The organism is Roseovarius sp. MBR-6 (assembly GCF_040547525.1).
Lineage (GTDB): Bacteria > Pseudomonadota > Alphaproteobacteria > Rhodobacterales > Rhodobacteraceae > Roseovarius.
This window is the reverse complement of sequence record NZ_JBEPPW010000008.1, coordinates 1-56,559: the sequence shown is the minus strand read 5'-3', so window position 1 is coordinate 56,559 and position 56,559 is coordinate 1. Positions and strand designations below refer to the sequence as shown.

The following is a 56,559-nucleotide window of genomic DNA, read 5'->3' as shown; positions in this document are numbered from 1 at the left end:
GGCGCTCGAGCGCGCAGGGATCGACCCCGCGCTTGCTTCGGGGCCGTTCGTGACCACGATCACCGATGTGGTGGGGTTCCTCACCTTTCTGGGCCTTGCCTCGCTGGTGCTGCTATGAGCGATCTGGCCGATGCCAAGGCCGCCGCGCGCAAGGCGGCCCTGGCCCGCCGCGCCGCCGCGCACCGCGCCTGCCCGCCGGGTGCGGCAGCCCTTTTGTCGTCGGTGCTGGCAGGCTATCGCGGCGTGCCGCTGGCGGGCTACATGCCGATCCGCTCCGAGATCGACCCCCTGCCCGCCATGGCCGAGGCCGCCGCGCATGGCCCTGTTGCGGTGCCGGTGATCGAGGGGGCGGGGCTACCTTTGCAGTTTTCAAGGTGGTCACCGGGCTGCGCGCTGCGCGACGGGCCGTTCGGGGCAAAGGTGCCGGAGGTGGATGACTTCATCACACCCGAGATCCTGATAGTGCCGCTGGTGGCGTTTGACCGCGCGGGCGGGCGGCTGGGCTATGGCGGCGGGTTCTACGACCGGACGCTGCAAGGGCTGCGCGCCCTGCGCCCGACCCTTGCCATCGGCTTTGCCTATGGCGCGCAGGAGGCCGAGGGCCTGCCGCTGGAGCCTACGGATCAACCCCTCGACATGGTCGTGACCGAAGCCGAGGTGATCGACAGGCCGCGCCGGGGCTGAACCGGGGCGGCGCTCAGGCCTCTGGACCAAGCCGGGCCCGCACCTCGGCCATGAAATCCTCGCCGCGCTTCTCGAAATTGTCGTATTGGTCAAAGCTGGCGGCGGCGGGGGCAAGAAGCACCACCTCGCCGGGTGCGGCCTCAGCCATGGCGCGGTCGACCGCGCGGGCCATGGTGGTGCAGATCTCGGCCTCCACGCCCGAAAGCCCCATGGCGAACTGCGCCGCCTCGCGCCCGATCACATAGGCCTTGGCGACATGGGGCAGGGCGGGGGCAAGCGCGCCCAGACCGCCCTCCTTTTCCAGACCGCCGCAGATCCAGCGGATGCGCTCGAAGGCCAGAAGCGCCTTGAGTGCGCTGTCCACGTTGGTGGCCTTGCTGTCGTTGACAAAGCGCACGCCGTCCGCCTCGGCCACAAGCTGCGAGCGGTGCGGCAGGCCCCTGAAACTGTGCAAGCCCGCCTCGATCACGCGCGGGGCAAGGCCAAGGCTGCGGCAGGCGGCATAGGCGGCGCAGGCGTTCTGGTGGTTATGCGCGCCGGGCAGGCCGGGGATGGCGCGCAGGTCGATGGCCCCCACCTGACGGCCCTTGCGGTATTCGCTCAGAAACCCCTTGCGGGCAAAGACCGTCCAGCCGGGGCCGGTCAGCTTGCCGCTGACCGAGATGCGGATCACCCGGTCATCGCCCGGCGCTTCGGAGAGTTGACCGGCAAGATAGCGCCCCTCGGGCTCGTCCACGCCGATCACGGCGCGGTCCGGTCCGCCCTCCGCAAAGAGCCGCCGCTTGGCCGCGAAATAGCCGCCAAGCCCGCCGTGACGGTCAAGGTGGTCAGGTGAGAAATTGGTGAAAAGGGCGATATCGGGGGTAAGCGCGCGCGCAAGATCGGTCTGGTAGCTGCTGAGCTCCAGCACCACCACGCCGCCCTCTCCGGGCGGGTCGAGATCGAGCACGCCGCGCCCGATATTCCCGGCAAGCTGCGCGGGATGGCCCGCCTCGGTCAGAATGTGGTGAATGAGTGCCGACGTGGTGGATTTGCCGTTCGATCCGGTGACGGCGATGACCTTGGGCGGCTGCTCGAACCCGTCCCACTCGGGCGTGGCGAGCGAGCGGAAGAAGAGACCGATATCGTTGTCGACCGGCACGCCCGCGGCCGTGGCCGCCGCAATGGCGGGATGCGGCGCGGGGTAGAGATGCGGGATGCCGGGGCTGGTGACGAGGCTGGCGATACCGTCAAAGGCCCCGGCGCGGGTGAGGTCCGTGACGGCGAGGCCCTCGGCCTCGGCGCGCGCGCGGCTCTCGGGGTTGTCGTCCCAGACCACCACCCCGGCCCCGCCCGCCAAGAGCGCGCGCGCCGCGGATAGCCCCGAGCGCCCGAGGCCCAGAACCGCCGCGCGCTGCCCCTCCATGCCCCGCACCCTGATCATTGCGCCCGTCCCTTCACGAAGCCGTCGGCGGCGCGAGAGTGCCCCGGCACCGCGGCGCGCGCAAGCGGGTTCGTCCGGGTCTTGCGTGACGGGGGGATGTCGCGCCGCGCGCGCAACCTCCCCCTTGCCATACCCGGTGTGCGGCGTATGGTGCGGGCAAGCGAGAGGTGCCGCAGTGCAGCAAGACGAGACCCATATCACCCTCATCACCCCGTCGGCCCCGGTGCAGATCGCCACCCATGGCGGGCGGGCGAAATGCCTGCAACGGCTGGTGCGGCTCGATCTGCCGGTCCCGCGCACGCTGGCGCTGTCCTTTGCCGCCGTGCACCGGATCGCGGCCGGAGACATGCCCGACATGGCGCGCCTGCTCGATCCGTTCGGGCCGGGCACGCTTCTTTGTGTGCGCCCCTCCTCGGAGGACCCGGATTGGGGCGGGCCGGGGGCGGTGCTCAATATCGGGATCAACGATGCGCGCTTTGTGGGGTTGTCCGAGCAGATCGGCAAACGCGCGGCTTCGGAAATCTACCTGCGCTTCGTTCAGGGCTACGCGATCCATGTGGCGCGGCTTGACCCGGATATCTTTGACGATGTGGACAATGACCCGGTGAGGGGCCTGTCACAGGCCCTGCGCGCCTATGAGGATGAGACCGACGAGGAATTTCCCCAGGATCCGGCGGTGCAGCTTTCGGAGGTGCTGCGCTCCATGGCGCGCGCCTGGGAAGGCACGACAGCGCGGCTCTTGCGGCAAGCCAAGGGCGCGCCCGCCGATGCGGGCCTTGGCCTTGTGGTGCAGGAACTGGCGCTCGGGCTTGGACCGGGCGAGAGCGGATCGGGTGTCATGCAACTGGTGGACAGCCGCACCGGTGCCGACCAGATCACCGGGCGCTACCTGAGCCAGAGCCAGGGGCGCGACGCGCTGCGCGGCGGCGAGGACGCGCTCTATCTCACGCGCGACCCGCGCGGCCCGTCGCTTCAGGAGCTTGCCCCCGACGCGTTCGACGAGATCCTCGCCCATACCCGTCTCATGCGCGAAAAGCTGCGCGAGGAGATGCAGACCGAATTCACCATCGAGGATGGCCGCGTCTGGATTCTCGATGGCCTCCGCGTGGCGCGCAGCGCGCGCGCGGCGGTGGCCATTGCGGTGCGGATGGCCGAGGACGGTGTCATCACGCGCGAAGAGGCGCTGATGCGGATCGAGCCGCGCGCGCTCAACGAATTGCTGCACCGGCAGGTGGACCCCGACGCGCCGCGCGACATTCTTGCGCGCGGGATTGCCGCGAGCCCCGGCGCGGCCTCCGGCAAGGTCGTCTTTTCGGCAGCCGAGGCGCAGGCGGCGGCGGCGCGTGGCGAGCCCTGCGTTCTGGTGCGCCGCGAGACCAGCACAGAGGATATCCGCGGGATGCATGCCGCGCGCGCCGTGCTGACCGAGCGGGGCGGCATCACCAGCCATGCGGCCGTGATCGGGCGCGGCATCGGCCTGCCCTGCGTGGTGGGGGCCTCGGAGATCCGCTTTCAGACCCGGCGCAAGATGCTGACCATGCCTGACGGGCGCGTGGTCAAGGCGGGCGAGACGATCACCATCGACGGCACCAACGGCCATGTGCTTGCCGGCGAGGCCCCGCTTCTGGAGGCCGCGCGCGACGACGCGTTCCAGACGCTGATGAGCTGGGCCGACGGCACCCGCGACATCGCCGTGCGCGCCAATGCCGACACCCCTGCCGATGCGGAACTGGCGCGCCATTTCAACGCCAAGGGCATCGGCCTGTGCCGGACCGAGCACATGTTCTTCGAAGCCGACCGCCTGACGGTCATGCGCGAGATGATCTTTGCCGACACGCCGGCTGACCGGGCGGCGGTGCTCGAGCGCCTTTTGCCCATGCAGCGCGCGGATTTCGCGGAGCTTTTCCGCATCATGCAGGGGCAGCCGGTCTGCATCCGCCTCTTTGATCCGCCGCTGCACGAGTTCATGCCCGCAGATCGGGCGGGGCATGTGCAATTGGCCGAAGCGCTCGATCTGCCGGTGTCCGATGTCACCCGCCGGGTCGAGGCGCTGGCCGAATACAACCCCATGCTGGGGATGCGCGGCGTGCGTCTGGGCATCACCATGCCTGAGATCTATGACATGCAGGCGCGCGCCATCTTCGAGGCGACGCTGGAGGCCAGCCGGGACGGCGCGCCGGTCGTGCCCGAGATCATGATCCCGCTGGTCAGCGCGCGCCGCGAGGTGGAACTGGTCAAGATGCGGGTGGATGCCGTGGCCGCCGCCGTGCGCAACGAGACCGGGCGCGACTTTGCCTTTCGGCTGGGCGTCATGGTCGAGACGCCGCGCGCGGCGCTCTGCGCCGGAGAGATCGCGCCGCTGGTTTCGTTCCTCAGCTTCGGCACCAATGACCTGACACAGATGACCTATGGCCTGTCGCGCGACGATGCGGGGCGGTTCATGTCGACCTATGTGCAGCAGGGCGTCTACCCGGAGGACCCGTTTCATGTGCTCGATGTCGACGGGGTCGGAGAGCTTTTGCGCATCGGCGCCGAGCGCGGGCGCGCGGCCAACCCGGACGTGGTTCTGTCGATCTGCGGCGAACATGGCGGCAATCCCGAATCAATCGGCTTCTGCCGCGATGTCGGTTTTACCTATGTGAGTTGCTCGCCCTTCCGGGTGCCGGTGGCGCGACTTGCTGCCGCACAGCTTGCCGTGCGCGACAAGATGGGGTAGCGCGCCGCCCGATACGCGCAATATCTGACATGACAAGCCCTTGTTTCTGGACATAAACCGCCATAGGCGGAGCCTTGCCGACCGCTCGGGTGGACCTTTGGACGGCTTTCGTCTAGTGCGCTCGCAACTGACGAGGCGGGCCGCTGGCCTGTCCAAGGCAAGGAGACGATGCATGAAACGGATTCTGTGGTCCGTGGCGCTGGCTGCGGGGCTGACAGGCCCGGTGCTGGCGGATACCCCCGTAACACAATTGATGGCACAGGAAACGCGCGCGCTGCGCGCCATTCCGGGCGACCGCATGGCCAGCTATATCAGCCGCCCCGAGATCGGGATCGACTATTCCCGAGAGTGGCTCAGCCAGCAGCGTGTGGGCACGCTCGACCGCGAGACGCACTGCCTCGCCGAGGCGCTTTATTTCGAGGCCCGCGGCGAGAGCGTGCGCGGGCAGTTCGCGGTGGCCGAGGTGATCCTCAACCGCGTTGACAGCACCGCCTTTCCCGATACGCTCTGCGGCGTGATCCATCAGGGCACGGGGCGCAAGTATCAGTGCCAGTTCACCTATACCTGTGACGGCAACTCCGACACCATCGCCAACAAGGGCGCTTTTGATCAGGTGAGCCGGGTGGCCCGCCTGATGGTCGAGGGTGCGCCGCGGCGTCTGACCGACGGGGCCACGCATTACCACACCCGCGCTGTCAATCCCCGTTGGGCCCGCGTGTTCCCGCGCACCGCCAGCATCGGCGTGCATCACTTCTACCGCCAGCCGACGCAGCTCTCGCAGAACTGACAGCGGACAACCCGCCTTTGCGCCAGAATCGCGGTTGACTCGGGCGCGCGCGCCGCTAAAAGGCGGGGTTCATGGGATATTCGCGGATGCACGTCATCCGCCGCAGGAGACGACACATGGCGAAGCCGACCACCATCAAGATCCGCCTCAATTCGACCGCGGGCACCGGGCATTTCTACGTGACCAAGAAGAACGCCCGCACCATGACCGAAAAGATGACAGTGCGCAAATACGACCCCGTCGTGCGCAAGCATGTCGAATACAAGGAAGGCAAGATCAAGTAAGATCGCCCCTTGCGACGGTTGCGAAAACCGCGCCCCGTGGGGCGCGGTTTTTCTTTGCGCAATCCGCCCCGAGGCACGGCCCCCGAAATGCAAAACGCCCCGGCGCGGGGGCCGGGGCGCGTCATGTCCGGAAGGCCGGTCTTATTGCAGGCGGCCCATGGCCACGGCCACATCGGCCATGCGGCACGAAAAGCCCCACTCGTTGTCATACCAGGCCAGCACCCGCACCAGCCGCTTGCCGGTGACCTTGGTGAGGTCCGGCGCGAAGATCGAGCTTTCCTCGGTATGGTTGAAGTCGATGGAGACCTTGGGCTCCGGGTCATATCCCAGAACACCCTTCATCGCGCCCGCTGCCGCCTCGGCCACGACCTCGTTGACGTCCGCCTTGGTCACGTCACGCTCGGCGATGAACGTCAGGTCCACCGCCGAGACATTGGGCGTGGGCACCCGGATGGCCGAACCGTCAAGACGCCCTGCAAGCTCCGGCAGCACCTCGCCAAGCGCCTTCGCGGCCCCGGTGGAGGTGGGGATCATCGACATGGCGGCGGCGCGGGCGCGGTAGAGGTCATTGTGGCGGCGGTCCAGCGTCGGCTGATCGCCGGTATAGGCGTGGATCGTGGTCATGATGCCCGATTCGATGCCGATGCCCTCATGCAGCACCTTGGCCAGCGGCGCGAGGCAATTGGTGGTGCAGGACCCGTTCGAGATCATCTTCTCGCCCGATTGCAGCATCGCGTCGTTGACGCCGAAAACCACGGTGCGATCCACGTTCTTGGCAGGCGCCGAGATCAGCACCTTGCGCGCGCCGCGCTCCAGATGCGCGCGGGCCTTGAGGCCGTCGTTGAAATTGCCGGTGCATTCGAGCACGACGTCAACGCCTTCCCAGTCCAGTTCCTCAAGCTTGTAGGTGGACATCACGTCAATCGGTCCGCGCCCCAGATCGAGCGTGCGGCCCTCGACCGTAATCGGGTGGCCAAAGCGGCCATGCACGCTGTCATAGCGCATCAGGTGCGCGGCGGTCTCGATCGGGCCGGTGGCGTTGACCTTGACGACCTTGATATCGTTGCGCAGGCTCTCGGAAATGTGGGCCAGCGTGCAGCGGCCGATGCGGCCGAAACCATTGATGCCGACGGTAATTGTCATGGGGCGACTCCTGTTCGGAAGGTTACGCGCGGTATAGACGGCGCGCGCGCGTTCGGGAAGCCGCAATGCGGTTGTTTTTGACTGATTTTCAGTATGTTAGCGATAACCGTTATCGCAAAGGCCGTGGACGGGGTGATGGTTGCGCTAACGGTGCGTCAGCCCGCGCCCGCGATTTCGCGCGCGACAAGGCCGGACACGGCGGGCGCGCAGCCTATGGGGCGCAGGCGCAATCCGGCAAAGCCCGCCGCATCGAGCGCCTCGGGAATGTCGTCCACCACATGCCCGCCCTCGGCGGCGAAGAAGGGCAGGCAAAGGCTGCGCGCGCCCAAGCCCTGTGCCGCGTCGGCCAGATAGGGGGCCTCCTCGACAAAGCCCACGCGGATCTCCGCAAGCGGCAGATGCGCGGCCAGCGCCTTGGCAAAGGCATTGGTGTCGCGCGCGGAATTGGGGCTGCGACCCGAGCCATGCGCGGCGATGAAGGCGCGCACGTCGTCGGCTTGCCAGCCCGCCGTCGCAATCTCCGCGCGCAGAAGATCGGCGGCAAGCGCGGGCAGGGCGGGCGAGACGCCCAAGGGGCGCAGGATCACGGCCTCGGGCGCGGCGCTCAGCCGATTGCGCAGGTTCTCGCCGGTAAACCAGCCCTCGGTCATGAAAAGCGGATAGATGCGCGGGGCGGTGCCAGCGGCGGCCAGCGCCGCGTCGAGCGCGCCGGGTTTGGCCAGCGTTGCAGCCCCCACATGCCAGCCGGGCAGGGCCTGTGACACCTTCTGCGCGAACCCCAGAAGCTCCGCCTCCGCCGGGTCCGGGTCGGAGGGTTGGCCGTGGCTGACGATGATGGCGGATTGCTGCATGGTGCCTCCGGTTCGGTTATCCGTTGGCGCAGGAGATGCAGCGCGTGATGCCGGGGTCAAGGGCCAGCCGCGCCCCGGCGATTTCTTCGCCGCAATCCTCGCAAGTGCCGAACTCGCCCTCGTCGAGGCGCGCCAGCGCCGCGCGCAGCCGCCGCCGCTCGATATCGCGGCGCACATGGGTGGCGCGCGCCATGGCCTGCGATTGCAGCGCGTCCTGACGGCTCAGTCGCCCGACGGACTGCTGATCCAGCTCCACCGTCGCCTGTCCCCCGCGCCCGCGCGCGTCCTCTTCGTCGATCTCGTCCAGCCGCGCCATGATCCGTGTGCGAAAAGCGGTTTGCGTTGCGTGGTCCATCGCCCTACATCCCCTCTGCCGGAGTGGATTTTCTCCACGAAGCGCCTCTGGTATAGTGAAGGCCCGAGAAGGAGACCAGCCCCGTGCCCACCATCAAGACCAAACTGGCCGCATTCGATCCCGTCTGGGTCCAGATCGCGCAAGAGGCGCGGGCGGCGATTGCCGATGAGCCGCTTTTGGGCGGCCTCATTCATTCCAGCGTGCTGCACCATGGCAGCTTCGAATCGGCGTTGGCGTACCGGATTTCGCTCAAGCTCGCGTCGCCCGAGATGCCCGAGCAGATCCTGCGCGAGATCTGCGACAAGGCGCTGGCGGCGGATGCCACCATCGGCCTTGCGGCGCGCGCCGATATCGTTGCCGTGCGCGACCGTGACCCGGCTTGCGACCGGTTTCTTTTGCCGCTCTTGTTCTTCAAGGGCTATCAGGCGGTGCAATGCTACCGGATCGCGCATTGGCTCTGGCGCGAGGGGCGACGCGATCTGGCACGGTTCTACCAGATGCGCTCGTCCGAGGTGTTCGGCGTGGATATTCACCCCGCCGCCCGCATCGGCAAGGGCATCATGATCGACCATGCCCATTCCATCGTCATCGGCGAGACGGCGGTGGTGGGCGACAATGTCTCGATGCTCCATTCGGTCACCCTTGGCGGCACCGGCAAGGAGGAGGAGGACCGCCACCCCAAGATCGGCGACGGCGTGCTCATTGGCGCAGGCGCCAAGGTGCTGGGCAATATCCGCGTGGGCCACTGCTCGCGCATCGCCGCCGGATCGGTGGTGTTGCAGGAGGTGCCGCCCTGCAAGACGGTGGCGGGCGTGCCGGCCAAGATCGTCGGCGAGGCGGGCTGTGATCAGCCCTCGGTCAGCATGGATCAGCTTCTGGGCGTGCGCGGCAGCGAAGAGACCTGAGCGCGAATGGCAACGCTCTGGCCTTGGCTTGCGCCGGTTCTGCTGCTCAGCCTGTCCAATATCTTCATGACCTTCGCATGGTACGGGCACCTGAAATTTCCCCATGCCGCGCTCTGGGCCGTGGTGCTGATAAGCTGGGGCATCGCGCTTTTCGAATACATGCTTGCGGTGCCCGCCAACCGGATCGGGCACCGGGTCTATTCGGCGGCCGAACTCAAGACCATGCAGGAGGTGATCACCCTGACGGTGTTTGCCGGGTTCTCGGTGCTGTGGCTGAAAGAGCCGCTGACGGTCAATCACCTCGTGGGCTTTGCCCTGATTGCCGCAGGTGCATTCGTGATCTTTCGCGCGCCGCTCTGAAGGGGCACCGTTGCGCGGTGCCCCCGGATATGGGCGTCAGGCCAGCATGACCATGGGATTTTCGAGGTTGCCCACGATCTGTTCCAGCAATTGCGCCCCGAGCGCGCCGTCGATCACCCGGTGATCCACCGAGAGCGTGACCGACATGACGGTGGCGACGGTCAATTCGCCATCCTTGCCCACCACCGGCTTTTTCAGCCCCGCGCCAACGGCGAGAATCGCGCCATGGGGCGGGTTGATGACGGCATCGAAATTCTCGATCCCGAACATCCCGAGGTTGGAAATGGCAAAGGTGCCGCCCTGATACTCATGCGGTGCCAGCTTGCGGTCGCGGGCGCGTTTGGCGAGGTCTTTCATCTCCGCGCTGAGCGCCGAGAGCGATTTCATCTCGGCATCCTTGAGCACGGGGGTGAAGAGCCCCCCCTCGATGGCGACGGCCACGGCCACGTCCGAGGGTTTCAGCCTGAGCACCTTGTCGCCTGCCCAGACCGCATTGGCGTCCGGCACCGCCTGAAGCGCGAGCGCACAGGCCTTGATGATGAAGTCGTTGACCGACAGTTTCACGCCCCGTGCCTCAAGCTGCTTGTTGAGGTCGCCCCGGAATTTCATCAGCGCATCAAGACGGATTTCGCGGCGCAGGTAGAAATGCGGCACGGTCTGCTTGGCCTCGGTCAGGCGCGCGGCGATGGTCTTGCGCATCCCGTCAAGCTTGACTTCCTCATACTCGCGGCCCTGATACATGGCGATCACGGCATCGGTGGAGGGGCCAGAGGGGGCCGCTGCCGGGGCCGCGGCCTTTTCGGTCGGTTTGGCGGCCTCCTTGGCAGTGGATGGTTTGGCGTCCTCGACATCCGCCTTGACGATGCGGCCATGCGGGCCCGAGCCGGTGATCTGCGCGAGGTCCAGCCCCTTCTCGGCGGCGATGCGCCGCGCGAGCGGCGAGGCAAAGACGCGCCCGCCATCGGAGGCTTTCGGCGCGGCAGGGGCCTCGCCCGCCCCTTTCGTGGCAGTCTCGGCGGTGGCTGCGGGCGCGGGGGCCTCGGATTTGGCCGCGTCCGGTTTGGCGGTGCTTGTGCCAATATCCGCCGCGCTCTCGCCCTCTTCCAGCAGCACGGCGATGGCCGTGTTGACCTTTACCCCCTCGCTGCCTTCGGCCACGAGGATCTTGCCGATCACGCCCTCGTCCACGGCCTCGAATTCCATCGTGGCCTTGTCGGTCTCGATCTCGGCCAGCAGGTCGCCCGCCGCAACGGTATCGCCCTCCTTGACCAGCCATTTGGCAAGTGTGCCCTCTTCCATCGTGGGCGAGAGGGCGGGCATGAGAATCTCGGTTGGCATCGCGTCTCTCCTCAGCGGTAGGTCACTTGGCGCACGGCGTCGATCACCTCTGCGGTCGAGGTCAGCGCCAGCTTTTCGAGATTGGCGGCATAGGGCATGGGCACGTCCTTGCCGGTGCAGTTGATCACCGGAGCGTCGAGATAATCGAACGCCTTTTGCATCAGCACCGCCGAGATGTGGTTGCCGATGGAGGCCACCGGCCAGCCCTCTTCCACGGTCACGCAGCGGTTGGTCTTCATCACCGAGGCGATCACCGTGTCGGTATCCATCGGGCGCAGCGTGCGCAGGTCGATCACCTCGGCGCTGATCCCGTCCTCGGCCAGCTGTTCGGCGGCCTCCAGCGCATAGGTCATGCCGATGCCGAAGCTGACGATGGTGACATCGCTGCCCTCGCGCCAGATCTTGGCCTTGCCGAAGGGGATGGTGAAATCGTCAAGCTTGGGCACCTCGAAGGAGCGGCCATAGAGGATTTCATTTTCCAGGAACACAACCGGGTTTGGATCGCGGATCGCGGTTTTCAATAGACCCTTGGCGCAGGCCGCCGAATAGGGCTGCACCACGCGAAGCCCCGGCACCTGCGCATACCAGGCGGCGTAATCCTGGCTGTGCTGCGCGCCCACGCGGGCGGCGGCGCCGTTGGTGCCGCGAAAGACGATGGGGCTGCCCATCTGGCCGCCGGACATATAGAGCGTCTTGGCGGCAGAGTTGATGATCTGGTCAATCGCCTGCATGGCGAAATTCCAGGTCATGAATTCCACGATGGGCCGCAAGCCCCCCCAGGACGCGCCCACCCCGATCCCGGCAAAGCCGTGTTCGGTGATCGGCGTGTCGATCACGCGCTTGGGGCCGAATTCGTCGAGCAGACCCTGGGTGATCTTGTAGGCGCCCTGATATTCGGCCACCTCCTCGCCCATGACGAACACCGTGTCGTCGCGGCGCATTTCCTCGGCCATGGCGGAATTGAGCGCCTCGCGCACGGTCATCTTCTGCATGTCCGTGCCCTCGGGCCAGTCGGGTTCCGCCATTGGCGGAACCTGTCCCGCACCTGATGCGGGACCTCTTGCCGCCTTCGCCTCCGCCGGGGCGCGGGCGGGCTGAGGTTCCGGCTCGGGGGCCGGGGCGGGCGATTCGCTCGCGATATCGTCCGCGCTTTCGCCCTCTTCCAGCAGCACGGCGATGGCGGTGTTGACCTTCACCCCTTCGGTGCCCTCGGCCACGAGGATCTTGCCGATGGTGCCCTCATCGACGGCCTCGAATTCCATCGTCGCCTTGTCGGTCTCTATCTCGGCGAGGATATCGCCCGATTTGACGCTATCGCCTTCCTTCACCAGCCATTTCGCCAGCGTGCCCTCCTCCATCGTCGGCGAGAGGGCGGGCATGAGAATTTCGGTTGTCATGGTCGTCTCTCCTCGTCAGATGTCGTCGCGCAGGTCAAGGCGCTGTTCGATGCGCGCAAGCCGGGCCGCAAGCTCGGCAATGCGCCCGTCCTGCGTGGCCTCGCCTTGCAGGAACGCCGCCTGATGCACCTTTTGCTGACGGATTTCGGACAGGATTTCCACTTGTCCGCCTTCGAGCCGGGCGAGGCGATCCTGAATGCGCTTGAGATGTTCGATGATCAATTCCTGCGGCGCGGTCATTGGGTGGCTTCCTCCTGCGGGGCCACGTCGGCGATGATGTCGGTCCACAGCTCTTCGAGCGCGGGTTCCGGGCTTTCCTTGGCGAAGTCCGCAGACTTGTTGACGATGTCCTTGATGTCCTTGTCGATCGCCTTGAGGTCCTCCTCGGAGGCGTGACCACCCGACAGCAGCAACTCGCGCACATGCTCGATGGCGTCCTTCTCGTCGCGCATCTTCTGGACCTCCTCGCGGGTGCGGTATTTCGCGGGGTCCGACATCGAGTGGCCGCGATAGCGATAGGTCTTGATCTCGAGGATATACGGGCCCTTGCCCGCGCGGCAATGCGCCACGGCCTTTTCGCCCGCCGCCTTGACGGCCAGCACATCCATGCCGTCCACCATCTCGCCGGGGATGCCGAAGGCCTCGCCGCGGTGGTAGATGTCGGGGCTGGAGGTGGAGCGTTTCTGCGAGGTTCCCATCGCATACTGGTTGTTCTCGATCACGAAGATCACCGGCAATTCCCAGAGCGCGGCCATGTTGAAGGTCTCGTAGACCTGCCCCTGATTGGCCGCGCCATCGCCGAAATAGGTGAATGTCACGCGGTCATTGCCAAGATATTTGTCGGCGAAGGCAAGCCCCGCGCCAAGCGGCACATTCGCGCCCACGATGCCATGGCCGCCGTAAAAGCGCTTCTCGGTCGAGAACATGTGCATCGAGCCGCCCTTGCCCCGGCTATAGCCGCCCTCGCGCCCCGTCAGCTCGGCCATGACGCCCTTGGGGTCCATCCCGCAGGCGAGCATATGGCCGTGATCGCGGTAGGTGGTGATGCGGCGGTCGCCTTCCTCGGCGGCGGCCTCGAGGCCCACGACAACCGCCTCCTGCCCGATATAGAGATGGCAGAAACCGCCGATCAGGCCCATGCCGTAAAGCTGCCCCGCCTTCTCTTCGAATCGGCGGATGAGCAGCATGTCGCGGTAATACTGTTTGAGATCGTCGGCGGAAACGTTTGGTTTCGCGGCGCTTTTCCGGGGGGCCATGCGGGTGCTCCTCCTTGGTGGCGGAAATGGTTTAACGCTAAACCAATTCCTACACCAATCCCGCGACGGTTGCGAGGGCGAATTTGCCGTGGCGTCAGTCCAGCGTCAGCGGATCACGATTTCATCCGCGCGCAACAGGCCGAGCACGTCGCGGGCCTGCTCGTCGAGCAGGTCGAGGTCAAGAAAATCGTCCGAGAGCCGCCGGGTCAGGATTTCCATGCGCGCCACCTCGGTTTCCAACTGCGCGAGCTGCACGCGCAGCTCGGCGCTTTGCGCCTCGATCTCGGCGCGGCGGAAGAGGCCGTAATCCCCTTGCACGGCGGCAAAGGTGAAATAGGCCGCGAGAAAAAACGCGACGGAGAGCACGGCAAGGCTGCCCCAGACGGTGGTGTTCTTGGTCATTCTTCGCTCATGCCTCCGGCTGCGCCTCTGAGGGCGCTTCGAGGTGACAATGGCACAGGCTTGCGGTTTTGTGAATCCCCTTTCGCGTTCCGCGCCAAGGGCCTAGCATCGCGGCCGAAAGGAGCGCCGCGATGCCCCAGACCCCCGGCACACCCGGCCATGAGCACCTCGGCACCCATGAGGTTGCCAATCAACCCGCGCCGCGCGGCGATCTGGACCTCTGGGCCGATGATCCCGCGCTCAATGATCACGCGGTGGCGGCGGGGACGGATACGGCGCGGCTTGGCGATTTCGGGGCGATGATCGGCACGGGCGAGATGCGCGCCATGGGCCGCGACGCGAACCGCCACGCGCCCGAGGCGGTGCTTTTTGACGCGGGCGGGCGACGGCTTGACGAGGTGCGCTTTCATCCCGCCTATCACCGGCTGATGCAGGTGGGGCTGGGCGCGGGCTATGCCGCGATCCCGTGGGAGGGGGCGAAGGGCGGTCATGCCACCCATGCCGCCATGGTCTATCTCATGTCCCAGGTGGAGCCGGGCGTGTGCTGTCCGATGACCATGACCTATGCCGCCGTGCCCGCGCTCAAGGCCGACAAGGCGCTGCTGGCGGATTGGGTGCCAAAGCTGACGGCGCGGCTTTATGATCCCGCGATGCGCCCGCTGCGGGCCAAGGGCGGGGCCACGATGGGCATGGCGATGACCGAGAAACAGGGCGGCTCGGACATTCGCGCCAACACCACGCGGGCAGAGGCCGAGGGCGATCAGTATCGCCTCACGGGGCATAAATGGTTCTGCTCCGCACCGATGTCCGACGGATTCCTGACGCTGGCGCAGGCGGAGGGGGGGCTTACCTGTTTTCTTGTGCCGCGCTGGCTGGAGGGGGGGCGCAACGCCATCCATATCCAGCGGCTCAAGGATAAATTGGGCAACCGCGCCAATGCCTCGGCCGAGATCGAGTATCACGGTGCCATCGCGCACCGGCTGGGCGAGGAGGGTGCGGGCGTGCGCACGATCATCGAGATGGTGCATCACACCCGCCTCGATACCGCCATGGCCCCGGCGGGGCTGATGCGCGCGGCACTCTCGGAGGCGCATCACTGGGCCTGCCATCGCAGCGCCTTTCAGAAACGTCTCATCGACCAGCCGCTGATGCGCGCCGTTCTGGCCGATCTTGCGCTCGACTGGGAGGGGACGCTCGCGCTGGGCCTGCATGTGGCGCGCGCCTTTGACGGGCAGGGCGAGGCGGCGCGCGCCTTTGCGCGCCTCGGCGTGGCGCTGGCCAAGTTCCTCGGCAACAAGCTCTGCCCGGGCCTCGTCTACGAGGCGATGGAGACCTTGGGCGGCATGGGCTATGTCGAGGATACGCCCCTGCCGATGCTCTACCGCGAGGCGCCGCTCAACTCGATCTGGGAGGGGTCGGGCAACGTGATCTGCCTCGACATCCTGCGCACCCTGCGCCGCGAGCCGCTGGCGGGCGAGGTGCTCGGCGCCGAACTGGCGACGGTGGCGGGGCAGGACCGGCGCTTTGACGCGGCGATGCAGGCGCATATGCAGACCTTTCCCAGACTGCCCGAGGAAGGGCAGGCGCGGTTTTACGCCGAGAGTCTTGCCACCTTGCTCACGGCTTCGGTGCTTTTGCGCCACGCACCGGGGGCGGTGGCGGGGGCCTATGTGGCCACCCGGCTGGCCGAACCGCGCGGGCGCGTGGCGGGGGCCGTCGCGGGGATCGACACGGGCGCGGTGCTGGCGCGGCTCGGTGATCGGTCCGATTGAAAGCAAACCGAACAGTATACTTGCAAAATCAAAGGGAAGCGGAAATACAGGCAAGGCATGGTTCAGGATATCCCGGCCATGAAGGGCCGCCTCACACCGTCGCCCTCGGGTTCGAGTGCCTTGCGTAAACGGTAGGGGACGAGACTGCGAGGCGGCCCGATCCGGAACCGGTGTCCGCGTCAAGACGATCGGGGTCCGGGCTTGAAATTCCGGTTTCCCCCCGCGCCGCGCCCCGCTATACCGGCGCGCGCACTCCAGCTTGCCGAGAGGATCATCATGGCCAATGTCGTCGTCGTGGGCGCCCAGTGGGGCGATGAGGGAAAGGGCAAGCTTGTCGATTGGCTGAGCGAGCGCGCCGATGTGATCGCGCGCTTCCAGGGCGGGCACAATGCGGGCCATACCCTCGTGATCGACGGCAAGGTCTACAAGTTGAATGCGCTGCCCTCGGGCGTGGTGCGCGGCGGCAAGCTCTCGGTGATCGGCAATGGCGTGGTGCTCGATCCCTGGCATCTGCTGAGCGAGATCGCGGCCATCCGCGAGAAGGGCGTGAGCATCACGCCCGAAACGCTGATGATCGCCGAGAATACGCCGCTGATCCTGCCGATCCACGGCGAGTTGGACCGCGCGCGCGAGGAGGCGGCAAGCAAGGGCACCAAGATCGGCACCACCGGGCGGGGCATCGGCCCGGCCTATGAGGACAAGGTCGGCCGCCGCGCGGTGCGCGTCGCCGATCTGTCCGACGAGGCGACGCTGATCGCGCGGGTGGACCGCGCGCTCCAGCATCACGATCCGCTGCGCCGGGGGCTGGGGATCGCGCCGGTGGACCGCGACGCGCTCATTGCCCAACTGCAAGAGATCGCGCCGCAGATCCTGCCCTATGCCGGGCCGGTCTGGAAGGTGCTGCTGGAGGCACGCCGCGCGGGCAAGCGTATCCTGTTTGAGGGCGCGCAGGGCGCGCTTCTGGATATCGACTTTGGCACCTATCCCTTTGTCACCTCCTCCAACGTGATCGCGGGGCAGGCGGCCACCGGCGTGGGCCTCGGGCCGGGGGCCATCGACTATGTGCTGGGCATCGTCAAGGCCTATACCACCCGCGTGGGCGAAGGCCCGTTCCCGACCGAGCTTGACGACGCCGATGGCGAGCGGCTGGGCACGCGCGGCCATGAATTCGGCACGGTCACGGGGCGCAAGCGGCGCTGCGGCTGGTTCGATGCCTGCCTCGTGCGCCAGACCTGCGCCACCTCGGGCATGAACGGTATCGCGCTGACCAAGCTTGACGTGCTCGACGGGTTCGAGACCCTGAAAATCTGCGTGGGCTACGATCTGGACGGCACACGGCTCGATCATCTGCCGATGGCCGCCGAGGCGCAGGCACGCTGCGTGCCGATCTACGAGGAACTGCCCGGCTGGGCCCAATCCACCGAAGGCGCGCGAAGCTGGGCCGACCTGCCCGCCGAGGCCATCAAATACGTGCGCCGGGTGGAAGAGTTGATCGGCTGCCCGGTAGCCCTACTTTCCACCTCACCCGAGCGCGAGGATACCATCCTCGTGACAGACCCGTTCGCCGATTAAGGAATAGCCCATGCCGCTCAGCCACCGCGCGCGCAAACGCTGGTCCCTCGTGGTTCTGATCGTGGGGATGCCGCTCTGGATCGTGGCGGCGGTGACGGTGGTGGGCCTCTTCGACCGCCCGCCCTTCTGGCTGGAAATCCTCGTCTATGTTGGCCTCGGGATCGTCTGGATCGTGCCGCTCCGGCGGCTTTTCCTTGGTGTGGGTCAACCGGACCCCGATGCGCGGCAGGACTGAGCCCCCGTTTCATCGTTCCACAAATACTCGAAAGATCACGCCGTCCGCGGGCGCAGCGCCAGCCAGATGAGCGCTGCCCCCGCCAGGGTGAGAAACGGGATCATCGCCAGGTTGACGGCGGTCCACCCCGCCTCCGGCGTGCCGCCCGAGCAGTTCATCAGCCCGCCCGACGAGAGCGAGGCGAAGGTCACGCCGCCGAACACGATCAGATCGTTCATCCCCTGAACACGGCCCCGCTCATGCGCGCCGTGCTCGCCTGCAAGCATCGTGGTCGCGCCGATAAAGCCGAAATTCCATCCCAGCCCCAGCAGGATCAGCGCGACAAAGAAATTCTCCAGCGCCACGCCCGAGAGCGCCACCGCCCCCGCGCCCGCAAGGATGACAAGGCCCGTGGCCACGATCTTCTCCACCCCGAACCGCACGATCAGGTGGCCGGTGAAGAAGGACGGGATATACATGGCCAGCACATGCGCCGAGACGATATCGGCGGCGTGGCTTGGCGTGAAGCCGCAGCCCACCACGGCGAGCGGAGTCGAGGTCATCACGAGATTCATCAGCGCGTAGGCCACCGTGGCGCAAATCACCGCCACGGCGATGCGCGGCGTGCGCAACAGCTCCATGCGCGAGCGCCCGCGCGGCGCGTCATGGGCGGGCACGGGCGGGCGCGGGATGTCCAGAAGCAGGAACAGAAGCGCGCCCAGAAGGTTCACCCCGATCACCGCCAGATAGGTGCCGAGAAACGGAATCACCATCGCCTGAGAGGTGAGCTTGACCAGTTGCGGCCCCACGATGGCACTCAGGAGCCCGCCCGCCATGACATAGGAGATGGCCTTGGGGCGGAACGTTTCGCTGGCCGTATCGGCGGCGGCGAAGCGATAGAACCCCTGCGCCGACATGTAGGTCCCGGTCAGAAAGCTGCCCAGCAGAAAGATCGGAAAGGACGCCTCGTATAACCCCCAGGCCCCGACCGCGCCGCCCATGGCCCCGAAGAGCGCACCGATGAAGAACCCCGCGCGCCGCCCGAATTTCTGCATCACATGCGACATCGGCGTGGCCGAGAGCATCGAGCCCAGCACGATGAGCGAAATGGGCAGCGTGGCGAAACAGATATTGGTGGCGAGCGACTGTCCCGCCAGCCCGCCCACGACGAAGATCATCGGTAATTGCGCGCCAAGGATCGCCTGCGCGCCGACGAGCACGGCCACGTTGCGGCGTGCGCGGGTGTCGTCAGAGCGGGAGAGGGCGGTCTCGGTCATACCCGCTTTGCTAGACCCGCGCCGGGGCGGGCGCAAGGGGGGCGCTCAGCCCTCGTGCGGGTGCAGGCGATGATAGCTGCCGCTCAGGTAGGTGAGCGGCTTTTCGCCCCCCGCCACCGTCAGCCCCGCCACGGTGCCGATGCAGATCGCATGGGTGGCGTGCAGCACATGACCGGTCAGGGTGCAGGCAAAGGCCGTTGCGCGCGGCAAGCGCGGACCGTGCGGGTCGGGGGCTATGGCAAGGCCGGCAAAGCGGTCGGCGGGGTCGTCCGGCGAGGGGCCGGCAAAGGCGCGGGCCACCTCGACCGCATCCTCGGGCAGGATGTTGACGCAGAACACCCCGTTTTCCACCACCGCCTGCGCGATGCGGCTGTCGGCGCGCAGGCAGACCAGCACCGAGGGCGGATCGGCCGAGAGCGAGGTGAAGGCACTGACCGTCGCGCCGACGCGGCCTGCGCTTCCCTGGGTCGTCACCACCGTGACGGTTGCCGCCACCTGCCGCATGGCGGCAAGAAAGGCATCGCGTCCGACTTGGGGGCAGGGGGTGTTCACGCGCGTCTCCTCTGGCAGGCCGGACCTTGGGTAACGGTCAAATGCGTCATGGTAAAGACGTGACCGTGTCGGCGGCAGATAGGGCCGAAAAGACAGGAGGAAAGGCCGTGCGTCCCGGTTCAGCCCTCTTCGCGCGCAGGCTCGGCCTCGGTCTGCTCGATCCATTGCCCGAGGATTCGCCGCAAAAGGGCCACGTCGCGGGTCTCGATCGCCTCGGACAGCGATTTCAGCGCCTTGACCAGTTCCAGTTCGGACAGGTGCCCCTCCTGCGCGCGCAGGATACGCGGGTGCGGCGTGGTCAGCATGTCCGACCCGATCAGCAATTCCTCGTGCAGCTTCTCGCCGGGGCGCAGACCGGTGACGGCGATCTCGATATCGCCGTCGGGGGTGTCGGCATCGCGCAGGCGCAGCCCCGACGCCTCGATCATCCTGAGGGCTATGTCACGCACCCGGACCGGCGCGCCCATGTCGAGCACGAAGACATCCCCGCCGCGCGCGAAAGTGCCTGCCAGCAACACCAGCCGCACCGCCTCGGGGATGGTCATGAAATAGCGCGTGACATCCGGATGGGTCAGCGTGATGGGACCGCCGCGCGCGATCTGTTCGGCGAATGTGGGGATGACCGAGCCCGAGGAGCCCAGCACATTGCCGAAGCGCACCATGGAGAACCGGGTGCCGGGCGAGCGGGTGGCGAGATCCTGCACGATCATTTCCGCAAAGCGTTTGGACGCCCCCATGACCGAGGTGGGGCGCACCGCCTTGTCGGTCGAGACGAGGATGAACCGCTCCACCCCCGCCTCGCGCGCGGCATGGGCAACGGTGCGGGTGCCGATCACGTTGTTGCGCATCCCCTCGATGGCGTTCAATTCCATCATCGGCACATGCTTGTAGGCAGCGGCATGGAGCACCACGTCGATCTTCTTGGCGCGCATCAGCACGTTGACGAGCGCCGCCTGCGTGACCGAGCCAAGTATGGGAATGATCTCGACCTCGGGGGCCAGATCCCGCAACTCGCGCTCGATCTGAAAGAGCGCGTGCTCGCCATGATCGAGCAGCACAAGCGATTTCGGCGCGCAGGTGACAAGCTGGCGGCACAGCTCCGAGCCGATGGAACCGCCCGCCCCGGTCACAAGGATGCGCCGCCCGGCATAGGCACTGGTGACACCGGGCAATTCGTGTTCCAGCGCGTCGCGGCCCAGAAGCGAGGCCGGGTCGATGGGCCGGCTGTCATAGAGTGCGACGGCGCGGCCGGTGATCAGGTCCGCGAAGGAGGGCAGCGCATGAACCTCGCAGCCGGTCGCGGCCAGGCGGCGGCTGAGCCGCGCGCGCGCGGCCTCCGTGGCGCTTGGCATGGCCAGGATGATGCGCGCGACGCCGTGTTGCGCGATCAGCGTGTCGATGGCCTCGGGGCCATGGACGCGCAGACCGGCGATGATCAGCCCGCGCAGGCGCGGCTCATCATCGACAAAGGCCACGATGCGCATGCTGTTATCGGTCCTGAGTGCCGCGGCAAGCTGTTGCCCGGTCTGGCCCGCGCCATAGATCAGAATCGGCAGGCGGGACGTATCCGGGTCTGACGGTGCGGGGGCGGGGCGCGTGATCCGTCCGCGAAAGCGGCGCAGGGCGCGCGACAGGCGGTCGGGCATGGGCGTCTCCGTTTCAGGCGCGCTCCGAGGGCGGGCGCGCGCTTTGCGTCTACACTAAGGACTGTAGGACGTGTGGGGCAATGGTCTTCACCGCAGTGTGACGGGAAGGAGCGTCCCCGTCGCACGAGCCTTGCGCCAAGTTTTTGATTGTGTCCTTCGCGCCTTGCACGGTAGGAGGTCATGTACTTGAAATCAGTCATTCGGATCGGGGGGTCTTGACTGTGCTGCCATTCTGCCGGGGTCTCGGGGCTTTGCTCCTGTGTCTTGTCGCAACCGCCTGCACGCTTCCGAGCGGGGCCGCTCTGCAATCCGATGTGCTGCGCCCGCACGGCTCCGGGACGCCGACCTTTCAGGTTGTCGAGGTCACGCGCGCCCGGGTGCCGGAACTGGCGCGATGGCCCGTCACCGGCTGGAGCGGGCGCTATCACTGGCCGCAGGCGGGGCGCGGACCGGACTCCTCGGTGATCCGCAGCGGCGACCGGATCGACCTGTCGATCTGGGATTCGCAGGAAAATTCGCTGCTCGCCACGCCCGACGCACGGCTCACCGCGGTGCCGACGATGACGGTCTCTTCCTCGGGGGCGATCTTCATGCCCTATGTGGGCGAGGTGGTGGTGGGCGGCATGAGCACCGATGAGGCGCGCGCGCATGTGCAAAGCGCGCTTGCCGATATCGCCCCCAACGCGCAGGTGCAGCTTGCCGTTGAGGCGGGGCGCAACAACACCGTGGATGTGGTCTCGGGCGTTGGCACGCCGGGGCGCTATCCGCTTGACAGCCGCAATACGCGCATCCTGAGCGTGCTGGCCGAGGCAGGCGGCATTGCCGCCGATCTGCGCCATCCGCTCGTGGTGTTGCAACGTGACGGCCACCGCTTCGAGGCGCGCGCCGAGACGCTGCTGCGCGATCCGGCCCGTAACGTGCTCTTGCGCGGGGGCGATCAGGTGGTGGTGATCGAGGATGACCGCAGCTTCAACGCGCTTGGCGCGGCAGGCACGCAAAAGGTGATCCATTTCGAGAAAGAAGCCATGACCGCGATGGAGGCGGTCTCGGCCATGGGCGGGCTGAGCGCGGCGCGCGCCGATCCCAAGGGCCTTCTGATCCTGCGCGATTTTCCCGCCGAGGCCCTGCGCGCACAGCCGGGGCCACAGATGGCGCAGGTGGTGTTCAGCCTCGATCTGAGTGCCGCTGACGGGCTTTTTGCCGCGCGCGCCTTTCCGATCCATCCCGGCGATACCGTTCTGGCGACCGAATCGCCGGTCACGCGGGTGCAGACCATCCTTGGCCTGTTCGGCACCGTGGTCGGCATCGGGGCCACGGCCAACAACGTCTCGGATTGACGACCAACCGCCTCAGATATTGGCAAAAATGTTGGTTTCTTCCTCGTCCGTGACCTTCGGACGGGGGCGGCGCGATGCGGATTTGTCCGTCTCGGGGCCAGAGGCCACGGGGCGCGGCTTGATCCGGCGCAGTGCGGCAATCCGGCGGAGCCGCGCGCGATGCGCGAAAATCGAGGCGCGGCGCATGTTGCGGGTGTCGAGTGTCATATAGCTGAGCAGCACCGCGCAGGCGAGGGTCAGATCATACCAGAAGGCCGACAGGTTTTCGGTCGGGCCGACGATGAAATTCGCCATGAAACTTGAACTGAGCACGAGGAGCGCAAGGCTCAGCGCCGCAAGCCGCAGCGCGGTGCCCAGCATGAACCAGATGGCGAGGCTCAGCAGCAGTGTCGCGCCAAGGGTCTCGGCGGCAGCGGGTCCCATGAGAGGACGGAAGAGGGCGGCGGAATCGAAGCCTTCGATCAACCCGAGGGCCAGAGCCATGAAATAGGTGCCGGTCACGATGCGCAGCAGGTTGAGGCCGATCTGATCGACGACGGGGGCGGGGGCACGTTTCATGACGGGTGGTCCTGTTCATCGTTAAAAGGGGAAAACCGGACACCATATACAACTATTGCGAATGTAGTCGGCCCGACTGTCACCTGACAATCGGGCCGAAATTCGGCAAATAAAAGGTTAATGAAGGCCCGGCGACCGCGCGGGTCAGACCTCGGGCGCGTCGCTTTCATCCGCCTGATCGGCGATCCAGGCGACGGAGACCACCTCTTCGCCCGCGCCGGTGTTGAACACCCGCACGCCGCCCGCCGCGCGCGAGCGGAAGGAAATTCCCTCAACGGGCACACGGATGGATTGGCCGGTGGAGGTGGCGAGCATGATCTGATCCTCGCGGGCAACCGGGAAGGAGGCGACAAGCGGACCGCCGCGCATCGTTTTCTCGATGGCGGTCACGCCCTGGCCGCCGCGCCCGCGCACCGGGTAGTCGTGGCTGGACGAGAGCTTGCCCGTGCCGCGCGCGGTTATGGTCAGGATCAGGTCCTGCGCGGCCAGCATTTCCTGATAGCGCGCCTCGGGCAGGGCGGCATCGGCATTGCCCATGGCTTCGGGGTCGGTGATGTCTTCCTCGGGGTCGGCACCGAACTCGGCCCGGAACCGCTTGAGGAAGGCCGCGCGCTCGTCCGGCGTGGCCTCGAAATGGCGGATGACCGACATCGACACGACACGGTCGCCATTGAGCAGGCGGATGCCACGCACGCCGGTGGATTTGCGCCCCTTGAACACGCGCACATCGCCCACCTGGAACCGGATCGCGCGGCCCGAATCTGTGACAAGCATCACGTCCTCGTCGTCCGAACAGATGCGTGCATTGACCATCTCGACGCCCTCGGGCAGGTCCATGGCGATCTTGCCGTTGCGCTTGACGTTGACGAAATCGCTCAGCGCATTGCGCCGCACGTCGCCCGCCGAGGTGGCAAAGACGATCTGGAGATCATCCCAATCCTCTTCGGCGCGGTCCACGGGCAGAAGGGCCGCGATCGACACCCCCGCCGGAATCGGCAGGATGTTGACGATGGCCTTGCCCTTGGAGGTGCGCCCGCCCTGCGGCAGCCGCCAGGTCTTGAGCTTGTAGACCATGCCGTCGGTGGTGAAGACCAGCAGCGGCGTGTGGGTATTGGCCACGAAAAGCGAGGTGACAACATCCTCGTCCTTGGTGGCCATGCTCGACAGACCCTTGCCGCCGCGCTTCTGGGAGCGGAACTCGTCAAGCGCCGTGCGTTTGATGTAACCGCCCTGGGTGATCGTGACCACCATCTCCTCGCGCTCGATGAGGTCCTCGTCCTCCATGTCGCCGGACCAGTCCACGATCTCGGTGCGGCGCGGCACGGCGAAAAGCTCGCGCACCTCGCGCAGTTCGTCCGAGATGATCTCCATGATCCGCTCGCGGCTGGCGAGGATGGCGAGGTAGTCCTTGATCTTGCCGGCAAGGTCCTGCAACTCGTCCGTCACCTCCTTGACGCCCAGTTGCGTGAGCCGTTGCAGGCGCAGATCGAGAATCGCGCGGGCCTGCACCTCGGACAGGTTATAGGTGCCGTCCGCGTTGGCGCGGTGGGAGGGGTCGTCGATGAGCGCGATATAGGGCAGGATGTCGCCTGCGGGCCAGCGCCGCGTCATCAGCTTCACCCGCGCCTCGGCGGCGTCGGCAGAGGCGCGGATCGTGGCCACAACCTCGTCCACGTTCGAGACCGCGACCGCGAGACCGCAGAGCACATGCGCCCGCTCGCGCGCGCGGCGCAGCTCGAACGCGGTGCGCCGTGCCACCACCTCTTCGCGGAACTGGATGAAGAGCGACAGGAAGCGGTGCAGGGTCAACTGCTCGGGCTTGCCGCCATTGAGCGCCAGCATGTTGCAGCCAAAGGATGTCTGCATCGGGGTAAAGCGGAAAAGCTGGTTGAGGACCACATCGGCGGTGGCGTCACGTTTGAGTTCGACCACGACGCGCACGCCGTTGCGGTCGCTCTCGTCCTGCACATGGGCGATGCCCTCGATGCGCTTGTCGCGGGCGGCCTCGGCGATGCGCTCGATCATCGTGGCCTTGTTCACCTGATAGGGGATCTCGTCGATGACGATGGCAAAGCGGTCCTTGCGCAACTCCTCCACATGGGTGCGGGCGCGGATGATGACGCTGCCGCGCCCCTCCAGATAGGCCTTGCGCGCGCCCGAGCGGCCCAGCATCAGCCCGCCGGTGGGAAAATCCGGGCCGGGGACGTAGCGGATCAGGTCCTCGCTCTCAAGCTCCGGATCGTCGATCAGCGCCAGCGTGGCATCGACCACCTCGCCCAGATTGTGCGGCGGGATGTTGGTGGCCATGCCGACGGCAATACCACCCGCGCCATTGACCAGCATGTTGGGGAAACGCGCGGGCAGGACGCTGGGTTCGCGGTCCTTGCCGTCGTAATTGTCCTGAAAATCGACGGTGTCCTTGTCGATGTCGGCCAGCAGATAGGCGGCCGGCTTGTCCATGCGCACCTCGGTGTAGCGCATGGCCGCCGCGTTATCGCCGTCCATCGAGCCGAAATTGCCCTGCCCATCCAGAAGCGGCAGCGACATCGAGAAGTCCTGTGCCATGCGCACCAGCGCATCATAGATCGCCGAATCCCCGTGCGGGTGGTATTTGCCCATCACGTCCCCCACGGCGCGGGCCGATTTGCGGTAGGGCTTGTCGTGGGTGTTGCCGCCCTCATGCATGGCATAGAGGATGCGTCGGTGCACGGGTTTGAGGCCGTCGCGCAGGTCAGGGATCGCGCGGCTCACGATCACGCTCATGGCATAATCGAGATAGGAGACCTTCATCTCCTGCGTGATCGAGATCTGCGGCCCGTGGTGGCGGGGCGGCTCTGGCGGGGTTTCGCCTGTTATTTCAGGGGGTTGGGGCGTATCGCTCACGTTTTTGATGGTCCTGTGATCTGCCGCTATATCTTGTTGGGCAGACTATAACAGTTCCATGATATGGGGTGCAATGGGGCTGGGCCGGGGCGTCTGGCAGCCTCGGATCACGAGTGATAACATACTGTTTTCATTGAAAAGTAAATTTTTGATGGCACATTGGTCCTGTCAGGCACATGACAGGAGCAGAAACATGGACATGTCAGAGACCGAACTCATGCTGAAGGGCTACGGGCTCACCACGGCGGAATTCTTCTACCGGATGCCCGATTACAAAAACGTGCTCAACAGCTATCTGTGGCAGGATTACGATATCGCGCCCGATCATCCGAAGCTTTTCGGGTTCATCGAATTCTGGCAGCGCGAGATCGAGGGGCCGTTGCATTCGGTGCGGTTCACCCATCGCAAGATGATCGCGCCCGGTGAATGGCGCAATGTGACGGGCGAATTCACGCTGCATTGAGGGCGGGGTGGGGGCCAGCCCCCACACGCAGGGTCAAGTGGGGGCCAGCCCCCACACCCCCGGGATATTTCCGGCCAGAAGAAACCGGCACGTTCCGGGCACCATTGCTGGCGGACGCCTGCGCCACGGTCGACCCAGAGGCCATTTCGCGGTTGAAAATGTGGCTTGGCTTACGTTACTGCGCGCGTGATGCGCGGTAATCGGGAACGGCGAGGCCATGACGCTCGAACAGATATTCATGTTGCTGCTTCTGGTGGTGGTCTTTGTAGGGTTTTTCAAGGAAATCTATCCGCCCGAGGTGACGGCGCTTGGCGCGTCCGCGCTGCTTCTGGCCACGGGGGTCGTGGATACGGGCGATTTTCTCAAGGTATTCGGCTCCTCCGCGCCCATTACCATCGCCATGATGTTCATCATCTCGGCTGCCCTCGAACGCACCGGCGTGCTCGAGATGATCGGGGGCTTTCTGCGCCGCCAGGCGCGGGGCTCCTTTCTGCGCACGATCCTGTTCATGATGCTGGGTGCAATGGGGGCCTCGGCCTTCATGAACAACACACCGGTGGTGATCCTGCTCACGCCGGTGATGATCTCGGTCGCCTCCTCGGTCGGCGTGTCCTCGTCCAAGCTGCTTATTCCGCTGAGTTTCTCGGCCATTTTCGGCGGCACGCTGACACTGGTGGGCACCTCGACCAACATCCTGATGAGCGGGGTCGCGCGCGAGGCGGGCCAGCCGCCGATCACCATGTTCGAGATGACCCTGCCGGGGCTGGTCTTTGCCACGGTGGGGCTGATCTACATGGTCTTTGCCGGACGCTTCCTGTTGCCCGACCGCGCATCGCTTGCCAGCGTTCTGGGCCAGGAGAGCAAGCGCAAGTTCCTCGCGCGACTGCTTATCCCGCACGAATCGAAATATATCGGCAAGAAGCTGAGCGACCTGCCGTTCAACCGCGCGGGCGCGCGCATCCTCGACGTGGTGCGCGGCGAGGTCTCGATGCGCCGGCATCTCAAGGAGATCGTGCTCGAGGCGGGCGACCGGGTGGTGATCAAGACCGATACGGGCGAGATCCTCGGCCTGAAGGACAATGGCGAGATCGAGTTTCGCGGCATGGATGACAGCGGGTTCGAGCCGGTGACGGCGGATCAGACGATCACCATGGAGGCCAGCGTCGGCCCCAATTCGCACCTGCGTGGCAAACCCATCAAGGACCTCAAGCTGCGCCGCAAATATGGCGTCTACCTGATGGCGGTGCACCGGCAGGAGCAGAACATCAGCCAGGAGTTGCAGGACGTGCGTCTGCAATTCGCCGATACATTGCTGCTTGAAGGGCCGCCCGAGGGCATTCAGCGGCTGATGGAGGATGGTGGCATCGTCAATCTCACCACGCCTTCGGAACAGGCGATGCGGCGCTCGAAGGCACCGATTGCCATTCTGACGATCCTCGGGGTCATGGGCCTTGCGGCGGCCAATGTCATGCCGATTGCGGGGCTGGCGGTCATCGGCGCGGTGGTGGTCATGATGACCCGCTGTGTTGATCCCGACGAGGCGTTCGATGCGATCGACTGGCGGATTCTCTTCCTCATTTTCGGGATGCTGGGGGTCAGCCTCGGCATGCAGGAGACGGGCACGGCGCGGCTTATTGTCGAGACGGTTGTGGGCCTGCTGGAGGGGTTCGGCCCATTGGTGATCCTTGCGGCGGTCTATGTGCTGACCAGCGTTCTGACAGAGATGGTCACGAACAACGCGGTGGCGATTCTCATCGGTCCCATCGTGATCGGGGTGGCGGTGCAACTGGGCCATGATCCGCGCCCCTTCATCATGGCGGTGATGTTCGCCGCCTCGGCCAGTTTTGCCACCCCGATCGGCTATCAGACCAACACATTCGTCTATGGTGCGGGGGGCTACAAGTTCCGCGATTTCCTTGTGGTCGGCCTGCCGCTCAACGTGATTTTCGCCGTGGTGGCGGTGCTGGTCATCCCGTTTTTCTTTCCGTTCTGAGGCGGTGGCTCAGAGCCCCTGATCCTGTTGCCAGGGCTTCACGAGGTTGCCGAAGCGCGTGAACTGTTCCTCGAAGCTCAGCTCGATGGTGCCGATGGGGCCATGACGCTGTTTGCCGATGATCACCTCGGCCTTGCCGTGCAGGCGTGCCATGGCCTCCTGCCACTCGGCCATCTTGTCCATTTCGTGCTCGCCCGGTTTCTCGCGTTCCTTGTAATAGACCTCGCGGAAGACGAACATGACCACATCGGCATCCTGCTCGATCGAGCCGGATTCGCGCAGGTCCGAAAGCTGCGGGCGCTTGTCCTCGCGGTTTTCCACCTGGCGCGAGAGCTGCGAGAGCGCGATCACCGGGATGTTCAGCTCCTTGGCGATGGCCTTGAGACCCATGGAAATCTCGCCGATTTCCTGCACCCGGTTCTCGGCGGTGCCGCGCACAAGCTGGAGATAGTCCACGATCAAGAGGTCAAGCCCATGCGTGCGCTTGAGGCGTCGCGCGCGTGCGGCGATCTGGCTGATCGGCAGGGCGGCGGTATCATCGATGAAAAGCGGACAGGATTCGAGCGATTTCGCGGCCTCGACAAAGCTGCGGAATTCGCCCTCGTCCATGTCGCCGCGGCGGATCTTGTGCGAGGGGATTTCCGACGCCTCGGCGAGGATGCGGCCCGCAAGCTGTTCGGCGCTCATTTCCAGCGAGAAGAACCCCACCACGCCGCCATCCACCGCCCCTTCGGTGCCGTCTTGCAGCGTGCCGCGCTTATACGCCTTGGCGACGTTGAACGCGATATTGGTCGCAAGCGAGGTCTTGCCCATCGAGGGGCGCCCGGCGAGGATCAGCAGGTCGGACTTGTGCAGGCCCCCCAGTTTCTGGTCCATGTCGGTCAGGCCGGTGGCGACCCCGGCCAGCCCGCCCTCGCGCTGATAGGCGGCGTTGGCCACATCGACGGCATCCTTGACCGCCTTGAGAAAGCTCTGGAAGCCGCTATCGGTCTTTCCCTGTTCGGCCAGCTTGTAGAGCTTCTGCTCGGCATCGACGATCTGCTCGGCGGGCTCGCTTGCCACCTCTACGCGCGCGGCCTTGGCGGCGATGTCGTGACCGAGCGCGATCAGCTCGCGCCGGATCGCCAGATCGTAGATCATTTGCGCATAGTCGCGCGCGGCATAGGTCGAAATGGCGGCACCGGCGAGTTTCACCAGATAGGCCGGTCCGCCCAGTTCCTTGAGCCCGGTGTCGTCCTCAAGAAAAGCACGCAGCGTCACCGGCGAGGCGAGCGCATTGCGCGCGATGCGTGCGGCGGCGGTCTCGAAGATGCGGGCATGGACCGGGTCATAGAAATGCTGCGCCCCGATGATCGAGGCGACACGGTCGTAGATGTCATTGTTGGTGAGGATCGCGCCCAGCAGTTGCTGTTCGGCCTCGATCGAATGCGGCACGCTCTCGGCGGCCTCGATCTCGGCTCCGGTGGGGTTGAATGCGCGGATCTCGTTCATTGCCTCTGCCCTGTCTTGTCCCTGGTCCGACGGCATACCGCCCCGCCCGTGCCGGGGGCAGATGGGATAAGTCTGTGGATAAGCGCTGCCGTGCGATTATCCCTTATCTTGCCACGGAAGATGGCTTTGACGCAATATCTGGGGTTTCGATGGGGGCCGCGTGGCATCCCTGCCGCAGACAAGCATTTTTATGCCGCGGTGTGCGGCTCAGTCGCGATGCGCCGCCTGCCAGCCGCGCGGATCGTCGAGAAACGATTCGACCTCCCTCAGCGTGCCGGCATCAAAACTGCCTTGCGCGCGCGCCTCGGCCAGCACGTCGCGCCAGGTGCAGAGGTGGTGCAGGGCGACACCGTGATCGCCGAGGGTTTTCTCGGTCTCGGGGAAGATGCCGTAATAGAAGATGACGGCGGTGTGCCCGCAGGTGGCCCCGGTCTCGCGGATGGCATCAACGAAGCTGAGCTTGGAGCCGCCATCGGTGGTCAGGTCCTCGACCAGGAGCACGCGCTGGCCTTCGCTCATCGCGCCTTCGATGCGCGCATTCCGCCCATACCCCTTGGGTTTCTTGCGCACATAGGTCATCGGCAGGGCCATGCGCTCGGCCACGAGTGCCGCGAACGGTATGCCCGCCGTCTCGCCGCCCGCGATATTGTCGAACGCCTCGAATCCGGCCTCGCGCAGCACGGTGATGGTAAGAAAATCCATCAGCGTCGAGCGGATGCGCGGAAAGCTGATGAGCTTGCGGCAGTCGATATAGGTCGGGCTGCGCAGACCGGAGGCGAAGGTGAAGGGCTCGTCCGCATTGAAATGCACCGCGCCGATTTCCAGCAGCATCCGCGCGGTGAGGCGGGCGATGTCGGCCTTGGGGGGGTAGGTGCTGGGGATCATGGCGTGGTCCTTGGGTTGGGCGCTAGGGCCGAAAGCGCGGGACGCCTCCGGCGGGGATATTTGGGGCAAGATGACGCTTAGACCACCCGCCAATGCAACGCGAAGCCGGGATCAAAGACGGTCACGGGACCGTCGCCCGTGTCGATCCTGGCGGGGTAGGCGATGGGGTCGCCCTTGGTCAGCGTGATCCGCGCCTCGTTGGGGGGCAGGCCGTAGAAGGCGGGACCGTGAAGCGAGGTGAAGCCCTCCAGCCGCTCGAGCGCGTTCTCCTCCTCGAAGACATGCGCGAGGATCGACAGCGTGTTGGGCGCGGTGAAGCAGCCCGCACAGCCGCAGGCGCTTTCCTTCAGCGGGTCGGTGTGCGGTGCGCTGTCGGTGCCGAGAAAGAAGCGTGCGTCTCCGCTCGTGGCCGCCGCGCGCAGGGCGAGGCGGTGCTCTTCGCGCTTGGCCACGGGCAGGCAATAGTAATGCGGCCTGATGCCGCCCGCGAGGATGTGGTTGCGGTTGATGACAAGGTGGTGGGTGGTGATGGTGGCGGCGAGATCCTGCGCGTTGGATCGGACATAGTCCACGCCGTCGCGTGTCGTGATATGCTCCATCACCACGCGCAACCCCGGCGTGGCGCGGCGCAGCGGATCGAGCACGGCGTCGATGAACACGGCCTCGCGGTCGAAGATGTCAACGCCCGGGTCGGTCACCTCGCCGTGCACGCAAAGCGGCAGGCCGATCTCGGACATGCGGTCGAGCACGGGCCGCACCTTGTCGAAATCGCGCACACCGCTGGCGGAATTGGTGGTGGCCCCCGCCGGGTAGAGCTTGACCGCAGAGATGAGGCCGCTCGCGTGCGCGGCGGCCACGTCCTCCGGGTCGGTCTCTTCGGTGAGATAGAGCGTCATCAACGGTGTGAAGTCCATCTCGCCGGGCAGGGCGGCCAGGATGCGGTCCCGATAGGCGTGGGCATCCGCCCGTGTCACCACCGGCGGCACGAGGTTGGGCATGATGATGGCGCGCGCGAAATGGCGCGCGCTTTGCTGCAGAACGGCGGCCAGCATTGCGCCATCGCGCAGGTGCAGGTGCCAGTCATCGGGGCGGCGGATGCTGAGGCTCTCGGTCATGGACAGAGCGCATACACAATCACAATGCGCTGCGCCAGAGGTTGGGGCGCTCAAGCCGGGTGTGACGCGCACGTGAAGGCGGGATGAGGTCAGCTTTCGGAGGCCGCTTTCTCATCTCGCGGCACAAGATATCCAAGAGTGAGCTATTCAATAAATCCGATCAACCTCAATCACACTCAAGTTGTCATGAGAAACGGTCAGGCACGCTCTCAGCCTCTCCTACGCCACCGCATGTGCCAGCGCGCATTGACGCCAGAGCTGACCGAGGGCACCGACCAGCCGGTCGATATCGGCCTCGCTGTGCAATGGCCCGGGCGTGAAGCGCAGCCGCTCGGTGCCCTTGGGCACGGTGGGATAGTTGATCGGCTGCACGTATATGCCCCAGTCGCGCATGAGGATATCGGCCAGCATCCGGCATTTCACCGGGTCCTTGATCATGACCGGTATGATATGGCTGGGGTTGTCCAGATGAGGGATGCCCACCGCGTCAAGCCGCGCGCGCAAATAGGCCACGCGGGCACGCTGCGCCGCGCGCTCGGTCTGCGATTGCTTGAGGTGGCGGATGCTGGCGGTCGCGGCGGCGGCGACGGCGGGCGGGAGCGCGGTGGTGAAGATGAACCCGCTGGCAAAGCTGCGGATGAAATCGCAAAGCGCCGCCGAGCCGGCGATGTAGCCGCCCATGCAGCCATAGGCCTTGCCCAATGTGCCCTCGATCAGGGTGATCCGGTGGGCCAGCCCGCGTTCTTCGGAGACACCGCCGCCGCGCGGACCATAAAGGCCCACGGCATGCACCTCGTCGAGATAGGTCATCGCGCCGTGCTTCTCGGCCACCTCGACGATTTCCTCCATCGGGCAGATGTCGCCATCCATGGAATAGACTGACTCGAAAGCCACGATCTTGGGCGCGTTGGCGGGCAGGGCCGCGAGCTTGCGGTCGAGATCCTCGGGGTCGTTATGCTTCCACAGGACCTTTTGTGCGCGTGAATGACGGATGCCCTCGATCATGCTGGCATGGTTGAGCGCGTCCGACAGGATCACCGCATCGGGCAACCGGCTGCCAAGGGTCGACAGTGCGGCCCAGTTCGACACATAGCCCGAGGTGAACAGAAGCGCCGCCTCCTTGCCGTGCAGATCGGCCAATTCGCGCTCGAGCACGACATGGTCATGGGCGGTGCCCGAGATGTTGCGCGTGCCGCCCGAACCGGTGCCGCAGCGATCCACCGCGTCCTTCATCGCGTCGCGCACGGCGGGATGCTGGCCCATGCCCAGATAATCGTTGGAACACCAGACCGTCACCTCGTCGGGCGCATTGTCATCGTGGCTCCTGGCGCGCGGAAAGGCACCGCACCGCCGCTCCAGCTCTGCAAATATGCGGTAATTGCCGTCTTCGCGCAGCGCGTCGAGTTGCGCGGAAAAAAGCGCGTCAAAATCCATGATGTCCCTCCGGTCTCTTGTCCTGTTTGGGCGCGGGCATCATCCAGCGCCAGAGTTTCGCATCGGGCAATGGCAGCACCATCAGCCAGTGTTCGAGCAGGGCCAGCGCGGTGATCGCCGCCAAGAGCGCGTGGCCCACCAGCGCGCCCGGCACCTCGGCCGCCATCGCGCGCTCCACCCAGCAGGCGAGCGCGAAGGCAAGCACCGTGACCGCCACCGCAAACACCCAGCCGGGACGGCGCAGGCGGAAATGGCTGGCCATGTGGCGCAGATGGGGGGGGATGAATTCCACGTTGATGCGCGGCACCCCGGCATAGAGGTTGAGCTTGGCCGAAACCCGCGCGCCGTAGAGCATGGTAAAGGTCCAGAGCCCGGTGCCATTCACCGCGCCCGCGCCCGTTACCCACATCAGCGCCAGCACCGCCACCAGCAGCATTTCATGAAACGCCAGCGTGCCCCAGGCGCGGAGGAACCGCTCCCATTCGGGCACATCATCGGGGCAGGGGCGGGCATTGGGGCCGGTGATCACGCCCAGAAGAAAGGCCAGCTCGATCCAGCCCCAGATCGCCAGCGCCGAGAGGAACGCGCCATAGGCTGCGCCCACCGATCCTGCGCCGAGCGTGGTCTCATAGCCCCAGATGCCAAGGCCCATGACCGGCAGCGCGGCCAGCACCACGGCGCGGCGCGCCGCCTCGCCCCGGCGCTCCATCAGGCGCACCACAACAAGGATCGCGCCGGTGGAGAACCACCAGAGAAACAGCGCCGCAAGGGCCGCGATCCAGGGGCTGTGCAATCCTGTCTCCTTCATCTTGCCGGAAATATCCCGGGGGGGTGCGGGGGGCTGGCCCCCCGCTTGGGGCTGGGGTGCGGGGGGCTGGCCCCCCGCTTGGTGGTTAGTAAGCCGGTTCCATCCGCGTGCTGGCGGGAACGGCGTGCTTTTTCGCGGGGATGGTCAGCAGGTTGAGGAAAGCCGCCGCCGCGCGGGTCTGTGCGCCGAGGCCCTTGAGCCATGCGCCAAGGCCCGTGCCCGCCCGCGCCTGCGCCAGATCGGCATTGGCCACTTGCAGCCGCTTCAGCCCGCGATGCCAGCGCGGGTGCTCGATATCGAGGGTGATGGGGAAAATCTGCTTCGAGATGGCGGAGGTCTTGGTAAAGACCTCGTGCCCATACCAGTCGGGATCGACGCCAAGGGCAGCGTGGAAGGCCGGGCGCTGGTGGTCGCGCACATGCATGGTGGCGTAGACCGCCGTCAGGAAGAACTTGATCCAGAGCACATTGGTGCCGGAGGTCAGTTTCGGGTCTGATTTCATCAGGAGGGCGAACGCCTCGCCATGGCTGAACTCGTCATTGCACCACTCGCGGAACCATTTGAAGATCGGGTGGAAGCGGTGTTCGGGATGCGCCTCGAGATGCCGGAAGATGGTGATATAGCGGGCATAGCCGATCTTTTCGCTGAGATAGGTGGCGTAATAGATGAATTTGGGCCGAAAATAGGTGTATTTCTTCTTCTGGGTCAGAAAGCCCAGATTGACCGCCACACCCGCCTCGCGCAGGGCGTCATTGATGAAGCCTGCGTGGCGGGCCTCGTCGCGGGCCATGAGCTGAAAAAGCTGGGTGATGTCGGGGTTGTTGCCGCGCCGCTTCATCTCCTTGTAGAGCACGCAGCCCGAGAATTCGGCGGTGCAGCTTGAGATCAGGAAGTCGATGAATTCCTTGCGCAGCCCCGGCTCCATCCCGTCCCAATCGACATGGTCCCAGTCCTCGTTCTTCTTGAAATGGCCCTTGTTGGGGTCGCTCTCCATCTGGTCGATGAGGCGGTCCCAATCCTCGCGCACGGAGGAGACGTCGATCGCGTCCATCTCGTCGAAATCGGTGGTGTAGAAGCGCGGCGTGAGCAGCGTGTTCTGCATCGCCACGTCGGTGGCGGCCTTGCTGTCGAACCTCGCCTGCTCTTCCTGGATGGCAAGGCTTTCCTCGGCGGTGGTCGCATCGGCGGTGTGTTTCAGGGGCATGTTCATAGCGTCACCTCCTCGGAGAACGAGAATTCGCACAGTTCCATCACCTCGAAATCGCCGGTCCAGCGGGTCCAGAGGCGCTCAAGGCGGCTGGCGCGGATGATGGTGGCCTCGCGCGCTTCGCTCACGACCTCGCCGTAAGGGGCCATGATCTCGGGCCCATGGACCTTGACCTCGTCGCCGGGATGGATGACCGCCCCGTTGTCAAAGCGCACATGCGCGTGCAGGCTCTCGAAGCGGTGGCTGACCTCGACGGTGCAGGGGGCGCGTTCGATTTCTCTGGTCAGAAGTCCCATGGCAGTCTTCCTTTCTATTGCGCGAGCAGGCGGACGAAGGCGCGGGCATTGTCCTGGCCAAAGCCCATGAGATCCGCGCCCCATCCGGTCGAGGGGTCGTGGATCGAGACGCGGCCGTCGGCCCGGCCGGTGATGATGACGGGGCCGTTGAGCGGCACGCCGTGCTTGGTGCGCTCGCGGTCGAGCACGCGGCCCACCCCGGCGATGAAGCCGCCCGTTTCGGGAGAGAGCCGCCCGATCAGCGTGCCGTTCGCGTCAAGCACGGTGGCGGCCCCGCTCATCTCGCCCGTCAGGAACACGGTGCGTTCGAGGATCACCTCGGCCTCGGGCGGCGTGGCGACAAGGGGGCGGCCCGAGTAGACGTAGTAGCTCACCAGCGCCAGCACCGTGAGCACCAGCGCCAGCATCGCGCGCACCATGGCGCGCGGTACGAGATCGCGGTCGGGCGGGGCCTTGTAGCGGGGGGCCTTGTGGCGGGCAGAGGTGGTGGCGGTCATCGGTCAGGCTCCTTATTCGGCGGCCATGGGGGCCCTTGCGGGACGTCGTGCGATCTGCGGGGTCGAGAGCCGCGTCTCGGCGGCCTCGGCCAGAAGCTGCGCGATCCTTTCGGCCTCGGGGATGGAGCGCAGCGCGGGCTGCGTGCGGCGCATCACCCAGGGGCGCACATGCGGCCAGCAGACCAGGTAGCTCAGCCGCGTATCGCCCAGAAGGTCAAGCGCGATGGTGCCGGTGCCGCCGCGACCGGGCCGGAAATCGGCCCGGGCGATTTGCGTGTAGGGCAGGTTGAGCGTGACGGTCAGCGCCGCGCCGATGCGCATGGCCACGCGCCGGTTGGTGATCGTGTAGACCGTGGCGCGGGCCTGCACATAGCCCACGACCAGCAGAATCGCGATCACGATGGCCCCCATGATGATGAAGGGCACCGACAGGGCGACCGCCTGCATCAGCGGCACTTGGTCGATCACCGCGCCAAAGCGCCATGCCGCCAGCAGCGCGAAATATCCCGCCACCCATGGCAGGCTGAGCGAATCCCAGCTCAGCCAGAAGCCGTGCGGGCGGCCCTGCCAGAGGATGCGTTCACCCTCGGGCGGGGTTTCGGGCAGGCCGCGGACCGGCTCGGATGCAAAATCGTCGTGGCTCATTGTCCTGCCCTCATCCCAGTTGCGGCTCGAGCCGCGCCTCGGAAGCATAAAGCGTGCCACCGCCGTAATAGGCGCTGATCTTGTCCTCTTCGAGCAGCGTCACCTGCCGGGGCGAGGCGTGTTGCGGCACACCGGCGAAATGCTTGCCGAAGATCGAGCGCACCTTGACCTCGCCGCCCCAGATGCGGGCAAAGGTCATCGGCACCAGCCGCTTGTCGCCGCCGTGGCCCGCGTCGAGGGTGATTTCCAGGTAGCGGACAAGCTGTTCCGGCTCGTCGATCCACATGTCCGAGATGGTGCCGACGGTCTCGCCATCGCCCGCCACCACGGGCATCCCGCGCGGGTCGCGCCCGGCCGAGACGTGGAACTGCTCGGTGCCCGACATCGGTACGATCTTGGGATGGCCGTGGCCGTCCAGTTCCGGCACATCGCGGCGCGGTGCCCAGGAGGCAGGGCCGACACCATCGGCCATCGGATCGCCGGTCGGCTCGAACGGAAATCCGTTGCCATGGGCGGTCTTGCGCAGTGCCAGGTTCTTGCGGTCGGGGTTCTGGCCCGAAGGCACGGTCACTTCGCCGCGCCCATGGGGCAGTTTGAAGGTCTTGTCGTCGGGCACCGGAAAGAAGCCCTGATTGGCCGAGGGGTTGCCGTCATCGTCCTCGAGCGGGTAGCCCTCGCGCATGTTCTCGCGCTGGATGTAGAAGATCAGCAGCGCGAAGAAGCCGTAGAACAGCCAGAGCGACAGGCTCGCCAGGTCGAAGTTGCCAAAAAAAGTTGCGGTCATTGGTCCTGCTCCTTTCGAGAGGGATATGTCATGTGGGGAAATCCACGAGTCCGATGCGGGTGCTCCCCGGGGTGGTGCTGCCGCCCTGAACCCCGTGGCGCACGAGCGGCCCGAGAACGACAAGCGTGACAAAGATCAAAGCGATCTCAAGGTGATAGACGGTGGAGTAGCCGGTGGCAGGGGTGGCAAGCGCCTCGCCCCAAGTGCCCGAGAGCGCGAGGTGATTGACCAGATCCCGCAGCCCCCCGCCGATGGCGATGGACAGCCCCGCCGCCGTGGCGGACGCCGCGCCCCAGGCCCCGAGCGCCAGCCCGTTGCCCGCGACCCCCGCTGCCAGCGTCATCGCGGCGGTGAGCGTCGAGACGGCGAAGAGGCCCGCGCCAAAGCCGATCATCGCCGCCCCGGTGTAGAACAGCGCAGGTGCCTGCATGGGGGCGGCGAAGATCACCGTGGCAAAGGCCATCAGCCCCACAAGCAGGCCGTTCCCGGCCATGCGATAGGTGTTGGCCCCGCGCAGCAGCGCGCGCCCGGCCAGCGCAAAACCCGCCAGCGCGCCCATGGCCCAGATCGCCGTCAGAAGCGTGGTGGCCGCCACCGAAAGCCCCAGCACCTCGCCGCCATAGGGCTCAAGCAGCACATCCTGCATGTTGAAGGCCATGGTGCCCAGAAACACCACCGCCAGAAGCCGCCCCGCCGTGCCGCCCGCCATCAGGTCGGCCCAGGCATCGCGGAAACGCGGGCGCGGGGCCTCGCGTTCGCTGCGGCTCATCGGCGTCAGCTTTTCCTGTTTCCAGAGCGCGATGAGGTTGAGGATGATCCCCACCGAGGCCGCGCCCTGCACCACGCGCACCAGCGTGAAGGGCGCGAAATCGCGCAAAAGCCAGCCGATCACGACGGCCGAGACGGCCATGCCCAGAAGGAACATCACGTAAAGCAGCGCCACCACGCGGGGCCGTGTCTCATCCGTGGCGCGGTCCGAGGCGAGTGCAAGGCCGGCGGTCTGCGTCATGTGCAGACCGAGGCCGGTCATCAGGAATGCCATCGCCGCCAGCACCTCGCCCGCCCATGCCGGGCCAACGGCCTGTTGCCCCGAAAGCACCAGAAGGGCGAAGGGCATGACCGCCAGTCCTCCCATCTGCCAGAGCGATCCGAACCACAGATAGGGGATGCGCTTCCACCCCAGCGCGCTGCGATAGGTGTCCGAACGAAAGCCCAGAAGCGCGCGGAAGGGCGCGATCAGCACCGGCAGCGCGATCATCGCCGCCACCACGAGCGCGGGCACCGACAATTCCACGATCATCACCCGGTTGAGCGTGCCCAGAAGCAGCACCGTGGCCATGCCCACCGAGACCTGAAACAGCGACAGACGCAAAAGCTGCCCGAGCGGCAGGCCCTCGCTGGCCGCATCCGCGAAGGGCAGGCAACGGGTGGTGTAGGTCATCAGTTGCGCGTTGACGCGCCTCCAGGCCGGTCCAATCATTGCCGCACCTCCATCGCCTCGGAAATGTAGAAGCCGCGCGCGACCCGGCCCAGCGGCGCGAGCCGCGCCGTGCTGCCTGCGCGCATCAGCGCGCGGCCAAGGCGGGGGGCCGAATGGGGCACCATCGTGGGCGAGCGGTCGGCGCGGGGAAAGAGCCTGCCCGCGCGCCACATCGCCATCAGAAGCGGCGTGCGTGGTGCCACGGTAAAGACCACGCCGGAAGTGCTGCGCATGGCGAGCGCGTCGAGCGCGCGGGCGAGATCCTCCTCGCCATAATAGATCAGGCTGTCCATCGCCACGGTGAAATCGAAACGCCCGAGTGCCGGATCAAGCATGTCGCCTTTGTGAAAGACAACCCGCTTTTTCAAGGTATCATTGAGGCGATCATGTGCGATATCGACAAGCGTCGGCGAGATGTCGCAGGCCAGAACCTGCGCCCCGCGCGCCGCCAGTTCGGCCGTCATCTGCCCCGCGCCGCAGCCCGCGTCGAGCACGCGCGCGCCGCTCAGGTCCTCGGGCAGGCGCGCGAGCATCAAGGCGCGCATCGCGTCGCGTCCCTCGCGCACGGTCTGCCGGATGCGGCTGACCGGCGCATCCGAGGTCAGCCGCGCCCAGACCTGCGTGGCGGTGCGGTCGAAATAGGTCTCGACCCGGTCGCGTGTGGCCTCGTAACTCATCAGTCGAATCCCAGAAGCTCGAATATTTCGCGGTCTTCCATCGGCGCAGGTGCAAGCGGTTCGGTGCCGCGCCAGAGCGTTTCGGCGAGGCGGATGTATTCTGCGCGCGCGGCGATGATGTCGTCCTCGTCCGGCATCTCGAAGAGCGTCTTCTTCTTGAGGCGCGAGCGGCGGATGGCGTCGAAATCGGGCATGTGCGCGATGCGGTTGAAGCCAACCTTGCCGCAATAGCGATCCACCTCGTCGGTATCCTTCGAGCGGTTGGCCACGCAGCCCGCAAGGCGCACCTTGTAATTGGCGGCCTTGGCCTGCACGGCGGCGATGATGCGGTTCATCGCGTAGATCGAATCGAAATCATTGGCGGTGACGATCACGGCGCGGTCGGCATGTTGCAGGGGCGCGGCAAAGCCGCCGCAGACGACATCGCCCAGCACGTCGAAGATCACCACGTCGGTCTCTTCCAGCATGTGATGCTGCTTCAGAAGCTTGACCGTCTGGCCAACCACATAGCCGCCGCAGCCGGTGCCCGCAGGCGGGCCGCCCGCCTCGACGCATTGCACGCCGCCCCAGCCCATGGTGACGAAATCCTCGGGGCGCAGTTCCTCGGCGTGGAAATCGACCGATTTGAGAATGTCGATCACCGTGGGTTGCAGCTTGCCCGTCAGCGTGAACGTGCTGTCATGCTTGGGGTCGCAACCGATCTGCAAGACACGCTTGCCCATCTTGGCAAAGGCCGCCGAAAGGTTCGAGGAGGTCGTGGATTTGCCGATCCCGCCCTTGCCGTAGACCGAGAAAACCTTGGCCCCCTCGATCTGCGTCTCGGGGTCCAGATGCACCTGTAGCGATCCCTCGCCATCCTGTCCCTTCAGGACCGGCGGGGCCTGAACGGTCCTGCGGGCCTCGAGACCGGCGGCTTCACGATGGTTGGCGCGCGCTGATGGCGGTTGTTTGATGTCCAGTGGACTCATGACTGTGTCCTCCCTGTCTGGGTGGTTGGCCCGTCGCCCGGGCGCGGCTTTGTGATGCGGGGCTGGGTCATTCGGCGGCCACCCCTTCCATTCGGTCTTCGAGCGCGTCGGCGGCCTCGCGCAGCGCGGCAAGGGTTGCGGCGTCGGGGCTCCAATAGGCGCGCTCGTGCGCCTCGATCAGCCGGTTGGCCATCCGCGAGGACGCCGCCGGATTCAACTCTGCAATCCGCGCGCGCATTTCTTCGTCGAGCATGAAGGTCTCGGACATGCGCTGATAGACCCAAGGCTCCACCTGTCCGGTGGTGGCCGACCAGCCGAGCGTATTCGTGAGCGTGCTTTCGATCTGGCGCACACCCTCGGCGCCATGTTTCAAAAGCGCCTCGTGGAATTTCGGGTTCAGTTGCCGCGCGCGCGTCTCGAGCGAGACCTGTTCGGCCAAGGTGCGCACCTTGCCCGTGCCGCGGGTGGTGTCGGAAATGTAGATCGCCGCTTCCTGCCCGCCGCGCGCGCGGCGCACGGCGCGGGAAATCCCGCCCAGCGTGTCGAAATAGTGATCCACCGTGGTCACGCCCAGCTCGACCGATTCGAGGTTCTGATAGGCCAGATCCACGTCGCGCAGCGCCTCTTGCAGCAGCGCGGTGTTCTGCACCGCCTGACCGTTCACGCCATAAGCAAAGCTCTTGCGCGCCTCGTAGGCGTCGGCCAATTCGTCCTCGTCGCCGAAGGCAGAGCTGTCGACAAGCTGATTGACGTTGGCCCCGTAGGTGCCTTCGGCATTGGAAAACACCCGCAGCGCCGCCGTTTCCATGTCGCAGCCGATCCGCGCGGCATAGGCCAGCGCATGGGCGCGGATGAAGTTGCGGTCCTCGGGTTCCTCGGCCAATGCGGCCTTGAGTGCGGCCTCGGCCAGAAGGCGGGTTTGCAGGGGCAGAAGGTCGCGGAAGATGCCCGAGAGGGTCATCAGCACGTCGATGCGCGGGCGCGCAAGCTCCTCCAGCGGAATGAGATCCGCGCCGCAAAGCCGCCCGAAACTGTCGAAGCGCGGTTTTGCCCCCATCAGCGCCAGCGCCTGTGCGATCGGCGCGCCGTCGGATTTGATGTTGTCCGACCCCCAGAGCACCAGCGCCACGGTGCGCGGTGTGGTCTTGTGGGTTTTCAGCAGCAGCGCGGCCTGGTCTGCCCCGGCGCGGCAGGCAAAGGCACTGGGCATGCGGAACGGATCGAAGGCGTGGATGTTGCGCCCGGTGGGCAGGATCTCGGGGCTGCGGATCAGATCGCCCCCCGGCACCGGCGCGGTGAACCGCCCGTCGAGCGCGCGCAGGAGTGCGGGCGTCTCGTGATCTTCCGCCAGCAGCCGGTCAGCGCGGGCGCGGGCCTCGGCCCCTGCGTCGGCCATCAGGTCGAGATAGCTTGCGCGCGCCTGCGACGTCATCGGCGCGCCGACGATATGCAGCCCCTCGGGGATGAGCGCCTCTTCGGTCTCGATCAGCCGCCGCCAGAGCGTATCGGGGTCGCGGCTGTCGAGATCGACCGCCGCCGCCTGTTCGGCGATGAGGGTGGCCATCTCGGCGCGCTCGGGCGCACCGGGCAGCGCCGCGCGCCAGCGGCTGAGGCTGTCGCGCAGATCAGCGAGGCCCCGGTAGAGCCCCGCAGCCGAAAGCGGCGGCGTCAGATGCGTCACCGTCACCGCGCCCGAGCGGCGCTTGGCCAGACTTGCCTCGGCGGGGTTGTTGGCGGCGTATAGATAGACATTGGGCATGTCGCCGATGAGCCGGTCGGGCCAGCAATCGGGGCCGGGTCCGGCCTGCTTGCCGGGCATGAATTCAAGCGCGCCGTGCATCCCGAAATGCAGCAAGACGTCGGCACGGAAGCTGTTGCGCAGCCAGAGGTAGAACTGGGTAAAGGCATGTGTGGGGGCAAAGCCGCGCTCGAACAGAAGGCGCATCGGGTCGCCTTCATAGCCGAAGGCCGGTTGCAATCCGACAAAGACCTTGCCGAAGCGCGCGCCGAGGATATAGACGCCGCGCCCGTCCGATTGCACGCGGCCCGGTGCCGCGCCCCATTGCGCCTCGATCTCATTGAGCCAGGGCGTGTGCGCGACCATATCCTCGGCGCTGACATGGGCCGCGACATTGGCCTCCTGCCCGTATTGGCGCGCAGAGCCTTCGAGCACGATACGGCGCAGATCCTCGACCGTCTCGGGCGGCTCGATGTCATAGCCGCGCGCGGCCATCGCGTGCAGCGTGTTGAAGAGCGAGCGGAACACGTCCAGATAGGCCGCTGTTCCGGCGGCCCCGGCGTTGGGCGGAAAGCCGAAAAGCACGATGCCGACGCGGCGCTCCGCCACGCGTCCGCGCCGCAGCGCCACCTGCCGCGCCACGCGGTCCGCCAGCCGCCCGACCCGCTCCGGGCAGGGGGCCATGCGTTTTTCCGCGCCGGGCGCGTGGCTTTCGATCTGGCAGGCTTGCGCGCAGCCCGCGCAGCCCTCGGGCCCGTGACGGCCGCCGAAAACGGTGGGGTTGGTCGCCCCGTCCAGCTCCGGCAGGGCGATGAGCATGGTGGTCTCGATGGGCCCCAGCCCCTGCGGCGCGGCGGCCCATTGGCCGAGTGTCTGGAACTCCAGCGGATGGGCGGCGACATAGGGGATGTCGAGCGCGGTCAGAACCTCGAGTGCGGCGGCATTGTCGTTATAGGCAGGCCCGCCGACAAGGCTGAACCCGGTGAGCGACAGGAGCGCGTCGATCTTCGCGCCGCTCTCATTGCGGAAAAACGCCTCGATGGCGGGGCGCCCGTCGAGCCCGCCGGCATAGGCGGGCAGAACGCGCAACCCCCGCGCCTGAAGCATGCGGATGACAGCATCGTAATGCGCCGTATCGCCCGAGAGCACGTAGCTGCGCATCATCAGAAGGCCCACCGTGCCGCAGGCATTCTCGGGCTGCGGCAGATCGTTTGCGTCCTCGGTGATGCGGGTGCCAAGGTCGGGATGGTAAAGCCCGCAATCGGGATAATCGAGCGGCGCGGGCGCGCGCCTGCCGCGCCACGCCTCATGGCGGCAATAGCGCCCGATCAGAAAGCGCACCATGCCCTCGATATTGTCGTCGGACGCCCCCAGCCAGTATTGCATGGTCAGGAACCAGGCGCGCAGATCCTGCGCCTTGCCGGGAATGAGCCGCAGGATGCGCGGCAGGCGCTTGAGCATCTTCATCTTGCGCGCGCCGTCATCGGTGCCGCTCTTGCCCGCGCCGCGCAGCTTCTTCATGAGCTTTCCGAGCGCGCTGTCGGGGCGGGCCATGTCGAGCGTGCCCATCCGCGTCAGCCGCACGATCTGCGCGTCCGCGATAACGCCGATCATGGCGTCGCAGGCGTCACGCCGCGCCTTGAGGTCGGGCAGGATCGCGTTGAGATGCTCTTCGAGAAAAAGCAGGTTTGCCAGCACGATATCGGCCCCGGCAATCGCCTCGCGCGCGGCCCCCAGCGCCGCGGGGCAGGCCCCCCATTCGGCGGCGGCATGGACCGAGAGATCGAGACCGGGATAATCCCGCGCCAGCCGTTCGGCGGCGCGCGCACAGGGACCGGCGGCATGGCTGTCCAGCGTGAGGATCACCACGCGATAGGGCCGGAGGACCGGTATGGTGCGATCAACGTGCATAATGCGCCTTCGCCTCGTAAAGCGTGTTGATGTCGATTTCCGAGAGGCCGCGCTCGGCGGCAAAGCTCTCGGTGTTGCGCTTGGCCTTGCCGCGCACGAAGAAGGGGATTTTCCTGAGTTCGCGCTCGGCATCGCTGCACCAGATCACCGCGCCCGGTTTCATCTTGCCGGAAATATCCTCGGGGGGGGTCCCGCCCGTGGCGGGACGGGGGGCAGACAGCCCCCCTTCGTCGCGCGCCACATGCGCGCCGCCGTGATGGCTGGCCCCGGCGTCGTCGTGGAACTCGGGATCGTCGCGGAACATGTGCAGGAGGTGCTCCTCGAGCCCCATCACCAGCGGATGCACCCAGGTGTCGAAAATCACGTTCGCGCCCTCGATCCCCATCTGGGGGGAGTAGCGGGCGGGGAAATCCTGCACATGGACCGGCGCAGAGATGACCGCGCAGGGGATGCCGAGGCGTTTGCCGATCATCCGCTCCATCTGCGTGCCGAGAATCATTTCGGGGGAGAGCGCCGCGATGGCGGCCTCGACCTCGAGATAGTCGTCGGTAATGAGCGCCTCGACGCCATAGTCCCTGGCGAGCGTCCGCACCGGGCGGGCCATTTCGCGGTTGTAGCAGCCCAGTCCCGCCACCTCGAAGCCCATCTCGTCACGGGCGATGCGGGCGGCGGCCACGACATGGGTGCCGTCGCCGAAAATGAACACGCGCTTGCCGGTCAGATAGGTGCTGTCCACGCTTGCCGCATACCAGGGCTGGCGCAGGCGGGTCTCATCCAGGCGGGGCTTGGCACCGGTGAGCGCGGCCACCTCGGCCACGAAATCGCGGGTCGCGCCCGCGCCGATGGGCACGGTGCGGGTATAGGGCAGGCCAAGCTCGCGCTCCATCCAGCGGCAGGCGCTGTCGCCCGTCTCGGGATACATCAGCACGTTGACATGCGCAGCCCCCAGCCGGGCGATGTCCGTGGGCGTGGCCCCGTAGGGCGCGCAGACATTGACCGCGATGCCCATGTCTTCCAAGAGCGCCGTCACCTCGGTGATGTCGTCGCGGTGGCGAAAGCCAAGGGCGGTGGGGCCGATCAGGTTGGCGCTGAGATGCGACGTCCGGTCCATCGGTTTGGCCAGCGCGCGGGTGATCTGGTAAAATGTCTCGTCCGCGCCGAAATTTTCCTTGCGCTGGTAGCTGGGCAATTCCAGCGCAATGACCGGGCAGGGCAGGCCCATCAGTTCGGCCATGCCGCCGGGATCGTCCTGGATCAGCTCGGCGGTGCAGGAGGCGCCGACGATCATCGCTTCGGGCTTGAACCGGTCATAGGCGGCGCGGGCCGCGGTCTTGAAGAGGTTGGCCGTGTCCGCGCCCAGATCGCGTGCCTGGAAGGTCGTGTAGGTCACCGGCGGGCGGTGGTTGCGGCGCTCGATCATGGTGAAGAGAAGATCGGCATAGGTGTCGCCCTGCGGCGCGTGCAGCACGTAATGCAGCCCCTTCATGGCGGTGGCCACGCGCATCGCGCCGACATGGGGCGGGCCCTCATATGTCCAGAGGGTGAGCTTCATGGCCGACCTCCGGGGGCGCTTCGCCCCCCGGACCCCCCGAGGATATTTGTGGCAAGATGATGGGGGGTCATTCGGCGGCCTCGCGGTTCAGGAGCGCGCGGCGGTTGAGGGGCCGGGCGAAAAGCGCGGCGAGATCGCCCGCCTGCTCGTAAAAATGCACCGGGGTGAAGACCAGCTCGATCGCCCATTTTGTCGTCAGCCCCTCGGCCTCGAGCGGGTTGGCGAGGCCGAGGCCGCAGACGGTGAGATCGGGGCGGGCGGCGCGGCAGCGATCAAGCTGGCGCTCCACGTCCTGACCTTCGGAGAGGGCGGGACCCTCGGGCAGAAGCGCCAGATCGGGGCCAAGAAGCGTGCGGTGCAGGAAAGGGGTGCCCACCTCGAGCGCGGTCATGCCGCATTCGCGGACAAGAAAGCGCGCGAGCGGAATTTCCATCTGGCTGTCGGGGAAGAAGAAGACCGAGCGCCCCCGCAGCGTTTCGGCCGCGCGGGCGACGGCAGCGCGGGCGCGGGCGCGCGGGGCCGCGGTGACGGCGTCAAACCTGTCTTGCGGGACGCCGAATTCGGTGGCGATGGCCTGAAGCCAGGCGGTTGTGCCTTCCTCGCCCAGCGGGAAGGGGGCCGCGATATGGCGCGCGCCGCGGCGCTCGAGCGCGCCATGGGTTGCGCCAAGGAAAGGTTGGGTAAGGGCAAAGACGGTGTTGGGGCCGATGGCCAGCGCATCGCCCGCACGGCGCGCGGGCAGGACGCGGACAGGGCCGATGCCCATGGCCTCGAGAAGGGCCAGCGCCTGATCCTCGACCACATCGGGCAGGGCTCCGACGACCACCAGTTCGCGCGCCTGCGTCTCGGGCAGGGCGGGGACCATGGCGGCAAGGCAGGCATCCTCGCCTTCGGTAAAGGTGGTCTCGATCCCCGATCCGGAATAGTTGAGCACCCGGACGGAGGGGCCGTGGCGGGCCGAGAGCCGTTCGGCCGCGCGCGCCAGATCAAGCTTGATCACCTCGGACGGGCACGAGCCGACGAGAAAGAGGCGGCGGATGTCGGGGCGGCGATCGAGCAGGCGGGCGACCTCGCGCTCCAGTTCTTCCTGGGCGTCGGCGAGGCCTGCAAGATCGGTTTCCTCGAGAATCGCGGTGCCGAATCGCGGCTCGGCGAAGATCATCACGCCGGCGGCCGATTGCAGCAGATGCGCGCAGGTGCGCGACCCCACGACGAGAAAGAAGGCGTCTGGCATCTTGCGGTGCAGCCAGATGATTCCCGTGAGCCCGCAGAACACCTCGTGCTGGCCGCGTTCGCGCAGGACCGGGGCACCGGAGCAGCCCGAGACGGGCGGGGGCGTGTGGCGGGTCATGCCAGCCCCTCCATGTCGCGGCGCGCCATGCGCAGCTTGCGCAGGAACTGGCCCGCGTTGATCACGTAGGCGGTATAGGCGGCGAGGGCGACGGTCATCTCGATCTGCGCGCCAAATCCGCCCTTGAACAGCACCCAGACATAGGCGGTATGGAGCGCGATGACGGCAAAGCTGAACACATCCTCCCAGAAGAAGGCGGGGGCGAAAAGGTATTGACCGAACACGATTTTTTCCCAGATCGCGCCGGTGATCATGATGAGGTAGAGAAAGCCGGTCTTGACCAGGATCGACAGCGTCGCCGCCTCGTAGCCCGCGCCGGTCAGAAGAAAGCGCAGCACGAGCGCGAGCGAGACGAGAAAGACGAGAAATTGCGCGGGCGCGAGCAGGCCCTGCACGAGGGTCCACCGGCTGGCGTCGCGTCGCGCGCGTTGTTCGGCCGTGTAAAGCGGGTCCCGCCCGAGATTTTGGGCCGCATCGTGCCGCATCTCCCGCCCTTTCATCCCAAATGTCATGCCTCGATGCTAGGGGGGGCAGGGGCGAAGTGTCAACTAAAATTTACAGATGTAAGTCTGACTATATGTCTCCTGTTTTTGTCACCCTTTGCCGAGGATGCCGAGAATCGGCCTTTCGCCATTTTTTTATATATTTTTGGTGGAAAGCTGCTTGCGGTGGATTATTTTATGATGTGCAAGAACAGGGCCTTGCGTGGAATGTTGCGTGCCACCTGTCAGCAATGATTGACAGTGCCACCGACCGCGCGCACAGTTGAGGGAACGGGTGAAGATGTGTTCGGGTATGGCCCCGGACGGGGTCAACACCGCATCCATGGGAGGGACTCATGGGAGACGAGACAAAGCACGACAAGTCCGGAACACGCGGCCCGCAAGGCTCGGCCATACGGATTTTGGTGGAATCGGCGATCCGAAAGGTGGCGTCGAATTATACCGACAACCGCCCGCGCACCCGGGACGAATGGGTGGACCGCTTCTGCGAGGCGCTGATGTCGGAGGCGGAGACAAGCCATCACGCGGTGATCTCCTCGCTGATCGCGAGCGGGGTGTCGTCAGAGCGGTTCTTTCAGGAATATGTGCCGGCGGCCGCCCATCGGCTCGGCGAGATGTGGATTTCGGACCGCGCGAGTTTCATCGATGTGACACTTGGCGCCTCGCGGCTTCAGGCACTGTTCCGGGCGGCGGGCGAGGGGCGCGAGGGGCACTGGCCCGACCGCAGCATCCCGCTGGGACAATCGGTGCTTCTGGTCATTCCGGCCTTCGAGCAGCATTCGCTGGGGGCTTTTGTGGCCGCCGACAATTTCCGCCGCAACGGTGTCTGGGTGCGGCTCTGCATCGGGCTGGAAGAGCGCGAGCTTGCCGAGGTTTTGCGCACAAGTCGCTTTTCCATGGTGGCCTTGTCACTTTCGACGTGGAAATCGGTTGAAAATGCCGGAAATCTGGTCAAATTCCTCAGGGAGCATGTGGACAACCTGCCCCCGGTTGTCATAGGTGGCAGGATCGTGTCGGAACGAGCGCCCGTTGAAAAGACGACAGGTGCGGATTTCGCCGTTAAATCGGTTCGCGAAGCGATAGAGCGATGCGGATTGGCCACGGTATCGGAGCCTCTGTCGGCGCACCACGTCAATTGAGGCAGGCACCGTGAATAATCCCGCAACGGCCAGGCTGGGGATGGTGAGACGGTGAGCAAGATAGAGCAGACATCCCAAAGGCTGCGGGCCGGGCACCTGCCGACTGTCGTGGACATTCCGGGGCTGGTCGAGCAGGCGGCGGATATGGCAGTCCTGCTGAGCCCCGATGGCATTGTCGAGGGCATTGCGACCAATGCCGACAGCCCGTCTCTGGGCAGCCTGGATCATTGGGTCGGGCGCTGCTTTCAGGATTTTCTGGCCCCCGAGAGCCGCGAGAAATTTTCCGAGCGTGTGGCGCTGATGCGGGCCGATCCGGGGCTGGAGCCGCGCCCGATCGAGATCAACCATGTGGACAATGCCAATTGGGAAGCCCCGGTGCGCTACTCGCTGCACCGCGCGGGCGAGAAGGGCGCAGTTTTGCTGCTCGGGCGTGACATGCAGCCCTATGCGGAGGTGCAGCAGCGGCTAGTGGCCGAACAGACCGCGCGCGAGCGTGACGGGCAGCTTTTGCGCGGCACCGAGACGTTCTACCGCGTCGTGCTGGAGGCGTCCGAGACGCCGCTTGTGCTGATCGAGCCGGAGCCGGGGCGCATCCGCGATATCAATTCGGCGGCGGCGCAGCTTCTGGGAAGCAAGGTGGATACGCTGCGTGGCACCTCGTTTGCGCAGGTCTTCGAGGGACGCAGGCGGGCGGAACTGGCTGATGCGCTTCAGGCGGCGGCGGTGGCCGACGAGATGCGCGGCATCGACATCGTGTCGCGGCGCAACGGGCGCGTGCTCAAGGTTCTGCCGGAATATTTCCGCGCGGCGGGCAACCTTTACATGCTTTGCCGTATCGCGCCCATGGATGACAGCGACGGTGCGGGGCCGGAATTCACGGGCGCGCTGGCGACGCTTTATGCCGATGCCAGCGATGCGATCGTGCTGACAGATGGCAAGGGTCTGATCCGCGAGGCGAACGAGGCGTTTCTGGTGCTGGCGGACGCGGCGCAACTGCGCGATCTCAAGGGCGAATCGCTGGCGGATTTCCTGGTGCGCGGCTCGGTCGATCTCAAGCTCCTGATGGAGGGGGCCACGAAACGCGGCCGGATGCGCCGCTATGCCGCGCAGGTGCAAAGCGTGGTCGGCACGCGCGCCCCGGTCGAGATTTCGGTCACGCGGTTGCGGCAGCGGGGGGTTGATCTGGGCTTTGGCTTCATCCTCCGTGAAAGCACGGCGCGCGATGCCGCCGAAGTGACGGTGGACGCGGTCGGCGTCAGTGACGAGGCGATGAAAAGCGTCATGGACCTTGTCGGCACCGCCTCTTTGAAAGAACTGGTTTCGGCCACGTCGGACGTGGTCGAAAAGATGTGCATCGAGACCGCCGTGCGTCTGACAGGCAACAACCGCGTCGCCGCCGCCGAGATGCTGGGCCTGTCGCGACAGAGCCTTTATGTGAAGCTGCGCAAATACGGGTTGCTCAACAGTTCCGATTGAGACGGGGACCCGCGTTGAGAGAAAAGCCTTTCCGCGACTCGGAATGTATAGTTTAATTGACACATGAGTGTCGCCACAACCTTACACCCCCGCCGCCGATACCCCGAGCCGCGCGCGTTATTGACGCTGCTGAAGCCGGTGACGTGGTTTCCCCCGATCTGGGCCTATCTCTGCGGTGTCGTCTCGTCCGGTGTGCCCATTGGCTCGGCCCCCTGGCTGGTGCTGCTGGGCATGGTGCTGGCAGGGCCGGTGGTTTGCGGGATGAGTCAGGCCGCGAATGACTGGTGCGACCGGCATGTGGACGCGATCAACGAGCCGGACCGCCCGATCCCCTCGGGCCGGGTGCCGGGGCGCTGGGGCCTGTGGGTGGCGCTGGCGATGAGCGCGCTGGCGATGGCGATGGGGCTTGCGCTGGGGCCTTGGGGCTTTGGCGCGACCGTCTTCGGCGTGCTGGCCGCCTGGGCCTATTCCGCCGAGCCGGTGCGGCTCAAGCGCTCGGGCGTCTGGGGGCCGGGGCTGGTGGGGCTGTGCTACGAGGGCTTGCCGTGGTTTACAGGGGCGGCGGTTCTGGCCGCGGGCGCGCCCGCATGGAAGGTGGTGGCGATTGCTGCGCTCTATGCCATCGGCGCGCATGGCATCATGACGCTGAATGATTTCAAGGCCTTGGAGGGCGACCGGGTGATGGGGGTCAATTCGCTCCCCGTCACGCTGGGGCCTGAGCGCGCGGCGCGGGTGGCCTGCGTGGTCATGGTGGTGCCGCAACTCGTGGTTATCGCGCTCTTGCTGGGCTGGGACCGGCCTTTTCATGCCGCAGCTATTGGTGCGCTTGTCATCGGTCAAGGTCTGGCGATGCGCGTGCTTCTGTCCGATCCCAAGGGCCGCGCGCCGTGGTATAATGGCACCGGCGTGATGGCCTATGTCAGCGGCATGATGATGGCCGCGTTTGCCCTGCGCGGGCTGGGAGGATTGGGATGAGCCTGAGCTGGGTGCAGATCGTTCGGATGGGACTCGTGCAGATGTGCCTCGGCGCGGTGGTGGTGCTGACCACCTCGACGCTCAACCGGTTGATGGTGGTGGAACTGGCCCTGCCCGCCGTTCTGCCGGGTCTTCTGGTGGGGCTGCATTACGGGATTCAGATCACGCGGCCCAATTGGGGGTTCCTGTCGGACACGTCCGGGCACCGCACGCGGTGGATCATCGGCGGCATGGCGGTGCTGGGCGGCGGCGCGTGGCTGGCGGCGCTGGGCGTGGTGTGGATGGCGACGAGTTTTGCGCCCGGTCTGGTGCTTTCGGTGCTGGCCTATGCGCTGATCGGGCTGGGGGCGGGGGCCTCGGGCACTTCGCTCTTGGCGCTTCTGGCAAGCGCCTGCGCGCCACGGCGTCGCGCGGCGGCGGCAACGATCACCTGGCTGATGATGATCGCGGGCATCGCGGTGACAGCGACGACGGTGGGGCATTTCTTGGACCCCTACACGCCCGCGCGCCTGCTGGAGATCGTGGGCATCGTGGGCGTCGGCGCGGTTGTGGTCACATCGCTGGCCATTGCCGGGATCGAGCGGCGCACGGGCGCCGCCCCGACACCGGAGGCGCGGCCCATGCGGTTCCGCGAGGGGCTGGCCGAGATATGGGCGGAACCGGCGGCGCGCAATTTCACAATTTTCGTGTTCCTGTCGATGACCGCCTATTTCATGCAGGAGCTGATCCTGGAGCCTTATGCGGGGCTCGTCTTCGGCATGACGCCCGGCGAATCGACGAAGCTTTCGGGCGCGCAGAATGGCGGCGTCTTCCTCGGCATGTTGATCGTCGGCATCGCCGCGACGGGGCTGCGGCTTGGCTCTTTGAAACATTGGGTCGTGGCGGGGTGCCTTGGCTCGGCGGTGGCGCTGTCGGTCATTGCCTTTCTCGGCGCGGCGGGGGTGGCGGCGGCGCTGGTGCCTGCGGTCGTGGCGCTCGGCCTCTTCAACGGCATGTTCGCGGTCGCGGCCATCGGCGCGATGATGGCGCTGGCGGGCGAGGGGCGCGCATCGCGCGAGGGCACGCGGATGGGCCTTTGGGGCGCTGCGCAGGCCATCGCGGCGGGGTTCGGCGGGCTGACGGGGGCGGCGGCGGCGGATGTGATGCGCGCAGCCCTTGGCAATGACGCCGCAGGTTTCGGCACGGTGTTCTACGCCGAGGCGGGGCTATTCGTGCTGGCGGCGCTTCTGGCGCTGCGGGTGATTGATCATGGGCATGCGCGCGGCGCGGTGCCAGTGCCGGGAGAATGAGCATGTATGATGTCGTTGTTGTGGGCGGCGGGCCCTCGGGGGCCATAGCGGCCGAGGATCTGGCGCGGTCGGGGCACAAGGTGGCCCTTCTGGACCGGGCAGGGCGGATCAAGCCTTGTGGTGGGGCGATCCCGCCGCGCCTGATTGCCGATTTCGACATTCCCGAGGATCAGCTTGTGGCGAAGATCACCACGGCGCGGATGATCTCGCCCACGGGGCGGCATGTGGATATTCCCATCGAGAACGGCTTTGTCGGGATGGTGGACCGCGAGGGGTTCGACGAGTTCCTGCGCGCGCGGGCGGCGAGCGCGGGCGCCGAGCGGCTGACCGGCACCTGGCTGCGGATCGAGCGGGACGGGGCGGGCACGGCGGTGATCTGGCGCGACAAGGCCAGCGGCGAGGAACGCCGCGCGCTCACGCGGCTGGTGATCGGCGCGGATGGCGCGCGCTCGAACGTGGCGCGGGCCGAGGTGCCGGGGGGCGACCGTATTCCTTACGTGATTGCCTACCATGAAATCATCGAGGCACCGGCTGCGGTCGGGGCCTATGATCCCGCGCGCTGCGACGTGATCTATGACGGGCGCATCTCGCCGGATTTCTATGGCTGGGTGTTCCCGCATGGCAAATCGGCAAGCGTCGGCATGGGGTCGATGGTCAAGGGGGTGGACCTCAAGCAGGCCACCGCCGATCTGCGCGCGGCCTCTGGCCTGAGCGATTGCCCGACGATCCGCCGCGAAGGTGCGCCGATCCCCCTCAAGCCGCTCGACCGCTGGGACAATGGCCGCGACGTGGTGCTGGCGGGCGATGCGGCGGGCGTTGTGGCGCCAAGTTCGGGCGAGGGCATCTATTACGCCATGGTCGGCGGCCGCGTGGCGGCGGCGGCGGCAAGCGCCTGCCTTGCCTCGGGGCGCGTGCGCGACCTGCGGCTGGCGCGCGGCCTCTTCATGCGCGAGCACAAGACCGTGTTCCGGGTGCTGGCCTCGATGCAGAATGCCTATTACAGGTCGGACGAGCGGCGCGAGCGGTTCGTGTCGCTCTGCCATGACATCGACGTGCAGCGGCTGACATTCGAGGCCTACATGAACAAGAAATTGGTGCGGGCGCGGCCCATGGCGCATGTGAAGATCGGGTTGAAGAACCTGGCCCACCTGACACGGCTGGTGCCGGCGGTCTATACATGAGCGACATGATCCCCACCTGGCTGGGCGGCGATCTGGTGGCCGTCGAAAAGCTCGAGGCGCATCGGCGCGGGCTGCGGCACAAGGCGGTGTCGGTTTTCGTGCTCCATGGCGATGAGGTGCTGATCCAGCGCCGCGCGCTGGGGAAATATCACACGCCGGGCCTCTGGGCGAATACCTGCTGCACCCATCCGCGCTGGGGCGAGGCGGGGCTGGCCTGTGCCGAGCGTCGGCTTGACGAGGAGTTGGGGATCACCGGGCTGGACCTGCGCCCGCGCGGGCAGGTGGAGTATCGCGCCGATGTGGGCGGAGGTCTGATCGAGCATGAGGTGGTGGAGGTGTTCGTGGCCCATGTCGCGAGGCGCATCACCCCGCGCCCAAACCCCGAAGAGGTGATGGCGGTGGACTGGATCAGCCGCGCCGCGCTGATGCTGCGCATCGCCAACAATCCGGCGGCCTTTACGCCCTGGCTGCGCATCTATCTGGAGCGTCACGCCGCGCAGATCTTCGCCGGGGCGGAAAACACGGCGGAAATCCGCGCCTGATTGATCCATGTCAATTTATTGAATCGCCCACCCTGTCAACCTAAGTTGACACAAGGGAGGCGCTCATGCGACTGGTTCTCATTCATCCGAACTATCATTCCGGCGGGGCCGAGATCGCCGGCAACTGGCCGCCTGCCTGGGTGGCCTATCTGGCGGGGCCGCTCAAGGCCGCCGGATATGACGACATCCATTTCATCGACGCGATGACGCATAACATCGAGGAGGACGACCTGCGCGCCCGCATTGCCGCGCTCAAGCCCGATATCGTTGGCTGCACCGCGATCACGCCGTCGATCTACCGCGCCGAGCGGGTGCTGGAGATCGCGCGCGAGGTGGTGCCGGAGGCGGTAACGGTGCTGGGGGGCGTGCATGCCACCTTCATGTATCGGCAGGTCCTGTCGGAGGCCCCGCATATCGACGTGATCGTGCGCGGCGAGGGCGAGCAGGTCTTTCTCGATCTGGTGCGCGCGGTCGAGGATGGGCGCTGGCAGGGCGACCGCAAGCGGATCAAGGGCATCGCCTACACGCAAGGCGGCGAGATCATCGCCACCTCTGCGGCACCGACAATCTCCAATCTCGACGGGATCGTGCCGGACTGGTCGATCCTCGACTGGGAGAAATACATCTACATCCCGCTGAACACACGGCTTGCCATCCCGAGCCTGGCGCGCGGCTGTCCGTTCACCTGTTCGTTTTGCAGCCAGTGGAAATTCTGGCGCGATTACCGCGTGCGCGACCCGCAAAAGGTGGTGGACGAGATCGAGGACCTGGTGAACAACCACGGTGTCGGCTTCTTCATCCTCGCCGATGAGGAGCCCACCATCAACAAGCGCAAATTCACCGAGTTCTGCGAGGAACTGATCCGGCGCGGCCTGCCGGAGCGCGTCAAATGGGGCATCAACACCCGCGTGACGGACATTCAGCGCGACAAGGACATGTTGCCGCTCTGGCGCGAGGCGGGCCTGGTGCATGTCAGCCTCGGGACGGAAGCCGCCGCACAGATGAAGCTTGATCTCTTCAACAAGGAAACGAAGGTCGAGGAGAACAAGGAGGCCATTCGCCTCCTGCGCGAGGCCGATATCTTCACCGAGGCGCAGTTCATCGTGGGGCTGGATAACGAGACCGAGGAGACGCTGGAGGAGACCTATCGTTTCGCCCGCGACTGGAACCCCGACCTGGCCAACTGGACGATGTATACGCCCTGGCCGTTCACGCCGCTATTCCAGGAATTGCGCGACAAGGTCGAGGTGTTCGACTTCGAGAAATACAATTTCGTCACCCCCATCATGAAGCCCGCGGCGATGGACCGTGCCACGCTTCTGGACCGGGTGATGCACAATTACCGGCGCTTCTACATGAACAAGGCGCTGTTTCATTACCCGTGGCGGGGGCGCGGGTTCCGGCGGAAATACCTGCTGGGCTGTCTCAAGGCCTTTGCCAAGGCGGGGTTCGCGCGGACATTCTACGATCTGGGCAAGGTGGGTTACTGGGGGCCGCAGTCCAAGAAACAAGTGGATTTCCACTTTGACGACACGCGCGGCATCGCCGATGCGCAGATGGCCGATTGGGACGCGATGGCCGACCGCAAGCGCCGCGCACAGGAGCGCAAGGCCAGCGTGCGCGAGCAGATCAAGGCGAAAAAAGCCGATCTCGCGGCCACGCAGGCCGGGGCGCGCGCCTGTGGCGGGGGCGGTCAGATGGCCGATGACGTGCCGATCCTGCGCCCGCAGACGGCGGCGGAATGAGCCACGGCGCGCGCGTCGGGCCAAACGCGATCCTGCAAACCGTGGCCGCGCTCGAGGCGCGGGGCGGGCGCGCGCTGGCGGAGCGGGTTCTGGGCCATGCGGGCTGTGCGGGCTATCTCGATGCCCCGCCCGAGGAGATGATCCCCGAGCAGGCGGCGGCGGCGGTTTTGCGTGCTCTGCCCGCCTGTCTCTCGCCCGCGGAGGCCCGCGCGGTGGCGCGCGATGCAGGGGCGCGCACGGCGGCCTATATCCTGCGCCACCGCATCCCTGCGCCCGCGCAACTCGTGTTGCGGTTGCTGCCCGCACGCCTTGCCGCGCCGATCCTCATGCGCGCCATGGCCGCCCATGCCTGGACCTTTGCCGGATCGGGCGAGGTCAGCATCGCGCCCGCGCGCCTGACGATCCGGGCAAACCCGCTCTCGGTGCCTGGCTGCGAGTGGCATTGCGCGGTATTCGAGGCACTGTTTCGGCGGCTGGTCGGCGCGAAATGCGCCGTGCGCGAGGTGAGTTGCTGCGCGCGGGGGGCGGCGGCTTGCGTCTTTGTCATCGAGACAGGGTGAGTGGCTATGGGCGGCGCGCCATGTTGCGGTTGCGTTGGGGATGTTTTGGCCTGAAGGGGACATTGGTGGAGCCGCGCGAGGGCCCGACCGCGGGTGGGCGCTGCTCGGGCTTTGGTGGTCGCTTTATGGTGCCAAATACTGG

Annotated in this window: 52 protein-coding genes (1 of these 52 only partly in view); 21 read left to right on the top strand and 31 right to left on the bottom strand. The window is 66.3% G+C overall.

Annotated features, from left to right (window positions below):
• Together mgtE and ABIE57_RS11700 are read left to right on the top strand one after the other, a co-directional pair.
• Positions 1-118 carry the 3' end of a magnesium transporter gene (mgtE, locus tag ABIE57_RS11705; RefSeq protein ID WP_354539205.1) on the top strand. 1,280 nt of this gene lie to the left of the window's left edge, so the window shows 118 of its 1,398 coding nt (coding positions 1,281-1,398); its start codon lies off the left edge, out of view; it ends in the stop codon at positions 116-118.
• On the top strand, positions 115-684 hold the full coding sequence (locus tag ABIE57_RS11700) for a 5-formyltetrahydrofolate cyclo-ligase (protein ID WP_354539204.1): 570 nt from the start codon (positions 115-117) through the stop codon (positions 682-684). The genes mgtE and ABIE57_RS11700 overlap by 4 nt, the downstream gene beginning before the upstream one ends.
• 13 nt (positions 685-697) lie before the next feature.
• Here the strand turns inward: ABIE57_RS11700 and murD are convergent, their stop codons facing one another.
• Positions 698-2,107, bottom strand: a complete 1,410-nt coding sequence (murD, locus tag ABIE57_RS11695) for a UDP-N-acetylmuramoyl-L-alanine--D-glutamate ligase (protein ID WP_354539203.1) — start codon at positions 2,105-2,107, stop codon at positions 698-700.
• A gap of 175 nt (positions 2,108-2,282) precedes the next feature.
• On the opposite strand from murD, the gene ABIE57_RS11690 reads away from it, so the two are divergent.
• The 3 genes from ABIE57_RS11690 to rpmG all read left to right on the top strand — a co-directional run bounded on the left by ABIE57_RS11690 (position 2,283) and on the right by rpmG (position 5,894).
• Positions 2,283-4,823 carry a putative PEP-binding protein gene (locus ABIE57_RS11690; RefSeq protein WP_354539202.1) on the top strand — a complete coding sequence of 847 codons (2,541 nt, stop codon included), beginning with the start codon at positions 2,283-2,285 and terminating at the stop codon, positions 4,821-4,823.
• 172 nt (positions 4,824-4,995) lie between these two features.
• Positions 4,996-5,610 carry a cell wall hydrolase gene (locus tag ABIE57_RS11685; protein ID WP_354539201.1) on the top strand — a complete coding sequence of 205 codons (615 nt, stop codon included), beginning with the start codon at positions 4,996-4,998 and terminating at the stop codon, positions 5,608-5,610.
• Between the two features lie 116 nt (positions 5,611-5,726).
• Positions 5,727-5,894: a 50S ribosomal protein L33 gene (rpmG, locus tag ABIE57_RS11680; protein ID WP_007799108.1), complete on the top strand. Its 168-nt coding sequence runs from the start codon at positions 5,727-5,729 to the stop codon at positions 5,892-5,894.
• A 141-nt stretch (positions 5,895-6,035) separates the two neighbouring features.
• Here rpmG and gap read toward each other — a convergent pair whose 3' ends face one another.
• From gap to ABIE57_RS11665, 3 genes are all read right to left on the bottom strand, one after another.
• Positions 6,036-7,037 (bottom strand): type I glyceraldehyde-3-phosphate dehydrogenase, encoded by a 1,002-nt coding sequence (gene gap, locus ABIE57_RS11675; RefSeq protein WP_354539200.1) that lies wholly within the window; start codon positions 7,035-7,037, stop codon positions 6,036-6,038.
• A 155-nt stretch (positions 7,038-7,192) separates the two neighbouring features.
• A complete protein-coding gene (locus ABIE57_RS11670; RefSeq protein ID WP_354539199.1) occupies positions 7,193-7,888 on the bottom strand; it encodes a sirohydrochlorin chelatase in 696 nt (231 codons plus the stop codon).
• A gap of 16 nt (positions 7,889-7,904) precedes the next feature.
• On the bottom strand, positions 7,905-8,243 hold the full coding sequence (locus ABIE57_RS11665) for a TraR/DksA C4-type zinc finger protein (protein ID WP_354539198.1): 339 nt from the start codon (positions 8,241-8,243) through the stop codon (positions 7,905-7,907).
• Positions 8,244-8,326: 83 nt separating this feature from the next.
• Between ABIE57_RS11665 and cysE the strand changes: the two genes are divergently transcribed.
• Positions 8,327-9,148, top strand: coding sequence for a serine O-acetyltransferase (cysE, locus tag ABIE57_RS11660; RefSeq protein ID WP_354539197.1), 822 nt, complete (start codon positions 8,327-8,329; stop codon positions 9,146-9,148).
• 6 nt (positions 9,149-9,154) lie between these two features.
• Positions 9,155-9,508: a DMT family protein gene (locus ABIE57_RS11655; protein WP_354539196.1), complete on the top strand. Its 354-nt coding sequence runs from the start codon at positions 9,155-9,157 to the stop codon at positions 9,506-9,508.
• A gap of 36 nt (positions 9,509-9,544) precedes the next feature.
• On the opposite strand, the gene ABIE57_RS11650 is transcribed toward ABIE57_RS11655, so the two are convergent.
• The 5 genes from ABIE57_RS11650 to ABIE57_RS11630 all read right to left on the bottom strand — a co-directional run bounded on the left by ABIE57_RS11650 (position 9,545) and on the right by ABIE57_RS11630 (position 13,901).
• Positions 9,545-10,846 (bottom strand): pyruvate dehydrogenase complex dihydrolipoamide acetyltransferase, encoded by a 1,302-nt coding sequence (locus ABIE57_RS11650; RefSeq protein ID WP_354539195.1) that lies wholly within the window; start codon positions 10,844-10,846, stop codon positions 9,545-9,547.
• A gap of 11 nt (positions 10,847-10,857) precedes the next feature.
• Entirely contained in the window at positions 10,858-12,243 is a 1,386-nt protein-coding gene (locus tag ABIE57_RS11645) for a pyruvate dehydrogenase complex E1 component subunit beta (RefSeq protein ID WP_354539194.1), read from the bottom strand.
• A gap of 15 nt (positions 12,244-12,258) precedes the next feature.
• Entirely contained in the window at positions 12,259-12,483 is a 225-nt protein-coding gene (locus ABIE57_RS11640; RefSeq protein ID WP_354539193.1) for a hypothetical protein, read from the bottom strand.
• Positions 12,480-13,499, bottom strand: a complete 1,020-nt coding sequence (pdhA, locus tag ABIE57_RS11635; RefSeq protein ID WP_354539192.1) for a pyruvate dehydrogenase (acetyl-transferring) E1 component subunit alpha — start codon at positions 13,497-13,499, stop codon at positions 12,480-12,482. The genes ABIE57_RS11640 and pdhA overlap by 4 nt, the downstream gene beginning before the upstream one ends.
• A gap of 105 nt (positions 13,500-13,604) precedes the next feature.
• On the bottom strand, positions 13,605-13,901 hold the full coding sequence (locus tag ABIE57_RS11630; RefSeq protein ID WP_354539191.1) for an FtsB family cell division protein: 297 nt from the start codon (positions 13,899-13,901) through the stop codon (positions 13,605-13,607).
• A gap of 131 nt (positions 13,902-14,032) precedes the next feature.
• Between ABIE57_RS11630 and ABIE57_RS11625 the strand changes: the two genes are divergently transcribed.
• The 3 genes from ABIE57_RS11625 to ABIE57_RS11615 all read left to right on the top strand — a co-directional run bounded on the left by ABIE57_RS11625 (position 14,033) and on the right by ABIE57_RS11615 (position 17,480).
• Positions 14,033-15,673, top strand: coding sequence for an acyl-CoA dehydrogenase family protein (locus tag ABIE57_RS11625; RefSeq protein ID WP_354539190.1), 1,641 nt, complete (start codon positions 14,033-14,035; stop codon positions 15,671-15,673).
• 276 nt (positions 15,674-15,949) lie between these two features.
• Positions 15,950-17,245 (top strand): adenylosuccinate synthase, encoded by a 1,296-nt coding sequence (locus ABIE57_RS11620; protein ID WP_354539189.1) that lies wholly within the window; start codon positions 15,950-15,952, stop codon positions 17,243-17,245.
• 10 nt (positions 17,246-17,255) lie between these two features.
• Positions 17,256-17,480, top strand: coding sequence for a DUF2842 domain-containing protein (locus ABIE57_RS11615; protein WP_354539188.1), 225 nt, complete (start codon positions 17,256-17,258; stop codon positions 17,478-17,480).
• Positions 17,481-17,515: 35 nt separating this feature from the next.
• Here ABIE57_RS11615 and ABIE57_RS11610 read toward each other — a convergent pair whose 3' ends face one another.
• The 3 genes from ABIE57_RS11610 to ABIE57_RS11600 all read right to left on the bottom strand — a co-directional run bounded on the left by ABIE57_RS11610 (position 17,516) and on the right by ABIE57_RS11600 (position 20,934).
• A complete protein-coding gene (locus tag ABIE57_RS11610) occupies positions 17,516-18,736 on the bottom strand; it encodes an MFS transporter (RefSeq protein ID WP_354539187.1) in 1,221 nt (406 codons plus the stop codon).
• A gap of 45 nt (positions 18,737-18,781) precedes the next feature.
• On the bottom strand, positions 18,782-19,288 hold the full coding sequence (locus tag ABIE57_RS11605; protein WP_354539186.1) for a flavin reductase family protein: 507 nt from the start codon (positions 19,286-19,288) through the stop codon (positions 18,782-18,784).
• Between the two features lie 119 nt (positions 19,289-19,407).
• Entirely contained in the window at positions 19,408-20,934 is a 1,527-nt protein-coding gene (locus ABIE57_RS11600; RefSeq protein WP_354539185.1) for a polysaccharide biosynthesis protein, read from the bottom strand.
• A 221-nt stretch (positions 20,935-21,155) separates the two neighbouring features.
• Here ABIE57_RS11600 and ABIE57_RS11595 point away from each other — a divergent pair, with 221 nt between their 5' ends.
• The gene (locus ABIE57_RS11595; protein ID WP_354539184.1) at positions 21,156-22,271 is read left to right on the top strand and encodes a polysaccharide biosynthesis/export family protein; all 1,116 of its coding nucleotides are present in this window, start codon (positions 21,156-21,158) and stop codon (positions 22,269-22,271) included.
• A 12-nt stretch (positions 22,272-22,283) separates the two neighbouring features.
• Here ABIE57_RS11595 and ABIE57_RS11590 read toward each other — a convergent pair whose 3' ends face one another.
• A complete protein-coding gene (locus ABIE57_RS11590; protein ID WP_354539183.1) occupies positions 22,284-22,829 on the bottom strand; it encodes a hypothetical protein in 546 nt (181 codons plus the stop codon).
• A gap of 144 nt (positions 22,830-22,973) precedes the next feature.
• Positions 22,974-25,712, bottom strand: a complete 2,739-nt coding sequence (gene gyrA, locus ABIE57_RS11585) for a DNA gyrase subunit A (protein WP_354539182.1) — start codon at positions 25,710-25,712, stop codon at positions 22,974-22,976.
• Between the two features lie 193 nt (positions 25,713-25,905).
• Here gyrA and ABIE57_RS11580 point away from each other — a divergent pair, with 193 nt between their 5' ends.
• On the top strand, positions 25,906-26,175 hold the full coding sequence (locus tag ABIE57_RS11580) for an usg protein (RefSeq protein ID WP_354539181.1): 270 nt from the start codon (positions 25,906-25,908) through the stop codon (positions 26,173-26,175).
• Between the two features lie 217 nt (positions 26,176-26,392).
• On the top strand, positions 26,393-28,168 hold the full coding sequence (locus ABIE57_RS11575; protein WP_354539180.1) for an SLC13 family permease: 1,776 nt from the start codon (positions 26,393-26,395) through the stop codon (positions 28,166-28,168).
• Between the two features lie 9 nt (positions 28,169-28,177).
• Here ABIE57_RS11575 and ABIE57_RS11570 read toward each other — a convergent pair whose 3' ends face one another.
• The 17 genes from ABIE57_RS11570 to bchF form a co-directional block, all read right to left on the bottom strand.
• Entirely contained in the window at positions 28,178-29,659 is a 1,482-nt protein-coding gene (locus ABIE57_RS11570) for a replicative DNA helicase (protein ID WP_354539179.1), read from the bottom strand.
• Positions 29,660-29,866: 207 nt separating this feature from the next.
• Positions 29,867-30,544 (bottom strand): orotate phosphoribosyltransferase, encoded by a 678-nt coding sequence (locus ABIE57_RS11565; protein WP_354539178.1) that lies wholly within the window; start codon positions 30,542-30,544, stop codon positions 29,867-29,869.
• 77 nt (positions 30,545-30,621) lie between these two features.
• Positions 30,622-31,659 carry a dihydroorotase gene (gene pyrC / locus ABIE57_RS11560; protein ID WP_354539177.1) on the bottom strand — a complete coding sequence of 346 codons (1,038 nt, stop codon included), beginning with the start codon at positions 31,657-31,659 and terminating at the stop codon, positions 30,622-30,624.
• Between the two features lie 219 nt (positions 31,660-31,878).
• Positions 31,879-33,093: a 5-aminolevulinate synthase gene (gene hemA / locus ABIE57_RS11555; protein WP_354539176.1), complete on the bottom strand. Its 1,215-nt coding sequence runs from the start codon at positions 33,091-33,093 to the stop codon at positions 31,879-31,881.
• Positions 33,083-33,886 carry a putative photosynthetic complex assembly protein PuhE gene (gene puhE / locus ABIE57_RS11550; RefSeq protein WP_354539175.1) on the bottom strand — a complete coding sequence of 268 codons (804 nt, stop codon included), beginning with the start codon at positions 33,884-33,886 and terminating at the stop codon, positions 33,083-33,085. The genes hemA and puhE overlap by 11 nt, the downstream gene beginning before the upstream one ends.
• A gap of 100 nt (positions 33,887-33,986) precedes the next feature.
• Complete coding sequence (acsF, locus tag ABIE57_RS11545) at positions 33,987-35,111, bottom strand: magnesium-protoporphyrin IX monomethyl ester (oxidative) cyclase (protein ID WP_354539174.1); 1,125 nt, start codon at positions 35,109-35,111, stop codon at positions 33,987-33,989.
• On the bottom strand, positions 35,108-35,404 hold the full coding sequence (locus tag ABIE57_RS11540) for an O2-dependent cyclase accessory protein (protein ID WP_354539173.1): 297 nt from the start codon (positions 35,402-35,404) through the stop codon (positions 35,108-35,110). The genes acsF and ABIE57_RS11540 overlap by 4 nt, the downstream gene beginning before the upstream one ends.
• A gap of 14 nt (positions 35,405-35,418) precedes the next feature.
• Positions 35,419-35,901: a photosynthetic complex assembly protein PuhC gene (gene puhC, locus ABIE57_RS11535; RefSeq protein WP_354539172.1), complete on the bottom strand. Its 483-nt coding sequence runs from the start codon at positions 35,899-35,901 to the stop codon at positions 35,419-35,421.
• Positions 35,902-35,913: 12 nt separating this feature from the next.
• Complete coding sequence (gene puhB / locus ABIE57_RS11530; protein WP_354539171.1) at positions 35,914-36,546, bottom strand: photosynthetic complex putative assembly protein PuhB; 633 nt, start codon at positions 36,544-36,546, stop codon at positions 35,914-35,916.
• A gap of 10 nt (positions 36,547-36,556) precedes the next feature.
• Positions 36,557-37,330: a photosynthetic reaction center subunit H gene (gene puhA, locus ABIE57_RS11525; RefSeq protein WP_354539170.1), complete on the bottom strand. Its 774-nt coding sequence runs from the start codon at positions 37,328-37,330 to the stop codon at positions 36,557-36,559.
• 28 nt (positions 37,331-37,358) lie between these two features.
• Entirely contained in the window at positions 37,359-38,771 is a 1,413-nt protein-coding gene (locus tag ABIE57_RS11520; protein ID WP_354539169.1) for a PucC family protein, read from the bottom strand.
• Between the two features lie 35 nt (positions 38,772-38,806).
• Positions 38,807-39,487, bottom strand: coding sequence for a magnesium protoporphyrin IX methyltransferase (gene bchM / locus ABIE57_RS11515; protein WP_354539168.1), 681 nt, complete (start codon positions 39,485-39,487; stop codon positions 38,807-38,809).
• Positions 39,487-40,455: a ferredoxin:protochlorophyllide reductase (ATP-dependent) iron-sulfur ATP-binding protein gene (bchL, locus tag ABIE57_RS11510; protein WP_354539167.1), complete on the bottom strand. Its 969-nt coding sequence runs from the start codon at positions 40,453-40,455 to the stop codon at positions 39,487-39,489. The genes bchM and bchL overlap by 1 nt, the downstream gene beginning before the upstream one ends.
• A gap of 67 nt (positions 40,456-40,522) precedes the next feature.
• Entirely contained in the window at positions 40,523-44,104 is a 3,582-nt protein-coding gene (locus ABIE57_RS11505; protein WP_354539166.1) for a magnesium chelatase subunit H, read from the bottom strand.
• On the bottom strand, positions 44,094-45,656 hold the full coding sequence (gene bchB / locus ABIE57_RS11500; RefSeq protein WP_354539165.1) for a ferredoxin:protochlorophyllide reductase (ATP-dependent) subunit B: 1,563 nt from the start codon (positions 45,654-45,656) through the stop codon (positions 44,094-44,096). Before bchB ends, ABIE57_RS11505 begins: the two co-directional genes overlap by 11 nt.
• A 67-nt stretch (positions 45,657-45,723) precedes the next feature.
• The gene (locus tag ABIE57_RS11495; protein ID WP_354539164.1) at positions 45,724-47,007 is read right to left on the bottom strand and encodes a ferredoxin:protochlorophyllide reductase (ATP-dependent) subunit N; all 1,284 of its coding nucleotides are present in this window, start codon (positions 47,005-47,007) and stop codon (positions 45,724-45,726) included.
• Positions 47,004-47,492: a 2-vinyl bacteriochlorophyllide hydratase gene (bchF, locus tag ABIE57_RS11490; RefSeq protein WP_354539311.1), complete on the bottom strand. Its 489-nt coding sequence runs from the start codon at positions 47,490-47,492 to the stop codon at positions 47,004-47,006. Before bchF ends, ABIE57_RS11495 begins: the two co-directional genes overlap by 4 nt.
• Before the next feature lie 353 nt (positions 47,493-47,845).
• Here bchF and ABIE57_RS11485 point away from each other — a divergent pair, with 353 nt between their 5' ends.
• From ABIE57_RS11485 to bchJ, 8 genes are all read left to right on the top strand, one after another.
• Positions 47,846-48,649 (top strand): cobalamin B12-binding domain-containing protein, encoded by an 804-nt coding sequence (locus ABIE57_RS11485; RefSeq protein WP_354539163.1) that lies wholly within the window; start codon positions 47,846-47,848, stop codon positions 48,647-48,649.
• Between the two features lie 51 nt (positions 48,650-48,700).
• Positions 48,701-50,125 carry a transcriptional regulator PpsR gene (gene ppsR / locus ABIE57_RS11480; protein WP_354539162.1) on the top strand — a complete coding sequence of 475 codons (1,425 nt, stop codon included), beginning with the start codon at positions 48,701-48,703 and terminating at the stop codon, positions 50,123-50,125.
• A gap of 63 nt (positions 50,126-50,188) precedes the next feature.
• Positions 50,189-51,100 carry a chlorophyll synthase ChlG gene (gene chlG, locus ABIE57_RS11475; RefSeq protein ID WP_354539161.1) on the top strand — a complete coding sequence of 304 codons (912 nt, stop codon included), beginning with the start codon at positions 50,189-50,191 and terminating at the stop codon, positions 51,098-51,100.
• On the top strand, positions 51,097-52,389 hold the full coding sequence (locus ABIE57_RS11470; protein WP_354539160.1) for a BCD family MFS transporter: 1,293 nt from the start codon (positions 51,097-51,099) through the stop codon (positions 52,387-52,389). Before chlG ends, ABIE57_RS11470 begins: the two co-directional genes overlap by 4 nt.
• 2 nt (positions 52,390-52,391) lie before the next feature.
• Positions 52,392-53,570 carry a geranylgeranyl diphosphate reductase gene (locus ABIE57_RS11465; protein WP_354539159.1) on the top strand — a complete coding sequence of 393 codons (1,179 nt, stop codon included), beginning with the start codon at positions 52,392-52,394 and terminating at the stop codon, positions 53,568-53,570.
• Entirely contained in the window at positions 53,567-54,112 is a 546-nt protein-coding gene (gene idi, locus ABIE57_RS11460; protein WP_354539158.1) for an isopentenyl-diphosphate Delta-isomerase, read from the top strand. The genes ABIE57_RS11465 and idi overlap by 4 nt, the downstream gene beginning before the upstream one ends.
• A gap of 65 nt (positions 54,113-54,177) precedes the next feature.
• Entirely contained in the window at positions 54,178-55,857 is a 1,680-nt protein-coding gene (gene bchE / locus ABIE57_RS11455) for a magnesium-protoporphyrin IX monomethyl ester anaerobic oxidative cyclase (protein ID WP_354539157.1), read from the top strand.
• Positions 55,854-56,417, top strand: a complete 564-nt coding sequence (gene bchJ, locus ABIE57_RS11450; protein ID WP_354539156.1) for a bacteriochlorophyll 4-vinyl reductase — start codon at positions 55,854-55,856, stop codon at positions 56,415-56,417. The genes bchE and bchJ overlap by 4 nt, the downstream gene beginning before the upstream one ends.
• Positions 56,418-56,559: the final 142 nt, after the last annotated feature.

Bases quoted from the DNA above. Each gene is read 5' to 3' on its own strand.
- rpmG (WP_007799108.1), top strand. From the start codon at position 5,727: ATGGCGAAGCCGACCACCATCAAGATCCGCCTCAATTCGACCGCGGGC.
- bchL (WP_354539167.1), bottom strand. From the start codon at position 40,455: ATGAGTCCACTGGACATCAAACAACCGCCATCAGCGCGCGCCAACCAT.
- ABIE57_RS11590 (WP_354539183.1), bottom strand. From the start codon at position 22,829: ATGAAACGTGCCCCCGCCCCCGTCGTCGATCAGATCGGCCTCAACCTG.
- ABIE57_RS11465 (WP_354539159.1), top strand. From the start codon at position 52,392: ATGTATGATGTCGTTGTTGTGGGCGGCGGGCCCTCGGGGGCCATAGCG.
- murD (WP_354539203.1), bottom strand. From the start codon at position 2,107: ATGATCAGGGTGCGGGGCATGGAGGGGCAGCGCGCGGCGGTTCTGGGC.
- ABIE57_RS11630 (WP_354539191.1), bottom strand. From the start codon at position 13,901: ATGACCAAGAACACCACCGTCTGGGGCAGCCTTGCCGTGCTCTCCGTC.
- pyrC (WP_354539177.1), bottom strand. From the start codon at position 31,659: ATGACCGAGAGCCTCAGCATCCGCCGCCCCGATGACTGGCACCTGCAC.
- ABIE57_RS11665 (WP_354539198.1), bottom strand. From the start codon at position 8,243: ATGGACCACGCAACGCAAACCGCTTTTCGCACACGGATCATGGCGCGG.
- idi (WP_354539158.1), top strand. From the start codon at position 53,567: ATGAGCGACATGATCCCCACCTGGCTGGGCGGCGATCTGGTGGCCGTC.
- ABIE57_RS11470 (WP_354539160.1), top strand. From the start codon at position 51,097: ATGAGCCTGAGCTGGGTGCAGATCGTTCGGATGGGACTCGTGCAGATG.
- ABIE57_RS11610 (WP_354539187.1), bottom strand. From the start codon at position 18,736: ATGACCGAGACCGCCCTCTCCCGCTCTGACGACACCCGCGCACGCCGC.
- ABIE57_RS11600 (WP_354539185.1), bottom strand. From the start codon at position 20,934: ATGCCCGACCGCCTGTCGCGCGCCCTGCGCCGCTTTCGCGGACGGATC.
- ABIE57_RS11495 (WP_354539164.1), bottom strand. From the start codon at position 47,007: ATGACCCGCCACACGCCCCCGCCCGTCTCGGGCTGCTCCGGTGCCCCG.
- bchM (WP_354539168.1), bottom strand. From the start codon at position 39,487: ATGAGTTACGAGGCCACACGCGACCGGGTCGAGACCTATTTCGACCGC.
- hemA (WP_354539176.1), bottom strand. From the start codon at position 33,093: ATGGATTTTGACGCGCTTTTTTCCGCGCAACTCGACGCGCTGCGCGAA.
- chlG (WP_354539161.1), top strand. From the start codon at position 50,189: ATGAGTGTCGCCACAACCTTACACCCCCGCCGCCGATACCCCGAGCCG.
- bchE (WP_354539157.1), top strand. From the start codon at position 54,178: ATGCGACTGGTTCTCATTCATCCGAACTATCATTCCGGCGGGGCCGAG.
- bchJ (WP_354539156.1), top strand. From the start codon at position 55,854: ATGAGCCACGGCGCGCGCGTCGGGCCAAACGCGATCCTGCAAACCGTG.
- acsF (WP_354539174.1), bottom strand. From the start codon at position 35,111: ATGAACATGCCCCTGAAACACACCGCCGATGCGACCACCGCCGAGGAA.
- ABIE57_RS11650 (WP_354539195.1), bottom strand. From the start codon at position 10,846: ATGCCAACCGAGATTCTCATGCCCGCCCTCTCGCCCACGATGGAAGAG.
- ABIE57_RS11580 (WP_354539181.1), top strand. From the start codon at position 25,906: ATGGACATGTCAGAGACCGAACTCATGCTGAAGGGCTACGGGCTCACC.
- ABIE57_RS11485 (WP_354539163.1), top strand. From the start codon at position 47,846: ATGGGAGACGAGACAAAGCACGACAAGTCCGGAACACGCGGCCCGCAA.
- ABIE57_RS11620 (WP_354539189.1), top strand. From the start codon at position 15,950: ATGGCCAATGTCGTCGTCGTGGGCGCCCAGTGGGGCGATGAGGGAAAG.
- ABIE57_RS11670 (WP_354539199.1), bottom strand. From the start codon at position 7,888: ATGCAGCAATCCGCCATCATCGTCAGCCACGGCCAACCCTCCGACCCG.
- ABIE57_RS11625 (WP_354539190.1), top strand. From the start codon at position 14,033: ATGCCCCAGACCCCCGGCACACCCGGCCATGAGCACCTCGGCACCCAT.
- ABIE57_RS11565 (WP_354539178.1), bottom strand. From the start codon at position 30,544: ATGATCCCCAGCACCTACCCCCCCAAGGCCGACATCGCCCGCCTCACC.
- ABIE57_RS11615 (WP_354539188.1), top strand. From the start codon at position 17,256: ATGCCGCTCAGCCACCGCGCGCGCAAACGCTGGTCCCTCGTGGTTCTG.
- puhC (WP_354539172.1), bottom strand. From the start codon at position 35,901: ATGACCGCCACCACCTCTGCCCGCCACAAGGCCCCCCGCTACAAGGCC.
- ABIE57_RS11700 (WP_354539204.1), top strand. From the start codon at position 115: ATGAGCGATCTGGCCGATGCCAAGGCCGCCGCGCGCAAGGCGGCCCTG.
- ABIE57_RS11685 (WP_354539201.1), top strand. From the start codon at position 4,996: ATGAAACGGATTCTGTGGTCCGTGGCGCTGGCTGCGGGGCTGACAGGC.
- bchB (WP_354539165.1), bottom strand. From the start codon at position 45,656: ATGAAGCTCACCCTCTGGACATATGAGGGCCCGCCCCATGTCGGCGCG.
- puhB (WP_354539171.1), bottom strand. From the start codon at position 36,546: ATGAGCCACGACGATTTTGCATCCGAGCCGGTCCGCGGCCTGCCCGAA.
- ABIE57_RS11540 (WP_354539173.1), bottom strand. From the start codon at position 35,404: ATGGGACTTCTGACCAGAGAAATCGAACGCGCCCCCTGCACCGTCGAG.
- gap (WP_354539200.1), bottom strand. From the start codon at position 7,037: ATGACAATTACCGTCGGCATCAATGGTTTCGGCCGCATCGGCCGCTGC.
- pdhA (WP_354539192.1), bottom strand. From the start codon at position 13,499: ATGGCCCCCCGGAAAAGCGCCGCGAAACCAAACGTTTCCGCCGACGAT.
- ABIE57_RS11505 (WP_354539166.1), bottom strand. From the start codon at position 44,104: ATGCACGTTGATCGCACCATACCGGTCCTCCGGCCCTATCGCGTGGTG.
- ABIE57_RS11655 (WP_354539196.1), top strand. From the start codon at position 9,155: ATGGCAACGCTCTGGCCTTGGCTTGCGCCGGTTCTGCTGCTCAGCCTG.
- ABIE57_RS11575 (WP_354539180.1), top strand. From the start codon at position 26,393: ATGACGCTCGAACAGATATTCATGTTGCTGCTTCTGGTGGTGGTCTTT.
- puhA (WP_354539170.1), bottom strand. From the start codon at position 37,330: ATGACCGCAACTTTTTTTGGCAACTTCGACCTGGCGAGCCTGTCGCTC.
- ABIE57_RS11640 (WP_354539193.1), bottom strand. From the start codon at position 12,483: ATGACCGCGCCGCAGGAATTGATCATCGAACATCTCAAGCGCATTCAG.
- ABIE57_RS11520 (WP_354539169.1), bottom strand. From the start codon at position 38,771: ATGACCTACACCACCCGTTGCCTGCCCTTCGCGGATGCGGCCAGCGAG.
- ABIE57_RS11645 (WP_354539194.1), bottom strand. From the start codon at position 12,243: ATGACAACCGAAATTCTCATGCCCGCCCTCTCGCCGACGATGGAGGAG.
- bchF (WP_354539311.1), bottom strand. From the start codon at position 47,492: ATGCGGCACGATGCGGCCCAAAATCTCGGGCGGGACCCGCTTTACACG.
- ABIE57_RS11570 (WP_354539179.1), bottom strand. From the start codon at position 29,659: ATGAACGAGATCCGCGCATTCAACCCCACCGGAGCCGAGATCGAGGCC.